Source organism: Mycolicibacterium septicum DSM 44393 (genome assembly GCF_000455325.1).
Classification (GTDB): domain Bacteria; phylum Actinomycetota; class Actinomycetes; order Mycobacteriales; family Mycobacteriaceae; genus Mycobacterium; species Mycobacterium septicum.
The window spans coordinates 812638-869444 of sequence record NZ_HG322953.1; the positions used below are offsets into that span (position 1 = coordinate 812638).

General features: G+C 67.9%; 56 protein-coding genes and 1 pseudogene (1 of these 57 running past the window's edge). 33 read left to right on the forward strand and 24 right to left on the reverse strand.

Annotation, left to right across the window (positions count from 1 at the left end):
* Positions 1 to 580 (forward strand): tRNA (adenine-N1)-methyltransferase (locus TX88_RS30680; RefSeq protein WP_044523855.1); only part of this gene is annotated, 580 nt, incomplete at its 5' end.
* 4 nt (positions 581 to 584) lie between these two features.
* On the opposite strand, the gene TX88_RS30685 is transcribed toward TX88_RS30680, so the two are convergent.
* The 3 genes from TX88_RS30685 to TX88_RS30695 are packed head-to-tail and all read right to left on the reverse strand — an operon-like array spanning position 585 to position 1942.
* On the reverse strand, positions 585 to 878 hold the full coding sequence (locus TX88_RS30685) for a DUF503 domain-containing protein (protein WP_044523857.1): 294 nt from the start codon (positions 876 to 878) through the stop codon (positions 585 to 587).
* A 6-nt stretch (positions 879 to 884) separates the two neighbouring features.
* Positions 885 to 1430: a lipoprotein LppK gene (locus tag TX88_RS30690; protein WP_044523858.1), complete on the reverse strand. Its 546-nt coding sequence runs from the start codon at positions 1428 to 1430 to the stop codon at positions 885 to 887.
* An 8-nt stretch (positions 1431 to 1438) separates the two neighbouring features.
* Positions 1439 to 1942, reverse strand: coding sequence for an MTB12 family secreted protein (locus tag TX88_RS30695; protein WP_044523860.1), 504 nt, complete (start codon positions 1940 to 1942; stop codon positions 1439 to 1441).
* Between the two features lie 145 nt (positions 1943 to 2087).
* Between TX88_RS30695 and arc the strand changes: the two genes are divergently transcribed.
* On the forward strand, positions 2088 to 3929 hold the full coding sequence (gene arc / locus TX88_RS30700; RefSeq protein WP_044523862.1) for a proteasome ATPase: 1842 nt from the start codon (positions 2088 to 2090) through the stop codon (positions 3927 to 3929).
* A gap of 59 nt (positions 3930 to 3988) precedes the next feature.
* Positions 3989 to 4486, forward strand: coding sequence for an adenosine-specific kinase (locus TX88_RS30705; protein WP_044523864.1), 498 nt, complete (start codon positions 3989 to 3991; stop codon positions 4484 to 4486).
* A gap of 4 nt (positions 4487 to 4490) precedes the next feature.
* Here TX88_RS30705 and TX88_RS30710 read toward each other — a convergent pair whose 3' ends face one another.
* Together TX88_RS30710 and TX88_RS30715 are read right to left on the reverse strand one after the other, a co-directional pair.
* Positions 4491 to 5639 (reverse strand): hypothetical protein, encoded by a 1149-nt coding sequence (locus TX88_RS30710; RefSeq protein ID WP_044523866.1) that lies wholly within the window; start codon positions 5637 to 5639, stop codon positions 4491 to 4493.
* A gap of 151 nt (positions 5640 to 5790) precedes the next feature.
* Positions 5791 to 6693 (reverse strand): LysR family transcriptional regulator, encoded by a 903-nt coding sequence (locus tag TX88_RS30715; RefSeq protein ID WP_044523867.1) that lies wholly within the window; start codon positions 6691 to 6693, stop codon positions 5791 to 5793.
* A 73-nt stretch (positions 6694 to 6766) separates the two neighbouring features.
* Between TX88_RS30715 and TX88_RS35785 the strand changes: the two are divergent.
* Positions 6767 to 7585, forward strand: a pseudogene (locus TX88_RS35785) (DMT family transporter); the annotation flags it as partial.
* Between the two features lie 45 nt (positions 7586 to 7630).
* On the opposite strand, the gene TX88_RS30725 reads toward TX88_RS35785, so the two are convergent.
* A complete protein-coding gene (locus TX88_RS30725) occupies positions 7631 to 8788 on the reverse strand; it encodes a hypothetical protein (protein ID WP_044523871.1) in 1158 nt (385 codons plus the stop codon).
* A 505-nt stretch (positions 8789 to 9293) separates the two neighbouring features.
* On the opposite strand from TX88_RS30725, the gene ectA reads away from it, so the two are divergent.
* The 9 genes from ectA to TX88_RS30770 all read left to right on the forward strand — a co-directional run bounded on the left by ectA (position 9294) and on the right by TX88_RS30770 (position 16629).
* Positions 9294 to 9839, forward strand: a complete 546-nt coding sequence (ectA, locus tag TX88_RS30730) for a diaminobutyrate acetyltransferase (protein ID WP_044523873.1) — start codon at positions 9294 to 9296, stop codon at positions 9837 to 9839.
* Between the two features lie 48 nt (positions 9840 to 9887).
* The gene (gene ectB / locus TX88_RS30735; protein WP_044523874.1) at positions 9888 to 11174 is read left to right on the forward strand and encodes a diaminobutyrate--2-oxoglutarate transaminase; all 1287 of its coding nucleotides are present in this window, start codon (positions 9888 to 9890) and stop codon (positions 11172 to 11174) included.
* Positions 11175 to 11187: 13 nt separating this feature from the next.
* A complete protein-coding gene (locus TX88_RS30740; RefSeq protein ID WP_044523876.1) occupies positions 11188 to 11580 on the forward strand; it encodes an ectoine synthase in 393 nt (130 codons plus the stop codon).
* Positions 11577 to 12488 carry an ectoine hydroxylase gene (gene thpD, locus TX88_RS30745; protein WP_044523878.1) on the forward strand — a complete coding sequence of 304 codons (912 nt, stop codon included), beginning with the start codon at positions 11577 to 11579 and terminating at the stop codon, positions 12486 to 12488. Before TX88_RS30740 ends, thpD begins: the two co-directional genes overlap by 4 nt.
* 9 nt (positions 12489 to 12497) lie before the next feature.
* Positions 12498 to 14006, forward strand: a complete 1509-nt coding sequence (gene dop, locus TX88_RS30750) for a depupylase/deamidase Dop (RefSeq protein ID WP_044523881.1) — start codon at positions 12498 to 12500, stop codon at positions 14004 to 14006.
* A 105-nt stretch (positions 14007 to 14111) separates the two neighbouring features.
* A complete protein-coding gene (locus TX88_RS30755; protein WP_003880265.1) occupies positions 14112 to 14306 on the forward strand; it encodes a ubiquitin-like protein Pup in 195 nt (64 codons plus the stop codon).
* A 56-nt stretch (positions 14307 to 14362) separates the two neighbouring features.
* A complete protein-coding gene (gene prcB, locus TX88_RS30760) occupies positions 14363 to 15160 on the forward strand; it encodes a proteasome subunit beta (protein ID WP_044523888.1) in 798 nt (265 codons plus the stop codon).
* Complete coding sequence (gene prcA / locus TX88_RS30765) at positions 15161 to 15886, forward strand: proteasome subunit alpha (protein ID WP_044523898.1); 726 nt, start codon at positions 15161 to 15163, stop codon at positions 15884 to 15886.
* A gap of 5 nt (positions 15887 to 15891) precedes the next feature.
* Positions 15892 to 16629 (forward strand): YqjF family protein, encoded by a 738-nt coding sequence (locus TX88_RS30770; RefSeq protein WP_044523900.1) that lies wholly within the window; start codon positions 15892 to 15894, stop codon positions 16627 to 16629.
* On the opposite strand, the gene TX88_RS30775 is transcribed toward TX88_RS30770, so the two are convergent.
* The gene (locus tag TX88_RS30775) at positions 16619 to 17344 is read right to left on the reverse strand and encodes an SDR family NAD(P)-dependent oxidoreductase (protein WP_044523903.1); all 726 of its coding nucleotides are present in this window, start codon (positions 17342 to 17344) and stop codon (positions 16619 to 16621) included. The two genes, TX88_RS30770 and TX88_RS30775, sit on opposite strands and share 11 nt — an antisense overlap.
* Positions 17345 to 17399: 55 nt before the next feature.
* Between TX88_RS30775 and TX88_RS30780 the strand changes: the two genes are divergently transcribed.
* Positions 17400 to 17972 carry a TetR/AcrR family transcriptional regulator gene (locus TX88_RS30780; RefSeq protein WP_044524395.1) on the forward strand — a complete coding sequence of 191 codons (573 nt, stop codon included), beginning with the start codon at positions 17400 to 17402 and terminating at the stop codon, positions 17970 to 17972.
* Here TX88_RS30780 and TX88_RS30785 read toward each other — a convergent pair.
* A complete protein-coding gene (locus tag TX88_RS30785) occupies positions 17952 to 19076 on the reverse strand; it encodes a baeRF11 domain-containing protein (protein WP_044523905.1) in 1125 nt (374 codons plus the stop codon). The two genes, TX88_RS30780 and TX88_RS30785, sit on opposite strands and share 21 nt — an antisense overlap.
* A 111-nt stretch (positions 19077 to 19187) precedes the next feature.
* A complete protein-coding gene (locus TX88_RS30790) occupies positions 19188 to 19811 on the reverse strand; it encodes a TetR/AcrR family transcriptional regulator C-terminal domain-containing protein (RefSeq protein ID WP_044523907.1) in 624 nt (207 codons plus the stop codon).
* Between the two features lie 81 nt (positions 19812 to 19892).
* On the opposite strand from TX88_RS30790, the gene TX88_RS30795 reads away from it, so the two are divergent.
* Positions 19893 to 20888: a nitrilase-related carbon-nitrogen hydrolase gene (locus TX88_RS30795; RefSeq protein WP_044523909.1), complete on the forward strand. Its 996-nt coding sequence runs from the start codon at positions 19893 to 19895 to the stop codon at positions 20886 to 20888.
* A complete protein-coding gene (locus TX88_RS30800) occupies positions 20885 to 21916 on the forward strand; it encodes an agmatine deiminase family protein (RefSeq protein WP_044523911.1) in 1032 nt (343 codons plus the stop codon). The genes TX88_RS30795 and TX88_RS30800 overlap by 4 nt, the downstream gene beginning before the upstream one ends.
* A 26-nt stretch (positions 21917 to 21942) precedes the next feature.
* Here the strand turns inward: TX88_RS30800 and TX88_RS30805 are convergent, their stop codons facing one another.
* Positions 21943 to 24561: an NAD-glutamate dehydrogenase domain-containing protein gene (locus TX88_RS30805; protein WP_244438710.1), complete on the reverse strand. Its 2619-nt coding sequence runs from the start codon at positions 24559 to 24561 to the stop codon at positions 21943 to 21945.
* A gap of 263 nt (positions 24562 to 24824) precedes the next feature.
* On the opposite strand from TX88_RS30805, the gene TX88_RS30810 reads away from it, so the two are divergent.
* On the forward strand, positions 24825 to 26015 hold the full coding sequence (locus TX88_RS30810) for a serine hydrolase domain-containing protein (RefSeq protein WP_044523913.1): 1191 nt from the start codon (positions 24825 to 24827) through the stop codon (positions 26013 to 26015).
* A gap of 48 nt (positions 26016 to 26063) precedes the next feature.
* On the opposite strand, the gene TX88_RS30815 is transcribed toward TX88_RS30810, so the two are convergent.
* The 4 genes from TX88_RS30815 to TX88_RS30830 form a co-directional block, all read right to left on the reverse strand.
* Complete coding sequence (locus tag TX88_RS30815; RefSeq protein ID WP_044523915.1) at positions 26064 to 26918, reverse strand: type IV toxin-antitoxin system AbiEi family antitoxin domain-containing protein; 855 nt, start codon at positions 26916 to 26918, stop codon at positions 26064 to 26066.
* A 101-nt stretch (positions 26919 to 27019) separates the two neighbouring features.
* Positions 27020 to 28561: an APC family permease gene (locus TX88_RS30820; protein WP_044523918.1), complete on the reverse strand. Its 1542-nt coding sequence runs from the start codon at positions 28559 to 28561 to the stop codon at positions 27020 to 27022.
* Positions 28554 to 29405, reverse strand: coding sequence for a universal stress protein (locus TX88_RS30825; protein WP_044523921.1), 852 nt, complete (start codon positions 29403 to 29405; stop codon positions 28554 to 28556). Before TX88_RS30825 ends, TX88_RS30820 begins: the two co-directional genes overlap by 8 nt.
* Before the next feature lie 3 nt (positions 29406 to 29408).
* Positions 29409 to 31349 (reverse strand): primary-amine oxidase, encoded by a 1941-nt coding sequence (locus TX88_RS30830; protein WP_044523924.1) that lies wholly within the window; start codon positions 31347 to 31349, stop codon positions 29409 to 29411.
* A 217-nt stretch (positions 31350 to 31566) separates the two neighbouring features.
* Here TX88_RS30830 and TX88_RS30835 point away from each other — a divergent pair, with 217 nt between their 5' ends.
* Positions 31567 to 33081 carry a PucR family transcriptional regulator gene (locus tag TX88_RS30835; RefSeq protein WP_084622323.1) on the forward strand — a complete coding sequence of 505 codons (1515 nt, stop codon included), beginning with the start codon at positions 31567 to 31569 and terminating at the stop codon, positions 33079 to 33081.
* A 35-nt stretch (positions 33082 to 33116) separates the two neighbouring features.
* Here TX88_RS30835 and TX88_RS30840 read toward each other — a convergent pair whose 3' ends face one another.
* Complete coding sequence (locus TX88_RS30840) at positions 33117 to 33569, reverse strand: hypothetical protein (RefSeq protein ID WP_044523925.1); 453 nt, start codon at positions 33567 to 33569, stop codon at positions 33117 to 33119.
* Positions 33570 to 33650: 81 nt separating this feature from the next.
* Here TX88_RS30840 and TX88_RS30845 point away from each other — a divergent pair, with 81 nt between their 5' ends.
* Positions 33651 to 34340, forward strand: coding sequence for a TetR/AcrR family transcriptional regulator (locus tag TX88_RS30845; protein ID WP_162563239.1), 690 nt, complete (start codon positions 33651 to 33653; stop codon positions 34338 to 34340).
* A gap of 115 nt (positions 34341 to 34455) precedes the next feature.
* Complete coding sequence (pafA, locus tag TX88_RS30850) at positions 34456 to 35814, forward strand: Pup--protein ligase (protein WP_110918239.1); 1359 nt, start codon at positions 34456 to 34458, stop codon at positions 35812 to 35814.
* Between the two features lie 11 nt (positions 35815 to 35825).
* On the opposite strand, the gene TX88_RS30855 is transcribed toward pafA, so the two are convergent.
* The gene (locus tag TX88_RS30855) at positions 35826 to 36374 is read right to left on the reverse strand and encodes a hypothetical protein (protein WP_049925544.1); all 549 of its coding nucleotides are present in this window, start codon (positions 36372 to 36374) and stop codon (positions 35826 to 35828) included.
* 123 nt (positions 36375 to 36497) lie between these two features.
* Here TX88_RS30855 and TX88_RS30860 point away from each other — a divergent pair, with 123 nt between their 5' ends.
* The 6 genes from TX88_RS30860 (at position 36498) to TX88_RS30885 (ending at position 43388) form a co-directional block, all read left to right on the forward strand.
* Positions 36498 to 37487, forward strand: a complete 990-nt coding sequence (locus tag TX88_RS30860) for a helix-turn-helix transcriptional regulator (RefSeq protein WP_044523930.1) — start codon at positions 36498 to 36500, stop codon at positions 37485 to 37487.
* On the forward strand, positions 37484 to 38491 hold the full coding sequence (locus tag TX88_RS30865; protein ID WP_044523932.1) for a helix-turn-helix transcriptional regulator: 1008 nt from the start codon (positions 37484 to 37486) through the stop codon (positions 38489 to 38491). Before TX88_RS30860 ends, TX88_RS30865 begins: the two co-directional genes overlap by 4 nt.
* 30 nt (positions 38492 to 38521) lie before the next feature.
* Positions 38522 to 38770, forward strand: coding sequence for a Sec-independent protein translocase subunit TatA (tatA, locus tag TX88_RS30870; RefSeq protein ID WP_044523934.1), 249 nt, complete (start codon positions 38522 to 38524; stop codon positions 38768 to 38770).
* 76 nt (positions 38771 to 38846) lie between these two features.
* Complete coding sequence (gene tatC / locus TX88_RS30875; RefSeq protein WP_044523936.1) at positions 38847 to 39791, forward strand: twin-arginine translocase subunit TatC; 945 nt, start codon at positions 38847 to 38849, stop codon at positions 39789 to 39791.
* Complete coding sequence (locus TX88_RS30880; protein WP_044523938.1) at positions 39781 to 42555, forward strand: DEAD/DEAH box helicase; 2775 nt, start codon at positions 39781 to 39783, stop codon at positions 42553 to 42555. The genes tatC and TX88_RS30880 overlap by 11 nt, the downstream gene beginning before the upstream one ends.
* A gap of 38 nt (positions 42556 to 42593) precedes the next feature.
* Positions 42594 to 43388: a DUF4333 domain-containing protein gene (locus tag TX88_RS30885; protein WP_044523939.1), complete on the forward strand. Its 795-nt coding sequence runs from the start codon at positions 42594 to 42596 to the stop codon at positions 43386 to 43388.
* Positions 43389 to 43474: 86 nt separating this feature from the next.
* On the opposite strand, the gene TX88_RS30890 is transcribed toward TX88_RS30885, so the two are convergent.
* Together TX88_RS30890 and TX88_RS30895 are read right to left on the reverse strand one after the other, a co-directional pair.
* On the reverse strand, positions 43475 to 44434 hold the full coding sequence (locus TX88_RS30890) for a 5'-3' exonuclease (protein WP_044523941.1): 960 nt from the start codon (positions 44432 to 44434) through the stop codon (positions 43475 to 43477).
* On the reverse strand, positions 44431 to 45291 hold the full coding sequence (locus tag TX88_RS30895; RefSeq protein WP_044523944.1) for a hypothetical protein: 861 nt from the start codon (positions 45289 to 45291) through the stop codon (positions 44431 to 44433). Before TX88_RS30895 ends, TX88_RS30890 begins: the two co-directional genes overlap by 4 nt.
* A gap of 22 nt (positions 45292 to 45313) precedes the next feature.
* Here TX88_RS30895 and TX88_RS30900 point away from each other — a divergent pair, with 22 nt between their 5' ends.
* Entirely contained in the window at positions 45314 to 45709 is a 396-nt protein-coding gene (locus TX88_RS30900; protein ID WP_044523946.1) for a VOC family protein, read from the forward strand.
* A 10-nt stretch (positions 45710 to 45719) separates the two neighbouring features.
* A complete protein-coding gene (locus TX88_RS30905; RefSeq protein ID WP_044523948.1) occupies positions 45720 to 46847 on the forward strand; it encodes a M24 family metallopeptidase in 1128 nt (375 codons plus the stop codon).
* 30 nt (positions 46848 to 46877) lie between these two features.
* Here the strand turns inward: TX88_RS30905 and TX88_RS30910 are convergent, their stop codons facing one another.
* Positions 46878 to 47303 carry a F420-dependent biliverdin reductase gene (locus TX88_RS30910; protein ID WP_044523949.1) on the reverse strand — a complete coding sequence of 142 codons (426 nt, stop codon included), beginning with the start codon at positions 47301 to 47303 and terminating at the stop codon, positions 46878 to 46880.
* Positions 47304 to 47338: 35 nt separating this feature from the next.
* On the opposite strand from TX88_RS30910, the gene TX88_RS30915 reads away from it, so the two are divergent.
* From TX88_RS30915 to TX88_RS30935, 5 genes are read left to right on the forward strand one after another with little or no spacing between them, the layout of a single operon-like run.
* On the forward strand, positions 47339 to 48097 hold the full coding sequence (locus TX88_RS30915) for a decaprenylphospho-beta-D-erythro-pentofuranosid-2-ulose 2-reductase (RefSeq protein ID WP_044523950.1): 759 nt from the start codon (positions 47339 to 47341) through the stop codon (positions 48095 to 48097).
* Entirely contained in the window at positions 48076 to 49275 is a 1200-nt protein-coding gene (gene cbiE, locus TX88_RS30920) for a precorrin-6y C5,15-methyltransferase (decarboxylating) subunit CbiE (RefSeq protein ID WP_084622325.1), read from the forward strand. Before TX88_RS30915 ends, cbiE begins: the two co-directional genes overlap by 22 nt.
* On the forward strand, positions 49272 to 50027 hold the full coding sequence (gene cobM, locus TX88_RS30925; RefSeq protein ID WP_044523953.1) for a precorrin-4 C(11)-methyltransferase: 756 nt from the start codon (positions 49272 to 49274) through the stop codon (positions 50025 to 50027). Before cbiE ends, cobM begins: the two co-directional genes overlap by 4 nt.
* Positions 50027 to 50758 (forward strand): cobalt-precorrin-6A reductase, encoded by a 732-nt coding sequence (locus tag TX88_RS30930; protein ID WP_044523956.1) that lies wholly within the window; start codon positions 50027 to 50029, stop codon positions 50756 to 50758. Before cobM ends, TX88_RS30930 begins: the two co-directional genes overlap by 1 nt.
* Positions 50759 to 50786: 28 nt before the next feature.
* Complete coding sequence (locus tag TX88_RS30935) at positions 50787 to 52346, forward strand: adenylate/guanylate cyclase domain-containing protein (protein WP_044523958.1); 1560 nt, start codon at positions 50787 to 50789, stop codon at positions 52344 to 52346.
* Here TX88_RS30935 and TX88_RS30940 read toward each other — a convergent pair.
* From TX88_RS30940 to cobG, 5 genes are all read right to left on the reverse strand, one after another.
* The gene (locus tag TX88_RS30940) at positions 52336 to 53391 is read right to left on the reverse strand and encodes a phosphotransferase family protein (protein WP_110918272.1); all 1056 of its coding nucleotides are present in this window, start codon (positions 53389 to 53391) and stop codon (positions 52336 to 52338) included. The genes TX88_RS30935 and TX88_RS30940 overlap by 11 nt on opposite strands.
* 14 nt (positions 53392 to 53405) lie before the next feature.
* On the reverse strand, positions 53406 to 54044 hold the full coding sequence (locus TX88_RS30945) for a TetR/AcrR family transcriptional regulator (protein WP_044523966.1): 639 nt from the start codon (positions 54042 to 54044) through the stop codon (positions 53406 to 53408).
* Positions 54045 to 54141: 97 nt separating this feature from the next.
* On the reverse strand, positions 54142 to 55677 hold the full coding sequence (locus TX88_RS30950) for a precorrin-2 C(20)-methyltransferase (protein WP_044523973.1): 1536 nt from the start codon (positions 55675 to 55677) through the stop codon (positions 54142 to 54144).
* Positions 55674 to 56300: a precorrin-8X methylmutase gene (locus tag TX88_RS30955; RefSeq protein ID WP_044524400.1), complete on the reverse strand. Its 627-nt coding sequence runs from the start codon at positions 56298 to 56300 to the stop codon at positions 55674 to 55676. Before TX88_RS30955 ends, TX88_RS30950 begins: the two co-directional genes overlap by 4 nt.
* 9 nt (positions 56301 to 56309) lie before the next feature.
* Positions 56310 to 56807, reverse strand: partial view of a precorrin-3B synthase gene (cobG, locus tag TX88_RS30960; protein WP_044524401.1) — the 3' portion only. 621 nt of this gene lie beyond the right edge of the window; the window shows 498 of its 1119 coding nt (coding positions 622-1119); its start codon lies off the right edge, out of view; it ends in the stop codon at positions 56310 to 56312.

Below are 56807 nucleotides of genomic sequence, written 5' to 3' on the forward strand. Positions count from 1 at the left end.
TGACATCTTCCCGGGCGCCCGGGTGCTGGAGGCCGGTGCCGGATCCGGCGCGCTGACCTGCTCGCTGCTGCGGGCGGTCGGCCCCGAGGGCCGCGTGACGTCCTATGAGATCCGTGACGATCACGCCCCGACCGCCGAGAAGAACGTGATCACGTTCTTCGGTGAGCGCCCGGAGAACTGGGACCTGGTGATCGCCGACCTCGCCGACTACGACGGCCCGGAGATGGACCGCGTGGTCCTGGACATGCTGGCGCCCTGGGAGGTGCTGCCCGCCGTCTCCAAGGCGCTGGTGGCCGGTGGTGTGCTGATGGTCTACGTCGCCACCGTCACCCAGCTGTCGCGGGTCGTCGAGGCGCTTCGCGAGCAGCAGTGCTGGACCGAACCGCGGGCCTGGGAAAGCATGCAGCGGGGTTGGCATGTGGTGGGGCTGGCGGTCCGGCCGGAACACAACATGCGCGGCCACACCGCCTTTTTGGTCAGCGCGCGCAAATTGGCGCCGGGCGCGGTGGCGCCCGTTCCGCTGCGCAAGAAACGTCAGCTCGCCGTCGAGTCCGCCGTCACGTCCGAGTCGGGGGTCTGACGGCTTAGTCGTCGCTGTGGTGCAGGCCCCGCCGCGCGGAGAGCAGTTCGAGTTCGGGGCGGGCCGCGACCATCCGCTCGGCGGCGTCGAGCACCTCGACCACGTGCGCGCGGTCGGCGGCGACCAGAGCGACGCCGATGCCGGCCCGGCGGTGCAGATCCTGGGTGCCTGATTCGGCCGCCGAGACCGCGAGCTTGCGGTGCAGCTCGGCGATCACCGGCCGGATCACGGAGCGTTTCTGCTTGAGCGAGTGCACATCACCGAGCAGCAGGTCGAATTCCAACCAGCCGATCCACATGGCGTCTCAGCGGGGTGGAGTCGGGGCGGGCGGCGCAGATGCTTCGGCACCCGCGCCCATCACCAGCAGCAGATCGGCGGTGTGTCTGGTCAGCTGCCAGCCGTCGCCGTGCGGGGTGAACTCCATCGGGAAACTGAAGTCGCGGGCCGACTTCTCGCCGCCCGCGGTGACCTTCACGGTCGCCACCACATTGCGCGGCTCGGTCTGCGACCAGGCCAGATCGGTGGCCTCGAAGGTCAGCGGGGTGAATCCGTTGTCGGCCAGCGCACGGCCGAACTTGTCCAGCGCGGCGGCGTCATCGGCGGTGCCCTGTTCGACCAGGACCACCTTGTCGGCGCCGGGAACGCTCACGTCGGCCAGCCGGTCCAGCACGCCGGTCAGCGCTTCGGGGGCCGGCAGCGGTGCGGAAGGTGGTGCTTCCGGGGCGGTGGTCAGCGCGCTCGTCGTCGGGTGCGAGGTCTTGGCCGGATGCTCGCCACTACTACACCCACAGAGCCCAAGTGCCGCCACGATCGTGGCGGCACTCAGGACTGCGAAACGGGTGCGGTTCAACTACCTACTCAGCCGACGTTGGACAGCAACGCCATGGCCGATCCCTTGGAGATCTGCCAGCCGGTCGGGCTCGGGCCCGCGACGAACTGGATGTTCTGGGTGGCGGTGCCGCCGGTGGCCGAGGTGGCCGTGACGTCGGCATATGCCACGCCGCCCTGGTCATCGATGTTGGCGATGTTGAAGGTCAGCGGGAACTTTCCTTCAGCGGCGGCCTTGTTGTAGGCGCGGTCGGCGGCGATGCTCTCGATGCGACCGATGCCGCCCTGGATGTAGAGGGCCTTGCCGCTGAACGAGCCACCGCCGGCGAGTGCCTGCAGGGTCTGCGTCAGTGGCGACGCGAGGTCCGGTGCCGGCGTGGCAGGCAGGGGCGCGCCGAACACCACCGGCTGGATGGCCGGCGAGGTCGACATGCCGCTGGATGCAATAGAAGTCACACCCGCCGCTGCTCCGCCCACCACGGCGGCGGCTGCAGCTGCGGTGATAAAGCCGGTAACGAGGGTTTTCGGGGTCACGACTGTCCTTTCGATCGGACCAACTGAACTTAGAGGCTAACAGTGGTGCTGGTGTGTCTAGTTCCTAGAGCGCACACAATGGCTGAATCGCCGGTAGCGTTGAAGTTGTTACTGCACCAACTTGCGGTGCGGGAGGGAGCGCAATATGAGTGAGTCAGAGCGTTCGGAGGGTCACGCCGAGAGTTTCTCGGCTGGCTACTCGCAGCCCATGTCCAGCGATGATGCCGCCGAGCTGGAATCGCTGCGCCGTGAGGCCGCGGTTCTGCGTGAGCAGTTGGAGAATGCGGTAGGTCCCCAGAGCGGACTGCGCAGTGCACGTGACGTTCACCAGCTTGAGGCCCGGATCGACTCGCTCGCGTCCCGTAACGCCAAGCTCATGGACACCCTCAAAGAAGCGCGTCAGCAGCTCCTCGCCCTGCGCGAGGAGGTTGACCGGCTGGGGCAGCCGCCCAGCGGCTACGGCGTGCTGCTGGGTACCCACGAGGACGACACCGTCGACGTGTTCACCTCGGGCCGCAAGATGCGACTCACCTGCTCCCCGAACATCGAGACCGCGTCGCTCAAGCAGGGCCAGACGGTCCGGCTCAACGAGGCGCTCACCGTGGTCGAGGCCGGCCACTTCGAGGCGGTCGGCGAGATCAGCACGCTGCGCGAAATCCTGGCCGACGGCCACCGGGCGCTGGTGGTCGGGCATGCCGACGAGGAACGCATCGTCTGGCTGGCCGAGCCCCTGATCGCCGTCGAGGACCTGCCCGAGGATTCCGAGAACGCGCTCGACGACGACCGGCCGCGCAAACTGCGGCCCGGCGACTCACTGCTGGTCGACACCAAGGCCGGGTACGCCTTCGAGCGCATCCCCAAGGCCGAGGTCGAGGATCTGGTGCTCGAAGAGGTGCCCGATGTCAGCTACAACGACATCGGTGGCCTGGGCCGCCAGATCGAGCAGATCCGCGATGCCGTCGAGCTGCCGTTCCTGCACAAGGAGCTCTACCGCGAGTACTCGCTGCGTCCACCCAAGGGTGTGCTGCTCTACGGCCCGCCCGGTTGCGGTAAGACGCTGATCGCCAAGGCCGTGGCGAACTCGCTGGCCAAGAAGATGGCCGAGGTTCGTGGCGACGACGCCCGCGAGGCGAAGAGCTACTTCCTCAACATCAAGGGCCCCGAGCTGCTGAACAAGTTCGTCGGTGAGACCGAACGGCACATCCGGCTGATCTTCCAGCGCGCCCGTGAGAAGGCTTCCGAGGGCACCCCGGTGATCGTGTTCTTCGACGAGATGGACTCGATCTTCCGCACCCGTGGCACCGGCGTCAGCTCCGATGTCGAGACAACCGTTGTGCCGCAGCTGCTTTCGGAGATCGACGGCGTGGAGGGGCTGGAGAACGTCATCGTCATCGGCGCGTCCAACCGCGAGGACATGATCGACCCGGCGATCCTGCGGCCCGGCCGCCTGGACGTCAAGATCAAGATCGAGCGGCCCGACGCCGAGTCGGCACAGGACATCTTCTCGAAGTACCTGACCGAGGCCCTGCCGGTGCACGCCGACGATCTCTCCGAGTTCGGCGGTGACCGGGCGCTGACGATCAAGACGATGATCGAGAAGGTCGTGGACCGGATGTACGCCGAGATCGACGACAACCGGTTCCTGGAGGTCACCTACGCCAACGGTGACAAGGAAGTCATGTACTTCAAGGACTTCAACTCCGGCGCCATGATCCAGAACGTCGTCGACCGGGCGAAGAAGAACGCGATCAAGGCCGTGCTGGAGACCGGCCAGCCCGGTCTGCGTATCCAGCACCTGCTGGATTCGATCGTCGACGAGTTCGCCGAGAACGAGGACCTGCCCAACACCACCAATCCCGATGACTGGGCTCGGATCTCGGGCAAGAAGGGCGAGCGGATCGTCTACATCCGCACGCTCGTCACCGGCAAGAGCTCGTCGGCCAGCAGGGCCATCGACACCGAGTCGAACCTCGGGCAGTACCTGTAGTCGGGATCGGCTGGGCGTAATCGGCCCCACCCGGGCGGTGCCGGTGGCAGCATGAAGCTGTGACCACACCGGCGCTGTCCTGGGACGTGGTGTCCGTCGACAAGCCCGACGACCTCAACGTCGTCATCGGGCAGGCGCACTTCATCAAGACGGTGGAGGACCTGCACGAGGCCATGGTGGGCGTCGGTCCGTCGTTGCGGTTCGGGCTGGCCTTCTGTGAGGCGTCCGGTCCGCGCTTGGTGCGCCGCAGCGGGAATGACCCCGACCTCGTCGAATTGGCGGTGCGCAATGCGCTGGCGATTGCCGCGGGACACACCTTCGTGATCTTCCTGCGCGAGGGGTTCCCGGTGAACGTCCTCAACCCGATCAAAGCGGTTCCCGAGGTCTGCTCGATCTTCTGCGCCACCGCCAATCCGGTCGACATCGTCGTCGCCGTCACGCCGCTCGGCCGCGGCATCGCGGGCGTGATCGACGGCGAGCCACCGCTGGGCATCGAATCCGATGATGACGTGGCAGCCCGGCGGGATCTGTTGCGCGCGATCGGCTACAAGCTCTGACGCGTCAGGATTCCGCCGTATGGGTGCGGTAGCGGTCGCGCGCCACCAGCGTGAGTCGGAGGTCGTCGAGCAGTGGGTCGAGGAACCGGGTCCGCTGCTCGACATCGGACACGGCCCGGGCGCTGAGGTACATGAACGTCAACGCGGCCAGGAACATGGTGGTCTGGATCAGCGCCTGCGGGACCGGGAACGTCATTCCCAGCAGCTGGCCATCGGGTGACCCGTTGCGGGTCCAGGCGGCCAGTAGCTCAGGACTGAGCACGATCAGCCCCAGTACGAAGAAGATCAGCGCGGTCACCACCGCGACGGTGAGCACTTGGACGATCTGGGAGAGCACGAGCGCGAACACCACATTGATCCGTTCCGGCTTCGACAGACGGACCCGCCGCGGCCGGTCGGGCATGTCGGCGAACGGTGTGCCGGCCAAGCGTCCGTCGTCCTCGGGTTCCTTGGCGTCGGGCCGCAGAATCGGCCGCACCCGCTCCAGCGTGCTGGAGACCAGAAACACCGTGGCGACCGCGAAGAGGAAGAACAGCGCCAGCCAGAGACGGGGCCGGCTCAGGGTGGATGCCATCAACCACACGTAGGTGTTGAAGAACACCAGCACCGTCAGCAGGACCACGGGCAGCGCCCGGACGAACAGGCTGCCGACCGACGCCAGATTCGAGATCGTCACGTGGGCTGCAAAACCCAGGATCGATCCGATTCCTATTGCGGTGCAAACCAATACAGCAGCAATGACCAGCAATTCGATGAGCAGGTTCAGGCCGTCCCGCGCGGTCAGGCCTCCGTAGAGCCCGCTCACCACGATCACCAGGCAGGCCACCGCCGACACCGCATCGGCGGCGCGCTTGGTCGGGACGAGGGAGACCGCCCACCCGACGAGGGCGGCAGTCGGCAACACCAGCAGCAGCACCGCCAGCACGAACCACTCTGTGCGCGTCGGGGTGCCGTCGATGGCGATGGTGTGCTTGCCGGTCAGGCCGACCACCAGCACCGAATTCAACATGATCCACGCGTATGCGGCCAGCGCCGGTGCCGAGCGCGCCCACACCGACCGGACCAGTGCTCCCGGGCGCAGCGCCGCGGGCAGCCCGTTGGCCAGGAACCAGCGTTCGGCCTCGACGCGGTCACGGGATCGTGAGCTCGCCACGATTACCTGCCGCCACACCGGAGCCGTCGATCGGCGTTGCGCTGCGCATCACGAGGTTCGTCATCACGACTACTGCACCAAGCAATCACCGGTACGGCAAGCACCGGCGTGATTGCCGGTGCAGCGTGTCGGGGCGCACCGCGTGCGGATGTCACGTGAGCGCTGAACTGATCTCCGCGGCAACACCACCCAGCACATCGAGCACGGCGGCCACCGCGGGCCGCGCCGCGGCACCCGCACGGGTGACCGCCTCGACCCGCCTGGCCACCGAGATGTCGGTGATCGGCAGCCGCACCAGCTCACGCGCCAGCCTCACGTAGCGGGGCATCAGGGCGATACCGGTGCCTGCGTGGACCAGCTCCTCGACCACGCGGAAGTCGTTGATCCGCTGGGTGATTCGCGGCTGGATGCCGGACAGGATGGTGATCGAGTTGAGCACGTCGTCGACCATCAATCCGCCTTCGACGCCGATCCAGCGTTCGTCGGCCAGATCGGTCAACCGGACCTGGCCGCGACCGGCGAGACGGTGCCCCGGCGGCAGGACGACGTCCAGCGGTTCCCGCAATAGTTCGGTGGCTTCGAAGCGCGGGCCCCAGGGCGATGCGTCGCGTTCGTCGCGGTGAACCACCACGACGTCGAAGTCCGCGAGTTGGGCCGGCGCCCGGGACGCCGGCACGTCGATGTCGCGCCCGAGAACCTGGACCCCGTGCTCGGCCGCCCGGACGATCAACGGGGCCAACAACATCGCTGCCCCGGAAGGAAAGAACGAGACAGTGACGGTCCCGCGGGGGGTGCTGCGGTAGGCGTCCATCTCGGCCCGGGCGCGGTCCAATGCCGCCAGTACGGCATCGGCGTGCCCGACCAGCACCTGCCCGGCGTCGGTCAGGCGCACGCGCCTGCCGTCGGGTTCGATCAACGTCACGCCGGCCTCGCGTTGCAGGATCTTCAACTGCTGGGAGACGGCCGAGGGCGTCATGGACAGCACCTGAGCCACCGCGGCGACCGTGCCGTGGTCGGCGAGCTCACGCAGCATTCGCAGGCGACCGGCATCCATGAAGTAATGCTACATATAATGTGAAAAAAGATTAGCTTGACTGAACTATTGGGTGGATAACACGCTGGTCCGTATGGCCCTACGCTCCACCGACCTCTGCCTGCTCGTCGTCGCTGTCGTGTGGGGATCGAGCTATCTCGCCACCAAGGAGATCGCCGCGCCCGATACGGTTTTCGCGCTTCTTGTGGTGCGGTTCGCCCTAGCCGCAGCGGTGCTGGCTGCCGTCCTGTGCCGGCGGCTGACGGGATTGACCCGCGCCGAGGGGGCCTCGGGTGTGGTCGGCGGGGTCCTCCTGGCCGCGGTTTGTGTTGCCGAAACCTACGGCGTGACCATGACATCGGCGTCCAACGCGGGCCTCATCATGGCGCTGACCATCGTGGCCACGCCCATGATCCAGCGTCATCGGGTGGCGTACCGCTTCTATCTCGCGGCGGCGCTCGCGGTGGCTGGTTGCGCGTTGCTGACCCAGGCCGGCGGCCTGACTGCCCCGCGGGCGGGGGACATCGTGATCGTGATCGCCGCGCTGCTGCGCGCCGTGCACGTCACGGTCATGGCGCGGATGTCGGAGAAGCATGAGATCGACTCAGCCCGAACCACTCTGGTTCAGTTGGTCACCGTCGCCGTGGCGGCGCTCGCCCTCTGCGGGCTGTCGGGGCAATCGGTGGTGGCAACGGCGGCGGCCTACGGAGTGGCCGACTGGGCCGTCATCGGATACCTGGTGTCAGCCTGCACGGTGTTCGCGTTCCTGGTGCAGTTGCGGGCGTTGCGCACGACGAGTCCGGCCCGGGTCAGTCTGCTGATGGGCACTGAACCGCTGTGGGCCGCCGTCATCGGTGTCGCCGTGGCCGGCGATCCCGTCACAGGGGCCGGAATCGCCGGAGCTGCACTGGTGATCGCCGGAACCACCTGGGGTCGTGTGGTCTTGACGTCACCGGTCTCACCGTCGCTCCAACTCCAGGTACGCGTCGCGGCCGGCCAGGCTGACCGCGACGTCGGCGATCAGCGGATCGAAGAACCTCTCGCGATACAGCGGATCGACACTCGTGCTCACGGTGAAGTAGAGGCCGGAGAGCACGGCCACGAACAGCGACATGTGCACCACGGTCTGGGGGATCGGGATCGCGATGCCGAACCAGGTTCCGGCGCAGGGCGGGGCGCCGGTCTGGCAGGCCGTCTCTGCCGACCACAGCACGATGACGTCGTCGGGGATGGCGATGATGCCCAGCGCCAGGAAGAACGCGAACAGCCCGGTGGTGAACAGCACCACCTGGATCGCCTGGGACACCACCATCACCGCCACCACGTTGACCTGTTCGGCGCGTGACAGCGGGGTGCGACCCGGATGGTGGCCGTCCTGCACCGACAGCGGCGTGCCGGCCAGTAGCGCGGCCGGATCGCTGGGCCCTGCGCGATCCTCGCGCAGGGCGCGCACCTCGTCACGAATGGTGGTGACCATGAAGGCGATTGCGATCAGGGCCAGGAACCCGATCGTCTGCCACAGCCGTTGCCGGGGCATCCGGGCCGAGAGCTGCCACAGCTCTCCGGTGAAATACACCACCACCGTGAGCATCAACAGGGGCAGGGCGCGACTCATCAGGGTGCCCAGCGCTCCCAGTTGCAGCCACGCGAACCGGAACGCCCACAACGCGATCGACCCGAAACCCAGGTAGGTCAGCCACACCACGAGCGATGCGACGAGCGCGAATGCGGCGGCCTCGGCGGCAGCGATACCGGAGAAGCCGCTGTCGGCGAACGGCAGGCCGAAGACGAACAGAGCCGTCACGAGCAGCGCCGCCGAGCGGCGACCCGCCTCGCCGCGCGTCGTGTCGGCCCGGTGCAGCCGTTCCAGCACGAACGGTGCGGCGAACAACAGCAGGGCCAGTATGCCGAGTTTGACTGCGGTAGCGATGCGTACGGCGGGTGCGGTGAGTTCGGCCAGCAGCATGATCAACGCGATGAGCCCGCCGGCTGCGGCGACCATCGGTGCCGAGCGTTCGAGAAGCGCACGCGATCGCACTCTGCGCGTGAGTACCAGCGGAAGCCCGCGCTGGAGGAACCAGTCGTGCACACGCCGCATGTCGGCCACGGCGGTCATTGTGCTCGATCCCGGCTCAGCTGCGGCGTTTTCGGAGTTGTCGACACGCCGCGACGGATCGCGTGGCGTTGCCCGTTCTGCACGTTGGTGGCAGGAGCGGCGGTCCGCGGGGGAACCGTCCGAGCATATTCGACCGGAAATTCGCCCGGGCGGGGTGGCTCCGATTATTAAATTTCGATTTGAATATTTCTCCCGAATTATCCGGACAAGTCCCTGGTATGTGCGCATTTTGCCGGACGCGGCGGTGGCGGCAAGGGCTGGCACGTCGCGTCCCATCGTGGTACCCCTGCACCAATGTAACGATTCGATAACGACGCTAACGCTTTTCTGAGATTGACGATTCGTGCGGTTATTGCAGGTCAACGGCGGTGCGTGCAGACGAAATAGCGGTCCCGAGGCGGTCTCGGAGCTTGATCGTGGCAGGGTGGTGTGCTTACGTCGAGGACACCGATGACTTGTAACTGACGATGATCGCTGACTGTTCGGTGGTGACTTTTAACTCGATATGCGTGTTTTAGAAAGCGTCCCGGGACGCCATTCCCGGGAAGAATTCCTGCGCCCTCCACGGGGTACCGATGCGATTGGCATCCGCGATCTGGCGGAAGCCACCGGGGTGCTCGATCTGAATTCCACCTATGCCTATCTGTTGCTGGCAACCGATTTTGCTGCCACGTCAATAGTGGCCGAGCGTGACGGTGACCTGCACGGATTCATCACGGGTTACCACCCGCCTCCCCGACCGGACGTCCTGTTCGTATGGCAGGTCGCCGTGTCGCCGGCGGCGCAGGGTGGGGGACTGGCCAGCACCATGCTCGACGCACTCGTGCACCGGGTCCGGACGCAGCGCGACGGGCGCCCCGTCACCGTGGAAGCCACGGTCTCGCCCGGTAACGCCGCCTCACGCGCATTCTTCGGCGCCTTCGCGCGCCGTCACGGCGTGCCGCTGGTCGAGGACCCGCATTTCGGATGCGATCTTCTCGACGCCGGCGGGGCTCACGAAGACGAGCCGATTCTGCGGATGGGGCCCATCGCCACACCGCTTTCTCGCTGAAAATCAGTTGTCTGATAACCAGTTTGAATTGATTGGAAGGATTATCCCTTGCTGCTCGCTACGACAGCGCCGTTGTCCGAATCTGACCTTCCCGACGTGTTCAGTTCGGTCGAGTCCGAGGTCCGCAGCTATTGCCGCAGCTGGCCCACCGTCATGAACAGTGCTGCGGGTTCCTGGGTGACCGACACCGCCGGGCGCACCTACATCGACTTCTTTGCCGGTGCGGGGGCGCTGAACTACGGCCACAACAACGCCGCCCTCAAGGAGCCGTTGCTCGAATATCTTGTCTCCGACGGGATCGTGCACTCGCTCGACATGGCCACCGTGGCCAAGCAGCGGTTCCTGGAGAGCTTCGAACGGCTCATCCTGCGTCCGCGCGGGCTGGACTACAAGGTGCAGTTCCCCGGCCCGACCGGCGCCAACTCCGTGGAGTCCGCGCTGAAGTTGGCCAGGAAGGTGACCGGCCGCGAGTCGGTCATCAGCTTCACCAACGCATTCCACGGCATGACGCTCGGAGCGCTGTCGGTCACCGGCAACTCGATGAAGCGGGCCGGTGCCGGCATCCCGCTGGTGCACGCCACCCCGATGCCCTACGACAACTACTTCGGCGGGGTCACCGAGGACTTCCAGTGGTTCGAGCGCGTGCTCGACGATTCGGGCAGCGGGCTCAACCGCCCCGCCGCGGTGATCGTCGAAACCGTCCAGGGCGAAGGCGGTCTCAACGTGGCACGGATCGAATGGCTGCAGGCCCTCGCGGAGCTGTGCCGCAAGCGTGACATCCTGCTGATCGTCGATGACGTCCAGATGGGCTGTGGCCGTACCGGACCGTTCTTCAGCTTCGAGGCCGCCGGCATCGTGCCCGATATCGTCACGATATCGAAGTCGGTCAGCGGCTACGGTCTGCCGATGGCGCTCACGCTGTTCCGCCGTGATCTGGATGTGTGGGCACCCGGGGAGCACAACGGCACCTTCCGTGGGCACAACCCGGCTTTCATCACCGCCACGGCGGCGCTCGAGACGTATTGGGCGGACAATAAATTCAGCAACGACACGACCGTCAAGGGTGAGCTGATCCGGGCGCGGCTGGAAGAGATCGCCGCTGCCCACGACGGCGTGACCGCCCGTGGTCGGGGAATGGCCCAGGGCCTCAAGTTCGACGAGGCCGACCTGGCCGGACAGGTCTGCCGGGCCGCCTTCGAGCGCGGTGCGTTGATGGAGACCAGCGGTCCGTCCGACGAGGTGGTCAAACTGCTGCCGCCGCTGACCACCCTTCCGACCGAATTGTCCGAGGGGCTCGACATTCTCGCCGAGTCCGTCGCCGTCGCGCTGGCCTGAGGAGGCTTGAAACATGATTGTTCGCACCACAGCTGAGATCACCGGCACCGACCGCGACGTGGCCGACGCCAGCTGGCGATCCAAGCGCATCATCCTGGCCGGCGACGGCGTCGGGTTCTCGTTCCACGAGACCACCATCGAGTCGGGGTCGGTCAACGAGTTCCACTATCAGCACCACGTCGAGGCGGTCTGGGTGATCGAGGGCACCGGCACGCTGACGGATCTGGAGACCGGGCAGCAGTACCCGCTCGCCGACGGAACCATGTACCTGCTCAACAACAACGATCGCCACCGGGTCACCTGCGATCAGCAGTTGCGGATGCTGTGCGTGTTCAATCCGCCCGTGACCGGGCGGGAGGTGCACGACGAGAACGGCGTTTACCCGGCGCCGCAGTCTGTCGCATGACGGCACAGCGGGACGCCGAAGGCGTTACGGCCCAGGTCGAGGATCGCTACCCGACACGGCTCGAGCACGCGATCGAGCCGATACCGCGCCACGAGCCTGTGGTGTGGGGCGGTGTCGCCGACGGGCCGTTGAGCCAGCCTCATCTGGACGGTTTCTCCGAGTACGGCTACCTGGTGGCGCCCGAGACGGTGTCGGACGATTGGCTTCCGCTGCTGCGGCACGAAATCGACAGGGTGGCAGCGGATCTGGAAAGGGACGACCCGCGGGTGATCCGGGAGCCGGGCGGCACGATCCGGTCGATCTTCGAGCCGCATCTGCTGAGCGACCTGGTGGCCCAGGTGGTTCGGCTGGAGACGGTGCTGCCGGTCGCTCGGCAATTGCTCGGCGGCGACGTCTACATCCACCAGGCCCGGATCAACCTCATGCCCGGGTTCACCGGGACGGGGTTCTACTGGCATTCGGACTTCGAGACCTGGCACGCCGAGGACGGCATGCCGGCGATCCGCGCCGTCTCGTGCTCGATCGCCCTGACCGAGAACTATCCGTACAACGGGTCGCTCATGGTCATCCCCGGATCGCACCAGACGTTCTATCCCTGCGTCGGCGCCACGCCCGAGGACAACCACGACACCTCACTGGTGGCGCAGAACATCGGCGTGCCGGACCAGACGACGTTGACCAAGGCTGTCGACACCCATGACATCCACCAGTTCACCGGTCCGCCCGGGACCGCGCTCTGGTTCGACGCGAATCTGCTGCACGGCTCGGGATCGAACATCACACCGCTGCCGCGGTCGAACGTCTTCCTGGTTTTCAACTCGGTCGACAACGCGCTGACCGACCCGTTCGCCGCCCCTCGGCCACGACCCGAATACCTGGCGGCCCGGGGTGCACAGGCCGTCACCTAGGCTGGCCACATGCAACGGATCATCGGAACAGAGGTCGAATACGGCATCTCATCGCCGTCCGATCCGACCGCCAATCCGATCCTGACCTCGACTCAGGCGGTGCTGGCGTACGCGGCTGCCGCCGGCATCCAGCGCGGCAAGCGCACACGGTGGGACTACGAGGTCGAAAGCCCGCTGCGCGACGCCCGCGGGTTCGACCTGTCCCGGGCGTCCGGACCGGCTCCGATCGTCGATGCCGACGAGGTCGGCGCGGCCAACATGATCCTCACCAACGGCGCCCGGCTCTACGTGGACCATGCCCACCCGGAGTACTCGGCGCCGGAGTGCACCGACCCGATGGACGCGGTGATCTGGGACAAGGCAGGCGAGCGCGTTATGGAGGCCGCCGCCCGCCACGTCGCGAGCGTGCCCGGCGCGGCCAAGCTGCAGCTCTACAAGAACAACGTGGACGGCAAGGGCGCCTCCTACGGGTCGCACGAGAACTACCTGATGAGCCGCCAGACCCCGTTCTCCGCGGTGATCGCGGGGTTCACCCCGTTCCTGGTGTCCCGGCAGGTGGTGACCGGATCCGGCCGCGTCGGCATCGGGCCGTCGGGCGACGATCCCGGTTTCCAGCTGTCCCAGCGGGCCGACTACATCGAGGTCGAGGTCGGCCTCGAGACGACGCTCAAACGCGGCATCATCAACACCCGCGACGAGCCGCACGCCGACGCCGACAAGTACCGGCGGCTGCACGTCATCATCGGCGATGCCAACCTGGCCGAGACGTCGACCTACCTCAAGGTCGGGACCAGCTCCCTGGTGCTCGACCTGATCGAGGAGGGCCCGCAGTACGGGCTGGACCTGTCCGATCTGGCGCTGGCCAGGCCGGTGCACGCCGTCCATGTGATCAGCCGCGATCCGTCGTTGCGGGCCACGGTCGCGCTGGCCGACGGTCGTGAGATGACCGCCCTGGCGATGCAGCGAGTCTATCTGGACCGGGTGGCCAAACTCGTCGACATCAGGGACCCGGATCCGCGGGCCTCCCACGTCGTCGAGACCTGGGCTCATGTCCTGGACCTGCTCGAACGCGATCCGATGGAATGCGCCGAGATCCTCGACTGGCCGGCCAAGCTGCGGTTGCTGGAGGGGTTCCGTCAGCGCGAGAACCTCGGCTGGCAGGCGCCGCGGCTGCACCTCGTCGACCTGCAGTACTCCGACGTCCGGCTGGACAAGGGCCTGTACAACCGGCTGGTGGCGCGTGGCTCGATGAAGCGCCTGGTCACCGAGCAGCAGGTGATCGACGCGGTCGACAACCCGCCGACCGACACCCGCGCGTACTTCCGCGGCGAATGCCTGCGCCGCTTCGGTTCCGACATCGCCGCGGCGAGTTGGGACTCGGTGATCTTCGATCTCGGCGGCGATTCGCTCGTCCGGATTCCAACGCTGGAGCCTCTGCGCGGCAGCAAGGCGCATGTCGGCGCCCTGCTGGACTCTGTGGACAGCGCCGCGGAACTCGTCGAACAACTCACCAACTGACCATTTCCGGCGGTGAGCTATCCCGGGCAATCCGGGTGCCGACCGGTACTGTGGAAGAACCGGTTGGGCGGTTAGCCCGGCCGATGACAATTGCAGGAGGCAGCGATGGCTCAAGAGCAGACCAAGCGTGGCGGTGGCGGCGGTGAGGACGACGACCTCCCGGGTGCATCCGCCGCCGGGCAGGAGCGTCGCGAGAAGCTGGCCGAGGAGACCGACGATCTGCTCGATGAGATCGACGACGTGCTGGAAGAGAACGCCGAAGACTTCGTTCGCGCATACGTCCAAAAGGGCGGCCAGTGACCTGGCGCGAAAACCTGTCTCTGCCAAACCCCCTCTCCGGTATCCCCTCTGTAGCCATGGACCTGTCGTCATTCTCTGAACTGCTGCGTCGTCAGGCCCCCGAACTGTTGCCGGTCAACCGTGTCGCCGAGGGGCCGATCAACCCGACCAACGCGGTGCCACACGGGACGACCATCGTCGCGATCAAGTACCCCGGCGGTGTGCTGATCGCCGGTGACCGGCGTTCCACCCAGGGCAACATGATCGCCGGGCGCGACGTGCAGAAGGTGTACGTCACCGATGACTACACCGCGACCGGTATCGCGGGCACCGCGGCCATCGCCGTGGAGTTCGCCCGCCTCTATGCCGTGGAACTCGAGCACTACGAGAAGCTCGAAGGCGTCGCCCTGACCTTCCGCGGGAAGGTCAACCGGCTGGCCATCATGGTGCGCGGCAATCTCGGTGCGGCACTGCAGGGTTTCGTGGCGCTGCCGCTTCTGGTGGGTTTTGACGTCGACGCCGCCGATGCCGAGAACGCCGGCCGCATCGTGTCCTTCGACGCCGCAGGCGGTTGGAACATCGAGGAAGAGGGTTACCAGTCGGTGGGCTCTGGCTCGATCTTCGCCAAGTCGTCGATCAAGAAGCTCTATCCGCATGTGGTGGACGCGGATTCGGCACTGCAGGTGGCCATCGAGTCGCTCTACGACGCGGCCGACGACGACTCCGCCACCGGCGGACCCGATCTGGTGCGCGGCATCTATCCGACCGCGGTGACCATCGGTGCCGAGGGTGCGGTCGAGATCACCGAGGAACGCATCGCCGAGCTGGCCCGCGAGGTCATCGCGCGCCGGACCCGGACGGGCGGTGAGGGGTAAATGAGCTTCCCGTACTTCATCTCGCCTGAACAGGCGATGCGTGAGCGCTCCGAACTGGCGCGCAAGGGCATTGCCCGCGGGCGGAGCGTGATCGCACTGGCATACGACAGCGGCGTGCTGTTCGTCGCGGAGAACCCCTCGCGGTCTCTGCAGAAGGTCAGCGAGCTCTACGACCGCGTCGGTTTCGCCGCCGTGGGCCGGTTCAACGAGTTCGACAACCTGCGGCGCGGCGGAATCCAGTTCGCCGACACGCGCGGCTACGCCTACGACCGTCGCGATGTGACGGGCCGTCAGCTGGCCAATGTCTACGCGCAGACGCTCGGCACGATCTTCACCGAGCAGGCCAAGCCCTACGAGGTCGAATTGTGCGTGGCCGAGGTGGCGCACTATGGCGAGACGAAGTCGCCTGAGCTGTACCGCATCACCTACGACGGGTCGATCGCCGACGAGCCGCACTTCGTCGTGATGGGCGGCACCACCGAACCGATCATCGCCGCGCTGAACGAGTCGTACGCAGAGAACGCCGATCTGGCCGCAGCGGTCAAGATCGCCGTCGAAGCACTCAGCGCGAGCGGCAACGGTTCCGAGCCGCGCACCCTGGGCCCGGCCACCCTGGAGGTGGCGATCCTGGACGCCAACCGTCCTCGCCGGGCGTTCCGCCGGATCACCGGCGCAGCGTTGGAAGCCGTTCTGCCTGAATCGGAGCCACCGGCGGCGTCTGAGTAGCCGCAGTGGTCGAGCCGGTCAGCCCCGAAGCGCCGAGGCTGACCGGTGCCCGGATCCTTCATCAGAACTGGGTCGATCTGAGCTTCCTGCACTGGCCGGTAGCGCCGCGGCAGATCGCACACCTGTATCCGGCGGGCACCGAGCCGGATTCGTTCGACGGGATCAGCTACGTCGGGCTGGTCGCCTTCCGGATGACCGGCACCGGTTTCGGCTACGGCCCTGGCGTGCTCGGCAGTTTCCTGGAGACCAATGTGCGGCTGTACTCCGTCGACCGCACCGGCCGTCGTGGCGTCGTGTTCCTGAGCCTGGACACCCCGAGGCTCGACGTCGCGCTCGCCGCCCGTGTGGCGCTGGGGGTCCGGTATCGGTGGGCCAGGATGTCGTACCGCCGTGACGGGAACCGCCACGCCTACACGACCGTGGTGCGCTGGCCGCGAACCCGGGCGTCCAGCCGTATCGAGGTCGAAGCCGGCGACGTTCTCGTGCCCGGGCGGCTTGAGCATTTCCTGACGGCGCGCTGGGGCCTGCACGTCGCTCACGGCGGGCGCACCTGGTATGTGCCCAACGAGCATCCGGCCTGGTCGTTGCGGTCGGCGGAGCTGCTCGGGTTCGACGAGTCGGGATTGTTCGCCTCGGTCGGCCTTGGCGGGCTCTGCGATGGGCCGCCGGTGCACGTCGCGTTCAGCGACGGCCTACCCGCCCGGTTCGGGCTACCCGTTCGGGCAGGCACGCCTAGGCGATGACGTTGACCACGGTTTCGGCGGCGCTGCGGTCGGTGTAGAGCTGCCAGATCTGCTCGGCCAGCTCGTCCGGGTTCAGTGTCCGGATCGCGATGCCGGCGAACTGGGGCGAATCGGCCATCGCCCGATGGATGTCGCCGCGCTCGATCAGGCCGCCGATGGTGAGGGTCCCGGCGTAGATACCGGTGGGCGCGAGTGCGGCATGCAGGGTGACCGCGTAGTTGCGCAGCACTGCCGCCGCCAGAGCCAGCCCGCCGAGCGGGGGCATCGGCACGACACTGCTCAGACCGCCGGCGAACAGCAATCCTCCGCTGCCGCGCTGCCGCATCTCGGGCAGCAGCTGCGCGGCGAAGTCGACCGCGGGTACGACGCTGTCGAGCGCCGCCTTCGCGCCGGCGGCGTCGAGATCGGTGATGTCGCCGGTGGGTGCCGTTTCGGATGCGGCCGGACCGTAATAGCCCACGTCGATCCGGCCGAACCGGGCACGGGCCGCGTCGATGGCGCTACGCAGCTGATCGGGCCGGGCCGCGTCGGCGACATAGGCGGCCGCCTCGATCCCGTTGTCGGCCAGTGCGGCCAGGTAGTCCGAATGCCGTTGTGGCGAACGCGAAATCAGCGCGACGCGGTATCCCGCGGCGCCGAACCGCTGTGCGACCGACAAGCCGAGGCCGGGGCCGACGCCGAGTACCACCAGGACCGGGGAAGAAGTTGAGGTCATACTCAACTTACTAGCACAAGTTGAGTGCGCCCTCAACTTCGCTATGATGAACAGCATGTCGGCGATGCGTGCGGATGCGGTCCGTAACCGGGACCGCCTGGTGGCGGCGGCCGCCGAACTATTCACCGAACGCGGAGTCGACGTACCTCTCGACGAGGTCGCGCGAAAGGCGGGCGTGAGCATCGGCACGCTCTACAACCACTTCCCGAACCGCGGCGCGCTCCTGGATGTCGTGCTGGCCGATCGGTTGGCCGTCATCGACCGGCTGGCCCAGCAGGCGCTTGCCGATACGGACCCATGGCGGGGTTTCACCGGATTCCTCGACAGCCTGTTCGCGATGCAGGCATCCGACCGCAGCATCAACGACGCGGTGGCCCGCAATCCTGTCGGCGCCGTCGACGTCGCGGGGGAATGCGGCCGCGCCGGGGGACTGCTGGAGGTCGTCGTCGAGCGGGCCAGGGACGCCGGGGTGCTGCGCGCAGACTTCGGCGCCGATGACCTGGCGACGTTGATGTGGGCGATGTCGAAGGTGATCGCGATGGCCGACGGTGACGACGGCGTCTGGCGGCGTCACCTGGGGTTTGTGCTGGACGGGCTGAAAAGCCCGTCAGCCCAGGGCGAACCGTAGTTTCGCGACTGCCGTCTGGTTCCAGATTCCGGCGGTGATTTCGTCGGGTCGCACAGCGAAGGCCTCACCACGATGCTCGAGGACGGTCACCGCGATGCGGGACAGCACGTCATACCCGGAATCGTCGTAATGCAGCGCGCCGTCCGCGGCCTCGATCCGGCCCAGGACATCGACGGTGAAGTTGTATACGAGCGTGTCCACCGCGCCGGCCGCCGCGGCGCGCGCGATGTCGCCCAGATCGGTGGCCACCAGTCCCTTGCTGAGGTCATTGCCCAACTCCTCGACCCACGCGTTGGCCTCTTCGGAGTTCAGGGCGGGCAGTGACTCACGGATGGCGCCGTCGATCTGATCGGGCCGCAATTCGTCGGCGGCGCCGGGCACCGCCACGATCCGGCGCTTGTGGTCGAGCCCGCGGTACATGTCGAGCAGCGGGTCGGTCGCGAACAGGTACAGCGGCCGGGTCGACGACGGGTCGAGCTGCCCCAGTTCGGAGTCCACGGCCTCGGCGACCCGCTTGGCGTACTGCTCCAACAGCACTTTCTTGCCCTCGTCGCCGACGAGGCGCCGCACGTGGCCCCGGTCGCGCACGGTGGCGCGATGGGTCGCCTCGGCCACGTCGGCCGCGTACTCGCCTGTGAGCTCCAGTTCCTCGGCACGTGTGCTCGCGGTGGCCTGCCACAGGTTCCAGCCGTCGGCCGACAGCGTCAACGCAAAGGCATCCTGCGGCGTGGTGACCGCCCGCAGGAGCTGGCCGATGTCGAAGTAACTGCCCACCTGCGACTGGCTCTCCAGCTCATTGGGCAGCACGTATACCTCGTGGAAGTCGTCGGCGATGAAGATGGCCACCGAACTGGAAAGGCCCAGCCACAGGTCCGATTCGGCGATCTCGGTCCAGCGTGATCGCAGCTTTTCCTCGACGGCGTGCCGCGCACCGGAATCGCGGATCGTGCGCAGGGCCCGGTCGACCGCGCTCTTCGCGGTCAACAGACTCTTGTCCCGCTCGTCGGGTCCCGGTGCGGTTTCCGCGTACACCGTGATGGCGTGCTCATGAGGCTCGCCAAGGCGGATCAGGTCGGCAACATCGGGCAGGTCGTAGCGGGTCATCACCCCTCCTTCGCGCGGACTGCTACCAACCTTATGCCTGAGAGGGCCGCTGACCAGGGTAAAAAGTCCCAGAAGGTGGCATCGCGCAGCGAATCGGGTCGACCGCGGGCCTCAATTCCGCTCGGCGCCCGATGCGACGGCCGCCAGTCCGTGAAGCAGTACCGCGATGCCGAACTCGAAGGCGTCGTCGGCCCGGGCGGGTTTGGCACTGCCGGTGGTCAGGGCGGCGGTCAGCTCCGGGCCCACCTCGGCCCCGGTGCTCCAGGGTTCGTCGGGGGCGGCGACGTCCAGGGCCGAGCCCAGCACGAAAGAGTCGATCAGGGTGATGGCGCGCAGCGTGTCGGCCGGGTCGAACCCGGCGCGGCCGAAGGTGACGGCCAGGGTGTTGTACATGGTCAGGGCATGCTCGCTGTTCACCGCGTGTGCCGTGAGCAGCGGGATGAGGCGGGGATAGCGGGCGTAGCTCTGCCGGTAGGACCGCATGATGTCGGCGACCACCTCGGTCCAGGGGCGGGCCGGGTCGTCGTCGGGGATGGTGACCTCGGACATGGCCCGTTCGCGTAGTAGTTCGACGATCTGTTCACGTCCGGCGACGTGGTTGTAGAGCGAGGACGGCCGGACCTTCAGCGCCCGGGCGAGCTGGGGGACGCTGAATCCACCGGTTGAGTTGACCAAATCCATTGCCGCACTGGTGATGCGGTCGGGGGAGAGCAGCGGTACCGGCGGGCGTCCCATGGCACATTTCTACTACCTCTTTACAACCGGTGTCAGCGGGGTCACAATAAAACGAACACCATTCGTTTTAGGAGCCGATCGATGATCACCCTGACCGCCACCGCGCCCGAGTCGCTGTCCCGAAGCGCCGAGTCGACGCGTCCTCCGCTACGGGTCGGGCTGGTGCAGCATCGGTGGCGGCCCGATGCTGCAGAGCTGGTCAGGGTGCTGCGGGACGGTATCGACCGGGCGGCCGGCGCCGGTGCCGCGCTGGTCTGCCTGCCGGAGATCACGCTGCTGCGCTACCCCGCGGACACCCCGGCCGGACCGAATCCAGGCGAGTCGGCCGAGGATCTCACCGGGGGCCCGACCTTTGCCCTTGCCGCCGAGGCCGCCCGGGCGAACGGCGTCTTCGTGCACGCGTCGCTGTACGAAAAAGCCCCGGCCGAAGACGGATTGGGCTTCAACACGGCGATCCTGGTGACCCCGTCGGGGGAGTTGGCCGGTTACACCCGCAAGCTGCACATCCCGATCTCGGCCGGCTACTACGAGGACACCTATTTCCGTCCGGGTCCCGGGCCCGCAACCGGCCAGGCCGACCCGTATCCCGTGTACAACCCGGAGGGCCTGGGTGCCCGCGTCGGCCTGCCGACCTGCTGGGACGAATGGTTCCCCGAAGTGGCGCGAAGCTACTCACTCGGCGGTGCCGAGATCGTGGTCTACCCGACGGCCATCGGTTCGGAGCCGGTGTTCCCGGCCTTCGACACCCAACCGTTGTGGCAGCACGTGATCGTCGCCAACGGCATCAGCAGCGGGCTGTTCATGGTGGTGCCCAACCGGACCGGTGACGAGGGCAAGGTCAGCTTCTACGGTTCGTCGTTCATCTCCGATCCGTTCGGCCGGGTGCTGGTGCAGGCACCTCGCGACGAAGAAGCCGTGCTGGTCGCCGACCTGGATCTGGATCAGCGCCGGGACTGGCTGGAGCTGTTCCCATTTCTGCTCACCCGTCGGCCCGACACCTACACCGCGCTGACCGCGCCGGTCGATGCGGAGCAGCCGTACGGGGTCGGCCACGAAGCCACGGCAGTGGTGAAATGACCACTTACCGGATGCCGGCCGAGAGTGCGCCGCAGGATCGTGTCTGGATGGCGTTCCCGTCGGCCGGCTACTCGCTGGGCGACACCGAAGCCGAACACCACGAAGCCCGCAGCACCTGGGCGGCGGTCGCGCACGCGGTGCTGGAGTTCGAACCGGTGACGATGGTGGTGGACCCCGCCGAAATGTCCGCGGCCCGACAGTATCTATCCGGTGCTGTCGAGATCGTCGAGGCTCCGTTGAACGACGCCTGGATGCGCGATATCGGCCCCACCTTCGTACACGCCGGAGACGGTTCGGTGGCGGCGGTGGACTGGGTGTTCAACGGCTGGGGTGCCCAGGATTGGGCACAGTGGGATGACGACTCGAAAATCGGTGCAGCTGTTGCCGATTGGTCCGGCGTGCCGGTGGTCGACTCGAACCTGGTGAACGAAGGCGGTGGGATCCAGGTCGACGGGCTGGGAACCGTCCTGGTCACCGAGACCGTGCAATTGGATCCCGGCCGCAACCCCGGCGCCACCAAGGCCGACGTCGAAGCCGAACTGGCCCGGACCATCGGTGCCGATCACACGGTCTGGTTGCCACGCGGGCTGACCCGTGACTCGCAGCGCTTCGGCACCCGCGGGCACGTCGACATCGTGGCGGCGATTCCCTCGCCCGGCCGGCTGCTCCTGCATGCGCAGGGCGCCGATTCTCATCCGGATCATCTGGTGTGCAAGGAGATCCGGGCATCGATCGAGCAGACCCACGATGTCTCCGGACGGTCGTGGGAGATCGTCGAGTTACCCGCGCCCGACCAGTTGACCGACGCCGAAGGCTTCGTCGATTACAGCTACATCAATCACCTGGTGGTCAACGGCGGCGTGATCGCCTGCGCGTTCGGCGATCCCAGGGATGCGGACGCGGCGGCGATCCTGGCCGAGCAGTACCCGGGCCGCCGTGTCCTCAGCGTCGACGCCCGCCCGCTGTTCGAGCGTGGCGGCGGCATTCACTGCATCACCCAGCAGCAGCCTTCGGCCCGCCGGCCGTGATCAATTTGCCGGCCCGCCGGCGGTGATCAGATTGCCGGCCCGCCGGCGGTGATCAGCCGGCGGATCGCCTCGCTCACCTGGGCGCGGTTGCCGGCCCCGTTGCGCAGCACCCACGACGTCAGGTGCTCGACCAGCTCGCGCACCTGCAGCAGCGCCTGGATGCGCTGACCTTCATCGCTGTTGCCGGCCAGCTCGGCCGCCCACAGTGCGTCCAGGTCGAGGATGTCGCGCACCATGGCGTAGGCCAGCGCCACCTCGGATGTGGTCACGGCCAACCGCTCCTGCATGCGGTAGATGGTGCCGGGGCCGACCCGGTTGATCAGCTCGCCGGCCACCGAGGTCGCCACGATCTCACGCCGCAACGGGTGGCGGCCGATCTCGGCCTGGGCATGCTCGGCGATCGCGGCAGGGAAGTAGTCCCCGAGGCGGTGCGCGAACGTCTCCTGGTCCGGAATCTCGGAGGCGAGCAGCTCCTGAGCCACGAGGTTCTTCGATTGGGCCAGCAACACCGCGATCTCGGGTCGCGTGAGTCCCAGCCCCATGGTGCGCCGGCGCACCAGTTCCGGACCGGTCGGCAGCCCCTCTACCTGGGGGTCGACACCCGCTTGGTCCTGAAGGTTGCCGATCAGCCGGATGTGCCGGTCCAGCAGCGAATCGGCTTCGGCGGCGGCCATGCTGATCGCCAGGATCGCCTCGGCGTTGTCGGCCAGCACCCGCGCGGCGACATCGTCGGTGGCCTCGGCGAGCAGCGTATTGCGCTGTGCGGTACCGATGTTTCCCGAATCCAGGGCGATCTTGATGTTGACCTCGAGGTCCGAGGTCGCCACACCGGCCGCGTTGTCGATGAAGTCGGCGTTGATCCGGCCGCCGTTCAGGGCGAACCCGATACGTGCCTGCTGGGTCAGCCCGAGGTTGCCGCCTTCGCCGATCACCTTGCAACGCAGCTGCGATGCCGTCACCCGGACCCGGTCGTTGGCCTTGTCCTGGGCATCGGCGTCGGTCTCCCCGTCGGACCTGACGTAGGTGCCGACGCCGCCGTTCCACAACAGGTCGACGGGCGCGCGCAGCACCGCCGAGATCAATTGGTCCGGGGTGCACGCGGCCGCCTCGATGCCCAGCGCGGTCCGTGCCTCCGGTGAGAGCGGTATCGACTTGGCCGTGCGCGGCCACACCCCGCCGCCGGCCGAGATCAGCGTGGAGTCGTAGTCCTGCCAGCTCGACGCCGGCAGATCGAACAGCCGTGCGCGCTCGCCGAAGGATGCCCGTGGGTCCGGGTCGGGGTCGACGAAGATGTGCCGGTGGTCGAATGCGGCGACCAGTTTGATGTTGTGGGACAGCAGCATTCCGTTGCCGAACACATCGCCGGACATGTCGCCGATACCGGCCACGGTGAACGGCTCGACGTCGATGTCGTGGCCGGCTTCGGAGAGATGGCGCCGCACCGAGAGCCACGCTCCGCGTGCCGTGATGCCCATGGCCTTGTGGTCGTAGCCGGCCGAGCCACCGGAGGCGAAAGCATCGCCGAGCCAGAAGCCGTACTCGGCGGCAACGGAATTGGCCAGGTCGGAGAACTTCGCGGTGCCCTTGTCGGCGGCCACGACCAGGTAGGCGTCGTCTCCGTCGGGGCACACCGTCCGGTCCGGATGCCGGACCTCGCCATCGACGATGTTGTCGGTGATGTCGAGCAGCCCGCGGATGAACGTGCGGTAGCCGTCGGCGGGGGCGACGTCGGTGTTGCGCAGTACGAACGCTCCCTTGGCGCCGGTGGGCACGATGGGCGCGTTCTTCACGGCCTGTGTCTTCATCAGGCCGAGCACCTCGGTGCGGAAGTCCTCGGCGCGATTCGACCAGCGCAGACCGCCTCGGGCGATGGCCCCGCTGCGCAGGTGGATGCCCTCCATGACGTCGGAATAGACGTAGATCTCACGGTGCGGCACCACCGGACCGACGCCGGCCAGTTGGGCCGAGTCGATCTTGAACGACAGGTAGTCCTTGGCCTGCCCGTCCGGACCGAGCTGGAACCAGTTGGTACGCAAGGTCGCCCGCACGAAGCTGTGCAGGGCACACCGAATGCGCTCGTCGTCGAGCGACGTGGCGGCATCCACCAGGGCCGCCACGTCATGATCGGCCCGGTCGGCGTCCGTATGGTCCGGGCCGTCGGGGTTGAAGCGGGCATCGAAGAGCGCCAGCAGCGCGTGGACGAAATCCGGTGCGGCGAGCAGCGAATCGATGATGTAGTCGGTCGAGAAACCCAACCCGGTCTGCCGGATGAACCGGGTGATCGCGCGGATCAGGACCACCCGGCGCCAATCGATTCCGGCCGACGCGATGAGCGCGGCGTATCGGTCGACCTGCCAGCGCCCCGCGATCGCGGCCTCGTAGGCCCGCGCGATCAGATCGAGGGTGGCCGCCGGCAGGTTCAGGCCGCAGAATTCGTAGCAGTGTCCGGCGTCGGTGACCTCATAGGAGGCGACGCGCAGTCCGAAGTGTTCGAACGTGGCGCAGACCTCGGCGAGCAGCGGCGGGCTTGCCGGCCACTGCACCTCGGCGCGGGTGCCGGCTTCATCGGCGGCAAAAGACACTCGGGCAGAAGGGTTTTCCACAGCCAGAGTCTCGGCCATGCCGGGCCGGACAACCATCGACATTCTGGCGATCCTAGGTGGGGCAACGGCGCCACTTTGTCGAATGCCTAGGTGGGTGAGCTGACCCCACACTTGGTTCGCCGATACCGCAACGACAAAGGGTGAACCCGTGACCGAATCGAGCCGCCGCACCGCAGCGCGCAGCTGGCCCAGTACTCCGGTGTCCCGCTTGCCGACCCCGCCCGCGCGATCGAGGTTCCTGGCTGGAAAACCCTATGATGAGGCGGTGGCGACGCGAGCGCCAGAGATCGGCGATGGGAGCAGCGATGCTGGGTAGCGACCCGGGGCGGGCACCGTCCGGGGTGTCGCTGGCCAATTGGCAGTCGGCCCCGCAGCTGCACTGGGCGTTTCAGCACATCGCCGAATTCCTGCCCACCGCAACCATTTCGCGGGGCGCCGGACCGGTGGCCGCGATGGGGCCGGCTGCCGTCGACCACAACGACATCGCCGGCATTGCGGTCGGCCTGCCCGATGGCACGCCCTCGACCGTGGGTGCCGTCATGGGCGCCACCGCCACCGACGGATGGCTGGTCACGCACCGGGGCCGGGTGCTCGCCGAACAGTATTGCGGAGGCATGCGCCCGGACACCCCTCATCTGCTGATGTCGGTGAGCAAGACGCTGATCGGCTCGGTCGCCGGTGTGCTGCGCGGCAGCGGTGCCCTCGATGTCGATGCGCTGGCATCGGATTACGTTCCGGCCCTGGTGAATTCCGGCTACAACGGGGCGACGGTCCGGCACCTGTTGGACATGCGGTCCGGTATCGCCTTCTCCGAGGAGTATCTGGACTCGTCCGCCGAGGTGCGGCTGCTCGAGCAGGCCATCGACTGGGCGCCCCGTTCCCATCCGGGCATTCCGCCGACCATGTACGACTTCCTGCTCACCCTGCGGCAGAAGTCGTTGCACGGCGGGCCGTTCGAGTACCGGTCCTGTGAGACCGACGTGCTCGGCTGGGTGTGCGAGGCGGCCGCCGGGGCACGGATGCCCGAGCTGATGTCGCAATTGGTGTGGGGCCGCATCGGCGCCGCCCACGACGCCAACATCGGGATCGACTCGATGGGAACCGGCATGTTCGACGGCGGCATCAGTGCCTGCCTGTCCGATCTGGTGCGCTTCGGCTCCCTGTACCTCAACGACGGGGTGTCGCTGCTGGGGGAGCAGGTGCTGCCCGCGGCCTGGGTCGCCGACACCCTCGCCGGCGGAGTGGATTCGCGCGACGCGTTCACTCACAGCCCCGGCGACAACCGGATGCCCGGCGGCATGTACCGCAACCAGATCTGGCTGCCGTACCCGGGCAACGACGTGCTGCTGTGCCTGGGCATCCACGGCCAGATGATCTACGTCAACCGGCGTGCCGGCGTGGTGGCCGCCAAGTTGTCCAGCTGGCCGCTGCCGCAGCACGCGCACATGTTGTTCTCCACGTTGCGGGCGTTCGACGCGGTCGCTGCGACGCTCTAGCGATTTGTGCACGATTTTCCGCGGCTGCCGCGGAAAATCGTGCACAAATCACCCCAAGGCATTGCGTATCTCGGCGAGGACGCGATCGGGATATTCAGTCAGATCGAGCCAGGTGAACCGCAGGATCTGATACCCGAGCAGCGAGATGATGTTCTGCCGGTTCCGGTCGTTCGCGAAGTCGTCAGCGCTGCTGTGAAACGCCCAGCCGTCGACTTCGATGGCCAGCCTTGCCGCCGGAAAGACGACGTCGATCTTGTATCCCGCGACCGGATGGTTGGCCTTCCATCCGGTGATCTTGTTGTGACGCAATAGTTTCAGCAGCAGGCGCTCGGCTTCGGAACGGGCGCCATCAGCCGCGGACAGCAGCAGGATCCGGGCCGCGGGCGATCCGTGCCTGCCCTTGTTGCGCAGGTGAGCGCCCCACAGTTGTTTCAGCTCGACGTGCCGTTGCAATGCCGCATCCATCAGCTTGGCGCCACCCCCGCGGCGGGTCGCGGCTTCGATGACCGAAAGTGGGAGTGCGGTAACCCGGAGTCCATTGTGTTCGACGATGTCGGAGCCGGGCAGATCGCGGCGTCTGACCCGGATCCCGTCACGCTTGCGGTGATTGCTCACCCTGGGCACGGTGACCTCGACACTTTTCGGCGGGTAGCGCGTGACGCCGTGCCACCATGCGGCGGCCAGTCCGCTGGCGGTGGCAGATGGCCCGTACGACCACACCGCGCTGCGCACCCGTGCTGAATCGGTGAATGGACGATCGTCGACGAAGAACACCCCGGGTGCGCAACGCAGCCAATGGCCCGAACGAACGCGACGGCTGATGGCGTCGTCGCTGAGCCCGACGGACAGGGCTTGTGCCCGGGTGATCACGCCATCGTGATTGCGAAGGTGGTCATCGAGCACACTGAATCGGACGTCTGCGCCGCCGCTTCGGTTCCACCGACTGTGATTTGTGCACGATTTTCCGCGGCAGGCGCGGAAAATCGTGCACAAATCACCCGGACTCAGGGGATCGGCGGCGTGTCCATGGTCAGGGTTTCGCCCCGGAAGAATGCCGGCTGGATGAAACGCAGGCCGAGCATCACGACGGCGCCGAACAGCAGGATGCCGAAGCCGAGATAGAACACCAGCCCGATGCCGCCGATCGACGCACCGCTGCCGCTGGCCTCCGGGTCCATGCTCACCAGCACCGACTTGACGAACACCGACAGCAGCATGACACCGCCGACCGCCGGGAACACCAGTTTGTAGATGACGTTCCTCGGGCTGAGGAACAGCTCCTTGCGGAAGAACCAGACGCAGGCGAACGCGGTGATGCCGTAGTACCAGCAGATCATGATGCCAAGGGCGGCAATGGTATCCAGCAGTGTGCGCTCGGAAAGCAGTGTCACGATGGTGTAGAAGCAGGCGGTGACCACACCGGCGACCACGGTGCTGAACACCGGTGACAGCGATCGCGGGTTGACGCTGGCGAACCTCTTGGGGAACGCGCCGTAGGCACCCATCGCCAGCATGGTGCGGGCGGCAGGCAGGACGGTCGTCTGCAGGCTCGCGATCGACGATGCGAACACCGCCAGCAGTAGCAGCGGCCCGCCCCAGTCACCCAGCACCGGATAGGCCAGCGCCCCGAACACGTTCTCCGCGATCTCCGCGTTGCCCAGCCCCAGCCCGGTGGTGCCGACTCCGGCGTACATCATCACCGCCACCGCCACCAGCAGGTAGGTCAGCAGGATGGACATGACACACAACAATCCGGCCCGGCCGGGCACCTTGGTGGGGTCCTTGCTCTCCTCTCCCAACGTCAGGCAGGTGTCCCAGCCCCAGAAGGCGAAGATCGAGCCGATCAACCCGATGACGAAGGCGCTCATCGTGAGTCCGGTGAACGGGTCGAACCATTGGATGTCGAAACTCAGATGCCCCTCGACCTCGCCGGACCGCGCGATGGCGACGACCGCGAACGTCACGAGGACGATCATCTGGAACCCGACCAGCACGTACTGCACCTTCTCGCTGGTGGTGATGCCGCGACAGGAGATGAAGGTGGCGATGGCCAGTAGCAGAACCGTGGAAACGATGTTGACGGTGACATTGTCCGCAGGGAGCATCGCGAGCGTTTCGTTGTGCAGCACCTTGCCCAGGAACTCGTAGCCGAAGAGGACGCCGATCGAGGCCAGATTGGACAGCACGATGATGGTGGCGATCACCATGCCCCACCCGCACATCCAGCCGACGTACGGCCCGAAGGCCTTGGTGGACCAGGTGAACGACGCGCCGCAGTCGGGTGCGCGGGAGTTCAGTTCGCGGTAGGCGTAGGCGGTGAGGAACATCGGGATGAAGCCGGCGATCAGGATGGCGGGCATCTTGAGGCCGACCGCCGCGACGATGAGCCCGATGCTGGCGGTCAGGGTGTAGCCCGGCGCCACCGTCGAGATGCCGAGGATCGCTCCGGTGAAGGTGCCGATCCGTCCCGGTGCAAGGCCTTTGGCGACCAAGCCCTCCTCGCGCTCGGCCCGTTCCAGTTCGGTGCTGGCCAGTTGCTCAGACATGTTCTGCCCCCTCATCTTTGGGTACCACAAACATCGGGACCTGCAGAACACGCAGCATCTTCGCCGCAGTCGACCCGAGGAACAGGCGGCGCGGCTGGGCCAGCCGGCTCGAACCGACCATGATCATGTCGCCGTCTTTCCAGCCCAGCTTGTTGACCGCCTCCTCGACGGTCGGGCCGGTGGCCACCCGTGAACTGACCGGAACATCGTCGGGCAGAAAGTCTTTCGCTTGGTCCAGGGCGCGCTGTGCGTGCTGCTGGGCGGCTTCCAGCCGGCGGGCGTCATCCACGGCGACCAGTGACACCAGGCGAAGGGGCGTCTCGCTGGCCCGGCAGAACCGCAGGGCGGTGTTGAGCAGCAGGTTGGCTCCGGGCCGGGTGCCGATGGCGCAGGTGACCTCGCGAATCCGCTCACTGCGCTGCAATCGGGCGCCGCGCGGTGCGATCACGACCGGTATCGGCGAGGCGTGCACCAGATCGTTGACCACCGAACCGAGGGATAGCGGCCCGGCCAGCCCGCCGCCGGCCCCACCGACCACCAGCATGTCGGCGCCCAGGTTCTCGGCCGCCGCGATCAGGCCCATGGTGCTGGACTCGTCGTAGCTCAGGTGGGTGGTCACCGGCACGTCGTTGCGCACCCCGGCCGCGGCGGCGGCCAGCCAGCCGTCGGCTTCCCGGTGCAAGACGTCCCCGGGAGTAGGGGCGATTGCCGAGCGGTCACTGGGCAGGACCATGCACAGGTCGAGGCCGGCGCCCAGGGTGCGGGCGATCTGTTCCCCGACCGCGACGGCGTCATCACCTCCCGGTGTAGCGATGTAGGCGACGGCGATTCGTGAGGTGCTCATCGGCTAGTCCTCCGCGCATTCGGTGCTGTGACAGGCTTTCGGCGGTGCCGGTGCCACATCCAGAGATGGGTTGCGATCGAAGAATCCGACCGGTTTGAGCCAGAAGCTGACGACGTCAGCCGGCATGATCGGCCAGTCCTCGGGGCGGGTGATGTGGTGGATGCCGAACACGTACCACAGCACCACATCGGTGTTCTCGATCGAGCGATCGGCGGCGGTCCACATCGGCAGGCCGTGGTCCTCACGACTCTGAGTGACGAATTCACCTGCCGGCCATCGCTCTTCCGCCGAGTTGGGGGTGACCCACAGGGTGTGCTCGATGGCCTTGCAGCGGGCCAGCACGGGGGAGTCCGGATCGAACATGGCAGGGAAGGCCCCGCCGGGCACCAGCTTGTAGGCCGGCGCGGTGCCGAGACCGTTGCGGACGTTGTCGTTGACCACCTTCCAGGCCCGCTGGGTCTGGAAGTTCATGTCCTGCTTGCCCTCGGACTCGGTGCGCAGCGGGGTGTTGCGCTGCCGCAAGGACAACCCGTACGGGTTGTCCGGGCCCATCGGCTCGATCTCGGTTTCGGTGGCGTACACCGTGTTCTGCGTGCCATCGACGTCCAGGTCCAACCGGGCCACCAGGAAATGCTGGTGGTACGGGGCGTACGTGCGCTCGTCGACCAGGGTGCCGTGCGGGTGCGCCTGACCTTCTGCGAAGTTGCTGACCACCATGATCCCGGTCGCCCGGACCTCACATTCGATACTGCCGTCCTGATAGAACCGCCAGTAGGTGAGGTATTCGTAGTTGGCCACGGTCACATGGAAGGAGACCGTCAGCCGGCGCATCCGGCGCACCTCGGCGCCGCTGTGATGGTCGACGTGCTTCCACAGGACGGCGTTGTCCTCCTCGTGGATGCAGATGGCGTTCTTGATGGTGTACGGCTCACCCTTGCTGTTGTGCAGCACGGCATCCAGGTAGCGGATCTCACCGAGACAGTCGCAGCCCAACTCCAGCGAGGTGGTCATGAAGCCGATGCCCCACTCGCCGATGTCGAACGCTGTGCGCCGGTAGTGGTCCACGCAGTGATCGCGGTAGGGGACCATCATTTCGGCGAACGACATCCGGTTGGCCACCGAGCGAACCCGGCCGTTGTCGTTGTAGGTGACGGCATGCAGGGTCATGCCTTCGCGGTAGTTGAATCCCACCCGCAGTGACCAGTTCTGCCACTTCAGCAGGTTGCCGTCCAGGGTGAAGGAAACCCCCTCGGGCTGGGTGATGTTCAGCGGTTGCAGCGGCTCTCTGGTGCCGGCCTTGCGGATGCGTTCGGGAATGTGTTGCGGCACATACTCGCCCATCATCTCCGGCCGCTCGACGGTGAACGTGTCCTCGATCTCGAGCAGTTCCATGGTGTTCATGTCGATCACGCAATGGAATCCGTTGACCGGTCCTGCGTACGGGTTGGCGCCCTCGGCGGCCCGGACCCACGTGTCCGACCAGCCCAGTCGCCGGTCCCTGTACTTCTCCGGCATCACCACGTCGCCGTAGGTCCAGGTGTCCATGAACACCAGGTCCATGTCGGTGATGCCCCGTTTGGCCAGTGCGGCGATGACATCCGGGTGCCTGCGCAGCGCCTGGTCGGCCTCTTCCCACTCGTCGACGGTGAAGTTGGGCTGCACGCCGGGGATGTGGTCCCAGGACGACACCGTGCCGGCCGTCAACGACACCAGGCCCTTGTAGGTGCGATTGGTTCCGGTGTCCAGCAGCACCGCCAGCGCCCGCCGCTCCGGGATTGTGCCCGCCGAATCGAATGCGGCCACCTCGGCCTTGGACGGCTCGATCAACTCGATCGAGGTGTACCGCCAGCCCGCCGCGACCCCGCGCGCCGCCCTCAGGACGTCGGCGACCTGGGTGAATTCGGCTGCGGTGAGGGGATCGAGCGGATGGAAGGCGGCGGTCACCGGCGGTCTCCTGTCGGCAGGGGTATGGCGTGCGGCGTCTCGACCGAGGTCTGCAGCGGTCCATCCGGCATCCCGCACCGTCCATCTCTCTCGTGAAAATCATCGGGTTTCTGGCGGGCCAAGTGTGTCGCGGAACACATCGCAGATCATCCGACAATATGGAGATTCTCTGTGCGGTTTTTCGACATTCTGTACATTCCTGTTGGTGGCGGTTCCGGTGCGATGGGTGATCGAGCAGTCGGACCTGCATCTGCGTCTGCTGGCGGGCTCGGCCGGTGTCGGGCGCGAGGTGAACCTGGTGCTGACCACTGAACTGGCCAATCCGGCCGAATGGCTCTCCGGTGGCGAATTGGTGCTGACCACCGGCATCAGCCTGCCTGCCAGTGGTCGCGGGCGGCGGCGCTACCTGCAGTTGCTGGCCGAAAGTGGCGTTGCCGCAGTTGGATTCGGTATCGGTCTGACGTTCGACGCGGTGCCCGGCGAAGTGGTGGAGGCTGCCGAGGAACTCGGGCTGGCGCTGATCGAGGTGCCGCTTCGTACCCCGTTCGCGGCGGTGGTGCAACGGGTCGGCTCCCGCATCGCCGAGCTGGAGTACGACGCGGTGCTACGCGCTTCGCGGGCGCAGCCGCGCATCACCCGGGCGGTGGTGAGCGACGGCCCGCGCGGCGTCGCGGCCGAACTGGGCCGCGCGCTGAAAGCCGCGGTGGTGGTGCTGGATCCGACCGGGACGGTGATCGCATCGCAGCCGGGCAACCTCAGCGTCACCACGGTCAACCTGGTGCGCGACTCGATCGAGCCGGGGGCCGCGTCGGGCGTGCGGGTGCTCGCGGACGGCACCACGGTGGCCCAACAGGACATCCGGGTCGGCGGCCGCTCGCACGGCGTGCTCGCCGTGGTCAGCCCGGGCGCACTGAGTCCGGTCGACCAGGTGCTGTTCGGGCACGCAACATCGTTGCTGGCCTTGGATTTTGAGAAGCCGGCCCGGCTGCAGGAGGTGCAGCGGCTGCTCAACGAACAGGCGCTGGGACTGTTGTTGACCGGAGAGCTCGACCGGGATCCGGTGTATGCGCAGCTGGGCCCGGTCACCGACGCCGCGGGCCGGATTCGCGTACTGGTCGTCGAGTTCGACGACGACGTGAAGTCGGCGACCCACCGACGCCGCGCGAGTGCGGCGGTGGCCAAAGAGCTGGAGGCGGCCGGTCATCCGGTGTTCGTGCACGGTGCCGATCACCGGCTGACGGTGTTGTTGCCGGGCACCGTGACGGTTGACGCCGCCGCGGGTCTGCTGGGTGGGCTGGACCGATCGGTGCGCAAGTCGAGCCGCAGCGGGCTCAGCGGGACGCAGCCGCTGTCCCGGTTGATGCAGGCTGTCGACGACGCCCGACTGGCCGCATCGGTGGCCGAACGGGGTTGTTATCCCTTGGAATTCGCCGCGCTGGCGGGCAGTGCACTGTTGTCGTCCGGACCCAGCCGTGAGGTGCTGGTGGCGCTCGGGGCGGCGGTGCTGACTCCGGTGGCCGACCACGACGCGCAGCATGGAACCGGGCTGATGGCGGCGCTGCGGGCGTTCCTGGAGGCCAACGGCCAGTGGGAGGCCGCTGCGGCGGCCCTCGGCGTGCACCGGCACACGATGCGCAAGCGGATCGAAACGACCGAGGCGCTGTTGGGTTGTGATCTCGGGGTGGCCCGGGTGCGGGCCGAACTGCTGCTGGCGATCTTGGCGCGCGGCTGATCGCGTCGCTGCGGCGGAGTGCTCAGGCGGCCCGCTCAGACGGTGACCGCCCGGTCATCCAGGGTGCTCTCGCGACGCCAGCCGACGTAGGTCAGCCACAAGCCCATCGCTGTCAGTAACAGGAAGAAGACCCGGGCGGCCAGCATCGGGCCGGGGCTGGTGACGGTCGCGTTCGCCCCGGAGTCGATGACCGACGGGATGGCCATCATCGCGAGTCCGCGCAGCGCCACGAACCAGCCGAACAGCGAGATGAGCACCGCCGTCACGCTGTACCAGTACTGGTGGAAGGCGATCACGATCAGACCCATCATCAGCATCGCCGCACCGAGGATCCAGGGCAGGACCGGGTTGTCGAACAGCCCGCCGAGCAGTCCGGTGAGGTCTGGCAGGCGAATCGCGATGATCACCGTCGCGGCCGCGACGAACGGGCCGAGGACGCGTGCGAACGCCCGGGTGCGGCGTCGGGCTTCGGGGGTGGCCTGTGACATCGCTGCTCCAATCAATAAACCGACGGACGGTCTATTTTTAGAGTAGGCTCGGGCCTGAGCAGTCGTCAATGGGAGGTGTCCGTGGCCCGTCGGGTCAAGCCGGATGAGTACGCGGCCCGGCGTCGGGAGATCCTCGATGCCGCTCTGCAGCTCATCCACGACAAGGGCTATGAGCGGATGACCATCGAGGACGTTCTGGCCAAGGTGCAGATGTCCAAAGGCGCGCTCTACCACTACTTCGGCTCGAAACAGGCGTTGCTGGAAGGGATCGTCGACGCGATGACGGAGAGCGCGACACCGCCCCTGGAGGCGGTGGTCGCCGATGACAGCCTCGATGCCATCGCCAAGCTCCATGCCTACTTCGGCGCGTCGGCCGCTTGGAAGGCCGACAATCCGGCCGCTGTGTCGATCCTCATGACCCTGTGGCGGGACGAGAACGCGTTGTTCCGCCAGAAGCTGGCCAAGGAGTCCATGCGCACCTCGGTACCGATGCTCGAAGCCGTCATCCGCCAGGGCTGCGACGAAGGCGTGTTCGACGCCGGGTTCCCGCACGAGGCGGCGATGTTCATCGCGGGCCTGGACGGCGTGCTCGCCGATGCCTTCGCCGTCGCGATCGAACAGGACGGATCCGGCGGGATCGACGCCCGCGGGCCCCGCGCGCAGCGGGTGATCGGCGCCTACCTGCAGGCGATCGAACGCATCCTCGGGTTGCCCGACGGGTCGCTGGCGCCCGTTGCCGAGGTACCTACCGCCGCGGCGCGCGGTACGTAGCCGGGTCGAAATCGATCGGGCTCGCGGCCGTAACGAGCGCGACGTCCAGATTTTGCCGCCCCGTCAGCGCGCGCTTGTCCACCGTTGCGGTGAACCACCCCGTAAGCTCGTTAGCGTGCAGCGACGAATCATGGGCATCGAGACGGAATTCGGTGTGACCTGCACCTTCCATGGCCATCGCCGGCTCAGCCCCGACGAGGTTGCCCGCTATCTGTTCCGGCGGGTGGTGTCGTGGGGCCGCAGTTCCAACGTGTTCCTCCGCAACGGAGCCCGGTTGTACCTCGATGTGGGCAGCCACCCCGAGTACGCAACCGCCGAATGCGACAACCTGACCCAGCTGGTCACCCACGACCGTGCCGGTGAGCGCGTCCTGGAGGACCTGCTGATCGATGCCGAGCAGCGGCTGGCCGACGAGGGCATCGGCGGCGACATCTACCTGTTCAAGAACAACACCGACTCGGCGGGCAACTCCTACGGCTGCCACGAGAACTACCTGATCGTGCGTGCCGGTGAATTCTCCCGGATCTCCGACGTACTGCTGCCGTTCCTGGTCACCCGCCAGCTCATCTGCGGTGCGGGCAAGGTGTTGCAGACGCCGAAGGCCGCCACCTACTGCCTGAGCCAGCGTGCCGAGCACATCTGGGAGGGCGTCTCCAGCGCGACGACCCGGTCGCGTCCGATCATCAACACCCGCGACGAGCCGCATGCCGACGCCGAGAAGTACCGCCGCCTGCACGTCATCGTCGGTGACTCCAACATGTGCGAGTCCACCACGATGCTCAAGGTGGGCAGCGCCTCACTGGTGCTGGAGATGATCGAGGCCGGTGTGCCGTTCCGCGATTTCTCTCTGGACAACCCGATCCGCGCCATCCGCGAGGTCAGCCATGACCTGACCGGGCGGCGTCCGGTCAGGTTGGCGGGCGGGCGGCAGGCCAGCGCCCTGGACATCCAGCGCGAGTACTACGGCCGAGCCGTCGAATACCTGCAGACCCGCGAACCGAGCACCCAGATCGAGCAGGTGGTCGATCTGTGGGGCCGCCAGCTCGACGCGGTCGAGAGCCAGGATTTCGCGAAGGTCGACACCGAGATCGACTGGGTGATCAAGCGCAAGCTGTTCCAGCGCTACCAGGACCGCTACAACATGGAGCTGTCCGATCCGAAGATCAGCCAGCTCGATCTCGCCTACCACGACATCAAGCGCGGTCGCGGCGTTTTCGACCTGTTGCAGCGCAAAGGTCTGGCCTCCCGGATCACCACCGACGAGGAGATCGACGCCGCGGTCAACACCCCGCCGCAGACCACGCGGGCCAAGCTGCGTGGCGAGTTCATCAGCGCCGCACAGGAAGCCGGGCGGGACTTCACCGTCGACTGGGTGCACCTCAAGCTCAACGACCAGGCTCAGCGCACCGTGCTCTGCAAGGATCCGTTCCGGTCGGTCGACGAGCGGGTGAAGCGGCTCATCGCCAGCATGTAGGCGGTCCCGGGTCAGAACAGACGGGTTGCGGTCCGAGTGAAGACGAAGCCGTGCTCCCCCGCGCGGCACGCGAACATCCCTGCCGCCGGGTCGGGGCCGACCCCGCACACCATGCCCGCCGGGAGGTTGATCTTGTGCGCCGGCGGCAGCGGCAGGAACTCGCCGGGTCGCGGTTTCCAGTCGGCTGCCGGCGGATCAGCGGGCTTGATCGTCGCGGGGGTGTTCGGCCCGAACGACGTGTCCCAGTACCCGCCCCGGTCCGCCCGCGGCCCCGAACACCAGAGCCGGTGCAGGTAGTCACGGACGTTGACCGAGCACCGCTGACCGTCGGGCGTGGTGAACGTGTCGCCGCTGAAGTACTGCCGGGTGTTCTCGGTTCCGTAGACGTTCCCGACGACGGGATAGTTCGACAGGTCGGGGAATGCGTCCGGAGCGGCGACGGGCACCCCGCCGGAGATGCGGGTGCATGCGACCGCGCCGAGAAGCGCAGCCGTCGCCGACATGCCGCGAACGAATCTGCGCATGCCGTCCTCCCGGTCATCGAGGGTGCAGGCGATCACGCCGCCGCTCCAGCATCGCATTCGTGACGCATCGGCCGGTGCACCTTTTTCGGGTGCCGACGCCCGCCCCGCCCGGCCGCCGCTGACGGGATCCGCCGTGCGCAGGCCCTAAGCTTTCATCTCGTGGCGGTATCCAAAGTCGAGCGGTTGATGAACCTCGTCATCGCCCTGCTGTCCACCCGGTCGTTCCTGCCTGCCGACAAGATCCGCGCCAGCGTCGCCGGATATGCCGACAGTCCCAGTGACGAAGCGTTCTCCCGGATGTTCGAGCGCGACAAGAACGAATTGCGCGACTTGGGCATCCCGTTGGAGACGGGCCGGGTGTCGAAGTTCGATCCGACCGAGGGCTACCGGATCAATCGGGATTCCTACGCGCTGCCGCCGGTGCAGCTGAGTGCCGACGAGGCCGCGGCGGTGGCGGTGGCCACCCAGCTGTGGGAGTCCCCGGAACTGGTCACCGCGACGCAGGGCGCACTGCTGAAGCTGCGTGCCGCGGGTGTCGACGTCGACGCCGACGGGGCCGGTGTGGCCATCGCGTCGACCGCGACCCTGCCCGGGCTGCGCGGCTCCGAAGAGGTGTTGCGAATCCTGCTCTCGGCGATCGATTCCGGGCATGCCGTGCGATTCCGGCACCGGGCCTCACGCAATGTCGAGTACACCAGCCGGAATGTCGAGCCCTGGGGGGTCGTCACCCATCGTGGCCGGTGGTATCTGGTCGGACATGACCGCGACCGCGACGACACCCGTACCTTCCGGCTGTCGCGCATCGACGCCGACGTGAGCCCCGTCGGGCCGGCCGGTGCGGTGGCCAAGCCCGACGGGGTGAATCTGCGCGAGATCGTGGCCCGCGCGGTGGCCGAGCTGCCCACCGGTGAACAGGCCAGAGTGTGGATCGCCGGGGGACGCGCCACCGCTCTGCGCCGGCAGGCCATCGAGACCGTTCCGCGCACGCTGGGTGGGCGCGCGGGAGAGGAGATCACCGTCGACATCGGAATGTCGGACCGGCTGGCCCGCGAGATCGCGAGCCACGGCGCCGACGCCGTGGCGCTGGAACCCCGGTCGCTGCGCGAGGACGTGGTGAGCCGGTTGCGGGCGCAGGCGGGCACGGCATGAGCAGTCAGGTGTCGACCCGGCTGGTCCGGCTGCTGAACATGGTTCCGTACTTCCAGGCGAACCCGAAGGTCACGCGCGACGAGGCCGCGGCTGCGCTGGGGGTGACCCGCAAACAGCTGGACTCCGATCTCGAGCAGCTCTGGATGTGCGGGCTGCCCGGCTACAGTCCGGGTGACCTGATCGACTTCGACTTCGAAGGGGACACAGTCGAAGTCACGTTCAGCGCTGGTGTCGACCGCCCGTTGCGCCTGACATCCACGGAAGCCACCGGCATCCTGGTGGCGTTGCGGTCGTTGGTCGACGTGCCCGGGATGGTGGACCCCGAGGCCGCGCGCAGCGCCATCGCCAAGATCGAATCGGCGGCGGGCACCCAGCGTGCGTCCCTGGAGGAATCCGGTCTCGAGGAGACGGTGCCTCAGGAAACCGGTGCGGCCGCGGCGGTCCGGGCCGCGGTGCGTGACGCACGCGCGCTGACCCTGGAGTACTACTCGGCGTCGCGCGACTCCCTCACGTCGCGCACCGTCGACCCGATCAGGGTGGTACTGATCGGTGACAACACCTACCTGGAGGCATGGTGCCGTACCGCCGAGGCGGTACGGATGTTCCGGTTCGACCGGATCGTCGCGGCGGAGCTGCTCACCGACCCCTCCGCGCCGCCGTCACCGGCGGTGCAGGCGCGCACAGACACCTCGCTGTTCGATCCCGACACCGCCGACCCGTCGTTGCCGTCGGCCACCCTGCTGATCGACCGCTCCGCGTCGTGGATGTTCGACTACTACCCGCTGCGGGTGGTCAGCGAGTTGCCCGACGGGGCGTGCGAAGCGGTGATGACGTACGCCTCCCAGGAGTGGATGGCGCGCTTCCTTCTCGGATTCGGTTCGGCAGTGCGGGTGTTGGCCCCGGAGGTATTGGCACAGCGGGTGCGGGAGTCGGCCGGAGAGGCACTGCGTGTCTACGACACCGCGGCGCCGCACACCTACGACGCCGGCGACGCACGCGGGTAGACTCATCACGGACGTCTGGAGGTAACCAAATTGGGTGGTCTACAACCCTGGCACTGGATCATTGTCATCGCGGTGTTCGTGCTGCTTTTCGGCGCCAAGAAGCTGCCGGATGCGGCGCGGTCGCTCGGTAAGTCGATGCGGATCTTCAAGTCCGAGATCAAGGAGATGCAGTCGGATTCTGCGGCCTCCTCCGCGGAGACCCCGCCGGCCAAGCCGATCGCCTCCGAGCGGGTCGATTCTCCTGCTCCCGAGCAGTCCCCGGACCGCCACACGGCCTGACCGGTCCGGCGCCCGATCGCGGTCATCGCCCCGCGATGACACGTCGCGTCTACGACCAGGCCGTTAGAACACGCCCGTGACCTCCGGATTCATCAAGAAGCTCGATCCCCGCCGCCGCCGTTCGCGGGTCAACCCCGACGGCACGATGTCGTTGGTCGACCACCTGCACGAGCTGCGCAACCGTCTGCTGATTGCCGTGGCCGCCGTCCTGTTGACGACGATCTTCGGCTTCCTCTGGTACACCCACGGCTTCTTCGGCTTCCACAGCCTGGGGGAATGGCTGCGCGGCCCTTACTGCGCGCTGCCGGATTCGGCGCGCGCGTCAATCGCCCCGGACGGCGAATGCCGCCTGTTGGCCACCGGCCCGTTCGACCAGTTCATGCTGCGCCTCAAGGTGGCGCTGGCGGCCGGGCTGGTGCTGGCCTGCCCGGTGTGGCTCTACCAGCTGTGGGCGTTCATCACGCCGGGTCTGTACAAGAAGGAACGCCGCTTCGCGATGGCGTTCGTCGGCGTCGGCGCCCTGCTGTTCATCACCGGCGCGATCCTGGCCTACGTGGTGCTGGCCACCGCCCTGGGCTTCCTGCTCACCGTCGGCAGCGATGTGCAGGTCACGGCGCTGTCGGGCGAGCAATACTTCGGGTTCCTGATCAACCTGCTGCTGGTGTTCGGCATCAGCTTCGAGTTCCCGCTGCTGATCATCATGCTCAACCTGGTCGGCATGCTCAGCTACGAGCGGCTCAAGGCCTGGCGACGCGGACTGATCTTCGGGTTGTTCGTGTTCGCGGCGTTCGCCACGCCCGGGTCGGACCCGTTCACGATGCTGGCGCTGGCCTGCGCGCTCAGCCTGCTGCTGGAGTTCGCCATCCAGACGGCGCGGATCAACGACAAGCGCAAGGCCCGGCGCGAGGCACTGGAGGTGCCCGAGGACGAGGCCGCGCCGATCCCGACGGTGGAGCCGGTCGAGCGGCCGGCCCCGGTGGCGGGCGCATCGCGGATCGACATCGACGACGATGCCACCTGAGTCGGGTGGCCAGAACGGTGGCGAACTGACCAAGTTCACCGCCGAATATCCGTTCGCTCTCGATGATTTCCAGCTGCGTTCCTGCCGTGCGCTCGAAAGCGGCCACGGGGTCCTGGTGTGTGCCCCCACCGGGGCGGGTAAGACCGTCGTCGGCGAGTTCGCCGTCCACCTGGCGCTGGCGGCCGGTGGCAAGTGCTTCTACACCACCCCGATCAAGGCGCTGAGCAACCAGAAACACAACGATCTGGTGGCCCGCTACGGCGCGGACAAGATCGGGTTGCTCACCGGTGACCAGTCCATCAACGGTGACGCCGACATCGTGGTGATGACCACCGAAGTGCTGCGCAACATGCTGTATGCGAATTCGCCTGCACTGCACGGACTTTCCTACGTCGTGATGGACGAGGTGCACTTCCTGGCCGACCGGATGCGCGGCGCGGTGTGGGAAGAGGTCATCCTGCACCTGCCCGAGGACGTGCTGCTGGTCAGCCTGTCCGCCACGGTCAGCAATGCCGAGGAATTCGGTGGCTGGATCCAGACCGTCCGCGGCGACACCACCGTCGTCGTCGACGAACACCGGCCGGTCCCGCTGTCGCAGCACATGCTCGTCGGCAGGCGGCTGTTCGATTTGTTCGAGGGCACCAACAGCACGCTCGTGGACCCGGACCTGTTGCGCCACATCAGCCATCGGCGTGAGGCCGACCGGCTGGCGGACTGGCAGCCACGGGGGCGTGGGCGGGGCGGAGGCCGGCCCCAGCTGTACCGCCCGCCCAGCCGGCCCGATGTCATTGCCACCCTGGATGCCGCGGGGCTGCTGCCCGCCATCACCTTCGTGTTCTCGCGGGCGGGATGCGACGCGGCGGTCCAGCAGTGCCTGCGAGCGCCGCTGCGTCTCACCACCGACGAGGAGCGGGCCCGGATCTCGGCGATCGTCGACCGGCGCTGCGCCGACCTGGCCGAATCCGACCTGATCGTGCTGGATTACCACCAATGGCGCGAAGGCCTGCTGCGCGGGCTGGCCGCCCACCACGCCGGCATGCTGCCCGTGTTCCGGCACACCGTGGAGGAGCTGTTCACCGCGGGCCTGGTCAAGGCGGTGTTCGCCACCGAGACACTGGCCCTTGGCATCAACATGCCCGCTCGCACCGTGGTGCTGGAGCGGCTGGTGAAGTTCAACGGTGAGCAGCACGTTCCGTTGACGCCGGGGGAGTACACCCAGCTGACCGGCCGGGCCGGGCGCCGCGGCATCGACGTCGAAGGCCACGCCGTGGTGCTGTGGCGGCCCGACGACAGCAATGCCGAGCCCGCCGAGGTCGCCGGGTTGGCCTCGACGCGGACGTTCCCGCTGCGCAGCTCGTTCGCGCCGAGCTACAACATGACCATCAACCTGGTGCAGCAGATGGGGCCCGAACAGGCCCACAAACTGCTGGAGCGCTCGTTCGCCCAGTACCAGGCGGACCGGTCGGTGGTCGGGTTGGTGCGCGGGATCGCGCGCGGCGAGCGGATGATGGCCGAGCTGGCGGCCGAACTCGGCGGCACCGACGAGCGCTCGCGCGAGGAGCCGAGGACCGAGCCGCCGATCCTCGACTACGTCCGGTTGCGGACCAAGATCGGTGAACGTGAGCGCGCGCAGTCGCGGGCGTCGCGGCTGCAGCGACGCAGGGCTGCCACCGATGCACTGGCCGCGCTGCGTCGCGGCGACATCATCACCATCACCCACGGCCGACGCGGAGGTCTGGCGGTGGTGCTGGAGGCCGCCCAACGAGACAGTGACGACCCGAGACCGCTGGTGTTGACCGAACACCGGTGGGCCGGCCGGATTTCATCGGCCGACTATTCGGGTGCGTCGGACCCGCTGGGTGTGATGACCCTGCCCAAGCGCGTCGAACACCGGCAGCCACGGGTGCGTCGGGACCTGGCGTCGGCATTGCGCTCGGCGGCGGCCGACCTGTCGGTGCCGTCGAAGCGCGTGAGCAGGGGCGCCGGGGCGCCCGAACGCGACGTCGATCCCGAACTGGCCGGGCTGCGCGAGGAACTGCGTCATCACCCGGCGCACCAACTCCCGGACCGCGAAGTCAAGGCCCGGATCGCCGAACGCTATCTGCGTATCGAGCGTGACAATGCCCAGATCCAGCAGAAGGTGAACGCGGCGACGAACTCGCTCGCTCGCACCTTCGACCGGATCGTCGCGCTGCTCAGCGAACGCGGCTTCATCGAGGCAGACTCGGGTGAACCCAGGGTCACCGACGCCGGTCGCCTGCTGGCCCGGATCTACAGCGAGAGCGATCTGCTGGTGGCCGAATGTCTGCGCGCCGGGCTGTGGGACGGCTTGCAGCCCGCGGAGCTGGCCGGCGTGCTCTCGGCAGTGCTGTTCGAATCGCGCGGGGACACCGCGGGCGGGGTACTGGGAGTAGACATCCCCACCGAGGGCCTGCGCCGCGCGCTGGCCAAGACCCGGCGGTTGTCGGCGGACCTGCGCGGCGACGAGCAGCGGCACCGACTCGCGCCGAGCCGGGAACCCGACGAAGGCTTCGTCACCGCCGTCTACCGATGGGCGACCACCGGCGATCTGGCCGCCGCGCTCGCGGCTTCCGATGTGAACGGGTCGGGGTTGTCGGCAGGAGATTTCGTGCGGTGGTGCCGCCAGGTGCTCGACTTGCTCGACCAGGTGCGCAATGCCGCACCCGCAACTGCCCTGCGCAATAGCGCGAAACGCGCTGTCAACGACGTTCGGCGCGGTGTTGTTGCTGTTGATGCGGGGTAAGGTGTGGCAGGCGTTACCGAACAGGATCAAGGAGAACCATGAGCGGACCGCAGGGATCTGACCAGGGACAGCAGTGGCCCGGTCAGCAGCCTGAGCCCGCGGGGGAGCAGGCGCAGGGTGCTGAGGCATGGCAGCCGCCGACCCCCGCTTCCGAGGACCCCAGCACTCACGCTCCGGCCTGGCAGCCACCGGCATACACGCCGCAGCAGTACCCGTCGTATCAGCCGCCTGCCCAGGGCGTTCAGCAGCCGGATTATTCGCAGCCGCAACAGCCGCAGTACCCGGGTCCCGAGCAGTACGGCCAGCAGGCCTACCCGCCGCCCGGCCAGCCGCCGCAGTACGGGCAGGTACCGGGCTACGGGCAGCAGCCCCAGTACGGGCAGCCGGGTCAGCCGCCGCAGTACGGTCAGCCTGGGCAATACGGTCAGCCCGGCCAGTACGGCGTTCCCGGCCAGTTCGGGCAGTATGGCGTTCCGGGTGCCGACGCGGGCTCCAAGCGTTCGCTGGCGACCATCGGTGTCATCGTCGGTGGCTTGGTGGCCCTGCTGCTGGTCATTCTCGCGGTGACCGCGTTCTGGCTGCCCGGATGGGCGATGACGACCAAGCTCGACATCGACAAGGCCCAGAGTGGCGTCGAGCAGATCCTCACCGACAAGACCAACGGCTACGGGGCCACCAAGGTCACCGGTGTCAAGTGCAACAACGGTGAGAACCCGACAGTCAAGAAGGATTCGACCTTCGACTGCGAGGTCACCATCGACGGCACCAAGCGCAAGGTGACGGTGACCTTCAAGGACGACAAGGGCACCTACGAGGTCGGTCGGCCCAAGTAGGCCCCACCAGCTGCCGCTTCTACGACAGGGCCGTCTGCGCTATCGCGCAGGCGGCCCTGTCGTAGTACGTGCGGATCGAGGTGTGCTCAGCCGGGCAGCCGGTCGAGCGCCGACTGCAACCGGCCGATCGACGAGGTCACCCCGTATGCCGCGGCCAGTTCGGCGACCCGGGCCGGGTCGCCGGCGGCCAGCGGCAGAGCGTCGGTCGCAGCGGACAACGTCACCGGGGCATCCGTGGCCACCCGGACCACCGGTTCGGCCGCGGCCATGTAGTCGGCGGCAGCCAGCAGCTTGGCCCGATGTGCTTTGGTCAGTGAGGATTTCGGGTCCTCGGCGGCCGCCTGGATACCCCGCAGCGAACCGTGCCGGGCCAGCAGCGTCGCGGCCGTCTTCTCACCGATCCCGGCGACACCGGGAAGCCCGTCCGACGGGTCACCCCGCAGCAGGGCCAGTTCCGCGTACGCCGGACCCGCGCGGTCGATGGGCACCCCGTACTGCTCGGCGACTTCCTCCGGGCCGAATTTCGTGGCCTTGGCCAGTCCCCGCCCGATGTAGAGCACGCGGATGGTCGGAGACGGCTCGTCACGCACGAGCTGAAGCAGGTCACGATCGCCGCTGACCACCACGACCGGATCATGCTGTTCGCGCGTCGCCAGTGTGCCGAGCACGTCGTCGGCCTCGAACCCGGGCGCCCCGGCCGTCGCGATGCCGAATGCGTCCAGCAGCTCCATGATCATGTCGACCTGCGGTGTGAGGTCGTCGGGAACTTCTTCGACATCGGGCGTGCCGTCGGGTTGCGGTTGTTCCACCCGGTGCGCCTTGTACGACGGCACCAGGTCGACCCGCCACTGCGGCCGCCAGTCATCGTCGCGGCACACCACCAGCCGGCGTGGCCGCTCTCGGGTGACCAGGGTGGCGATCGAGTCCAGGAACCCGCGCACCGCGTTCACCGGACGGCCGTCGGGTGCCTTGATCGACGACGGCACGCCGAAGTACGACCGGAACCACATACTGGCGCCGTCGAGCAGCAGAACGGGATCGCTCATCGGGTTTCCTCCATCCGTCCGAACACATAGGAGGCAGCCGTGACGGCTTTGCCGCCGGCACCCTCGTCGTACAGGGTGGCCCGCACCGCGATGGTGCCGCCCGCCCCGGGCAGCACCCGGGTGTCGACCCGGAACGGGCCGGTCTTGCCGCGCGCCAGGAACATCACGTGCGACGAAAGGCCTTGTAGCGTATCGGTTTCTGCGGCGCGGGCCGCGGCGTCCGCCGCCGCCGTCTCCAGGATCACGAACTGCGGGCCGATGTGCAGCGCGGCGTCCGGTGAGGCCACCTCGACCGCGAGCTCGGGCAGCGACCAATGTCCGCTGGAACGCTTGTGGCCGCCGAACACCTGCCACAGCGGCGGCAGGTCCGGACCGTCGACGACGTCGATCGGGTCCACCGGCATCTTCTCCAGGCCCTCCGGCGGCGTGCCGATCGAGATGCCCTGACCCTCGGTGAGCGCGATGACCCGGTCCGGGTTGTCGGCGTCGACGATCACCGACCGGCTGTACGCCAGTTGCCTGCCCTGCTTGAGTACCTCGGTGTCCACCCGGATGCGGGCCACATCCACGGCCGGGTCCAGGACCTGGCAGGAGTGGATCACGGGGTTGGGTACGGCTTCCAGATCGCTCACGCCACCGCTGTCCGGCGAGGAGATGCCCAGCACCGCAAGCAGTAGTCCGCCCGCCGGGTTTCGCATGTCGCGTCGCAGCGTCACCGTGTCGTCGGCCGGACCCAGGTCCATCGAGGAGTACGAACGCCCGAGGTAGCGGTAACTCAGCAGGCCGCCCCAGCGCCGGCGCAGCTCAGCGGCGTACGCCTCGGGATCGTCGGTGAGATCGCGGATATCACGCAACATTCCAGCGACAGTAGCGTGAGGTATGACCTTCACCGTCAACCGTATTGACCATGTCGTGGTGAACTGCCGGGACAGCGATGCCACTGTCGCGTTTTACGTGCGGGTGCTGGGCATGCGCAGGGAGGTGTTCGGTGACGGCCGTATCGCGTTGGTGTTCGGCGATCAGAAGCTCAACGTGCGGCCGACCGGTTCGGCCAACTGGGTGACCGGTGCCGTCGACGCGCCGGGTTCACTGGATCTGTGCTTCATCGCAGACGTCGAACCGGAGGCCGTCGGTGAGCACCTGAGAGCGTGTGGCGTCGAGATCACCGAGGGCCCCGTTCCCAAGACCGGCGCGTTGGGCCCGATGACCTCACACTATTGCCGCGACCCCGACGGCAACCTGATCGAGATCGCCAGTTATCTACCGCACCACTAGCCTCGATGCCATGACGGTCAGCCGATTCAGCACCGATGTGTACGCCCACCGCCTTTCCGCGGCAGCATCAGCCGCGGCAGAAGCCGGTCTGGCCGGACTGGTCATCACCCCCGGCTATGACCTGCGGTACCTGGTCGGCTCTCGAGCGCAGACCTTCGAACGGCTCACCGCGCTGGTGCTGCCCGCCACCGGTGACCCGACCATCGTGGTGCCGCGCCTGGAACTGGCCGCGCTGCGCGAGTCGGCGGTCACCGAACTCGGTGTGGCGGTGCGCGATTGGGTGGACGGACAGAATCCGTACCAGATGGTGGCCGATGCACTCGGCGGGCCGGGCAGTGCCGTGGCGGTGACGGATTCCATGCCCGCCCTGCATCTGCTGCCGCTCGCCGACCTGCTCGGTGTGGTTCCGGTACTGGCCACCGATGTGCTGCGGCGCCTGCGGATGATCAAGGACCCCGCCGAGATCGACGCGCTGCGCAAGGCCGGCGCGGCGATCGACCGGGTGCACGCCCGGGTCCCGGAGTTCCTGGTGCCCGGCCGTACCGAAGCCGACGTGTCCGCCGATATCGCCGAAGCGATTGTCGCCGAAGGGCATTCAGAGGTGGCGTTCATCATCGTCGGATCCGGGCCCAACGGTGCCGACCCGCACCATGAATGCTCGGAGCGTGAGTTGAGCGCCGGGGACATCGTCGTCGTCGACATCGGCGGGCCGTATGAGCCCGGCTACAACTCCGACTCGACCCGCACCTACAGCATCGGCGAGCCGGATCCCGAGGTGGCACGTCGTTACGCGGTGCTGCAGCGTGCGCAGCAGGCGGCCGTCGCGGCCGTGCGCCCCGGCGTGACGGCCGAACAGATCGACGCGGCCGCTCGCGACGTTTTGGCCGCCGAAGGGTTGGCCGAGGCATTCGTACACCGCACCGGGCACGGCATCGGGCTGTCGGTGCACGAGGAGCCCTACATCGTGGAGGGCAACGATCTGCCGCTGGAGGCCGGGATGGCGTTCAGCGTGGAGCCCGGCGTGTATTTCCCGGGGCAGTGGGGCGCCCGCATCGAGGACATCGTCGTGGTCACCGAGGATGGTGCGTTGTCGGTCAACAACCAGCCGCACGATCTCGTGGTGGTGCCGGTGGACTAGGACCGGTGGATCTGCCGGCGCCGACCCTGGTCAGCCCTCGCTGCGGTCCAGCAGCTCCGAGGAGCCCAGCACGCGCTCGATCCGTACTTCGATCACCACGCGGCGGGGGTTGATCCGCGGCGTGCGGTAGCGCTGGGCGTACCGCAGCTCGGCGTCGCGGACCGCGTCGGCCTCGCTGCTCACCGTGGACTTGCCCTCCAGCGACAGCCACCGGGCACCGTCGACCTGGCTGAGCACCGCGATGCCGCGCTCGTGCGCGTTCACCGCCTTCTGTGAGCCGCCGTTGGTGATGACCCGCGCGATGTGCGTCTTCGGATCGAAGGTGAAACCGACCGCCACCACATGCGGGGAATTGTCCGAGCGCAGCGTGGTGAGCATCGCCAGGTGACGCTCGGTGAGAAACGCCAGTGCTTCGCTGGTGAGCTTGGTGGTTGCCTTGCCACGAGATGTAGCCATCGGGGTCCACGCTAGCGCAGGACATAATCGCTGCCATGGATGACACGGCTGGCACGGATCCTCGTGTCGTGGTGATTTTCGGGGGCCGCAGCGAGATCGGTGTCGAACTCGCGGTTCGGCTCGCGGCCGGCGCGGTCGTGGTGCTGGCCGCACGCCGAGCCGATCAACTCGGCGAGCAGGTCGCGGCCGTAGAAGCCGCCGGTGCCGCCGCGGTGCACACCCTTGAGTTCGATGCCGACGACGTCGCGGGCCACACCCGCGTGGTCGACGCGATCGAAGCCGGCCACGGACCGATCGACACGGCGGTGCTGGCATTCGGGGTGCTGGGGGATCAGGACCGGGCCGAGGCCGACCCGGCCCACGCCGTGGCCGTCGTGCACACCGACTACGTGGCCCAGGTCGGCCTGCTGACGGTGCTGGCGCAGCGCATGCGCGCCGCCGACCGGGGCAGGCTGGTGGTGTTCTCCTCGATCGCCGGAGCACGGGCCCGCCGCGCGAACTACGTCTACGGTTCGGCCAAGGCCGGCCTCGACTCGTTCGCCAGCGGCCTGACCGACGCCCTGCACGGGACCGGCGTGCAACTGCTGATCGTCAGACCCGGATTCGTGATCGGCCGGATGACCGAGGGCATGGAACCGGCGCCGTTCTCCAGCACGCCGGCCCAGGTGGCCGACGCCACGGCCAAGGCACTGGCCCGGGGCAAGCGTGCCGTGTGGGTGCCGTGGGTGATCCGGCCGATGATCTTCGTGACGCGGTTCGTGCCGCGACCGATCTGGCGCAGGATGCCCCGCTAGTGGCCGGGACGATCACCGTGGTCGGCATCGGGGCCGACGGAATGGCGGGCTTGTCACACTCCTCGCGGGAGGAATTGGCGTGCGCCACAGTCGTCTACGGCTCGCCGCGGCAACTGGACCTGCTCGACGACAGCGTGACCTCCGACCGCCGAGAATGGCCGTCTCCGATGCTGCCGGCCCTGCCGACACTCTTCGGCGACGCCGATGTGCATGTGGTGGCCAGCGGGGATCCGCTGCTGCACGGCATCGGCGCGACGCTGATCCGGTTGTTCGGCGCGCAGCGGGTGCGGGTGCTGCCCCATGTGTCGAGCGTGACGCTGGCCTGCGCGCGGATGGGCTGGACGGTGCCCGACACCGAGGTGATCAGCCTGGTGACCGCGGCGCCGCACACCGCGGTGCGCCGTGGCGGGCGGGCGATCGTGCTGTCCCGGGATGCGAAGACCCCGGCCACGCTGGCGCGCCTACTGAGCGAATCCGGCCGGGGTGACTCGGAATTGACCGTGCTGGAGCAACTGGGCGGCCCGGGGGAGCGCCGCCGCGACGGCACGGCCCGGGACTGGGCGACGGCCCCGGTCGACGTGGACGACCTCAACGTGGTTGCGGTGGCCTACCTTCCGGACGAACGCCGGGCGCAGGCGCTGCCCGACGAAGCGTTCGCCCACGACGGACAACTCACCAAGCAGTCCATCCGTGCCGTCACGCTGGCGGCGCTCGGGCCGCGGCCCGGGGAACTGTTGTGGGATGTCGGCTCGGGGTCGGGCAGCATCGCGATCGAATGGTCGCGCAGCGCGCCGGGCTGCTCGGCCGTCGCATTCGAACGCGATGACCAGCGCCGCGATCGGATCTTGGGCAATGTCACGGCTTTCGGGGTTCGGGTGGAGGTCCGTGGCGGTGCCCCCGAGTCCCTCGACGGGGCACCCGAACCCGCGGTGATCTTCGTCGGCGGCGGCGTCACCCAGCCCGGGTTGCTGCAGGCCTGTTTCGACCACTTGCCCTCCGGTGGGCGGCTGGTGGTCAACGCGGTCACACTGGAATCCGAAGCGGTTGTGGCGCAATGGTATTCGAAGGAAGGTGGCGAGGTGCGGCGTTATCAGCACTACCAGGGCGGCGCGGTCGGTGGCTTCACCGGTTGGCGCCCGGCGCTGCCGGTGACCCAGTGGGCGGTGGTCAAGCGATGACGGTGTACTTCATCGGGGCCGGCCCGGGGGCCGCCGACCTCATCACGGTGCGCGGTGCGCGACTGCTCGGCAGCTGCCCGGTGTGCCTGTACGCCGGGTCGATCATGCCCGACGACCTGTTGGCGTTGTGTCCGCCCGACGCCAGGGTCGTCGACACCGGCCCGCTGAATCTGGACCAGATCATCGACGAGTTGGTCGCCGCGGACCGGGCGGGTGTCGACGTGGCACGGCTCCATTCCGGTGATCCGTCGATCTACAGTGCGCTGGCCGAGCAGTGCCGGCGGCTCGACGAACTGGGCATCGGATATGAGATCGTGCCCGGTGTACCGGCATTCGCCGCAGTGGCCGCCGCGTTGGGCCGGGAGCTCACCGTTCCCGGCGTCGCCCAGACGGTCACCCTGTCCCGGGTGGCCACCCTGTCCACGGCGATGCCCGAGGGGGAGGACCTGCGCACCCTGTCGGCTCCGGGGTCGACGCTGGTGCTGCATCTGGCCGCGGCTCAGATCGACAACATCGTCCCGCAGCTCCTCGACGGTGGCTACGGTCCCGAAACTCCCTGCGCGGTTGTGGCATTCGCCAGCTGGCCGGAGGAGATCGTGTTGCGTGGCACGCTCGCCGACATCGCCGAGAAGATGCATGCCGCCGCGGTGACCAAGACCGCGGTGATCGTCGTCGGCGATGTGCTCGCCGCCGAGGGATTCTCCGACAGTTACCTGTACTCCTCAGGCCGCCGTCGCGGAGCCACCCACTGATGAAGGTCCTGCTGCTCGGCGGCACGGGCGAGGCCCGCGCTCTCGCCGCGGCCCTGCACCCGCAGGTCGAGGTGATCAGCTCGCTGGCCGGACGGGTACCGGATCCGGCGCTGCCGGTCGGCCCGGTACGCATCGGCGGTTTCGGCGGCGTGGACGGAATGCGCAGGTGGCTGGTCGACGAGCGCGTCGACGCCGTGGTGGACGCCACCCACCCCTTCGCCGCCACCATCACCGCGCACGCGGCGCAGGTGTGCACCGAACTCGGCCTGCCGCACCTGGTCCTGGCCCGGCCGGCCTGGGCGCCGGGCACCGCGATCGTGGTGGGATCGGATCGGGAAGCCGCTGAAACCGTGGCGGGAAACGGCTATTCGCGGGTCTTTCTCACCACCGGGCGGTCTGGCACCCGGGTATTCCGAGACGCTGACGCCTGGTTCTTGATCCGCGCGGTCACCCCGCCGGACCCCGACACGCTGCCTGCCGATCACCAGCTGCTGCTGTCGCGCGGTCCGTACGACTACGACGGGGAGCTGGCCCTGTTGCGCGAGCACCGCATCGACGCGCTGGTGACCAAGAACAGTGGCGGCGCGATGACCGAACCCAAGCTGCGGGCCGCCGAGACGGCGGGCGTGCCGGTGGTGATGGTGGACCGCCCGGCGTTGCCGCCCGGAGTGCACTCGGTGGCCACGGTCGAGGAGGCGGTGGACTGGGTTCGGGCCGAAACCGCAGGCTGAGGCGCCTGGCCGCAGTAGGCTCCACAGCGTGGCGGAGACGTCATACGCACAGTGCGACGGTCTGAGTCTCGCCTACCAGGTATTCGGAGACGGGCCCGTCGACCTTGTCTACGCCGGTTCGTTCGTCAGCCATCTGGAGCTGTTCTGGACGATGCCCGAGTTCGAGGCCTTCATGGAGCGGATCTCGACGTTCTGCCGCGTCCTGCTGTACGACAAGGCCGGCGTCGGGCTGTCGGACCCCGTCCCGCAGGTACGCACGCTCGACGAACGGGCGGCCGAGATCGAGGCCGTGATGGATGCCGCGGGGTTCGGCCGTGCCGTTCTGTTCGGGTTGAGCGAGGGCGGGCCCGCGGCGATGCTGTTCGCGGCGACGCGGCCCGAACGCACCCAGGCCCTGATCCTCGCCGGCACCTTCGCGTACTTCGGTGTCACCGAGTGGGCTGACTTCGACCGTGACCCGTCCGAGCTGCACGCGCGGATCCTGACCGAGATGGGCGAGGACTACACGCCCTCGACCCGGCAGCTCGCCACCTTTCAGGAATTCGGCCGCGCCAGCACCTCGCAGTGGGGTACCGGCGCGGCACTCAAACTCCTGCTCCCGGACGCCGGGTCCGTGCGCCAGCTCGGGATGGTCGAGCGGATGAGTGCCAGCCCGGGAATGGCCCGGGCCACGCTGGGGGCACTGTTCCGGATCGATGTGCGGTCGGTCCTGTCGACCATCACGGCGCCGACTCTGGTCATCCATGCCACCGGCGATCTGGTCCCCATCCAGGGCGGGCGGTATATCGCCGCCCGCATACCGGGTGCGCGGTTGTTGGAGGTGGACGGCACCGACCATGCGCCCTGGATTGCCAACCCCGACGAGATCACCAGCGAGATCGAGGAATTCCTCACCGGCAGCCATGCCGCACCGTCGCAGTCCCACCGGGCGCTGCGCACGGTGCTGTTCACCGACATGGTGGCCTCCACCCAACACGCCGCCGCCAGCGGTGACGAGCGGTGGCGGGCGGTGCTGCATCGGATGGGGGAGATCACCGCTGACCTGACCGGTCGATTCGGTGGTGTCGTGGTGAAGAGCACCGGTGACGGACACCTCGCCACCTTCGACGGTCCGACACAGGCGATCCGCTGCGCCGAGGCGCTGCGCGATCAGACCGAGACCATGGGCATCGAGATCCGCGCCGGCATCCACACCGGCGAATGCGAGCTGCTGGACGGCGATATCGGGGGAATCGCCGTCCACATCGCGGCGCGCATCCTCGGGTTGGCCGGCGCGGGGGAGATCCTGGTGTCGAGCACCGTCCGCGATCTGGTCGTGGGCTCGGGAACCGGCTTCGAGGACCGCGGCGACGTCGAGCTGCGTGGGGTGCCGGGCACCTGGCGGCTTCTGGCGGTCGAGCGACACGGTGCGCGGGCCGGAACGCCCGAAGCGGAGCTGTCCTCGGTGCCGACGCCTGGTCCGAGGCCCACGATGCGTCGATCGGATCAGGCCATGGCGCTGATGGCACGGCGGATGCCCCGGATCGTGCGGGGGATCGCCCGGGTCACCCCGGGCGCCCGCGTCACGGGACCGCCGGTCAGGCGTTGATCAGATCGAGCGTGCCGAGGTCGCGGATGGCCTGGCAACCGCGCTGCGCCATCACCACCATCATGTCGTCCCCGCGCTCGGTGGAGCTGGCGAAGGCGGTGCCGAGCACGGTGATCAGCGGCGCCTGCAGCATGCCCAAACGGTAATCCTGCCAACAGGTTTCGCGATCATAGCCGGTGACCCCGTGCGACAGCAGCCGGTCGTGGTAGGCCGTGACCAGATCGGCTTCGGCGGCGGCCCGGACTGTGGGGTCCAGGCTGGTCGCGGTGAAATACGACAGGTCTCGCGCCGGAAGGCCCGACCCGAGCGTCTGCCAGTCCACGACGGTGATCCGGGTGCGGTCGGGGTCGAACAGCATGTTGTCCAGGCGGTAGTCGCCGTGCAGGACGGCGAACCGATCCGGTTCGGCCAGCAGCCACGGGGTGACGACCGACATCGCCGCGCGCATGGTGTCCTGGTCCTCGGTGCTCAGTCGTGCACCGATCTTGTCCAGGGTGATGTCGGCGGCCATCTTGGCGACGTCCCCGAATCCCTTGGCGGAGTCGGGTTCCGGCTTGGGCATGGCGATACCGGGGAAGTTCGCCCATTGCGGGTCGGCCCAGGTCGGTCCGTGCAGATCGGCGAGTGCCCGGACTGCCAGGGTGGCCTCGGCAGGTGTGCACCCGGCGATCTGATCACCTTGCTCGGCCGGTGCCATATCGGCCAGCAGCAGGACGAAATCGGCTCCTTCGCCTGCGATTTCGCAGTGGTGACACTGCGGGACCGGGATTTGCACGTGGCGGGCCACATTGGTGTAGAAGGCGTGCTCGGAGCGGTAGCCGATGGTCACGCGGTCACGCACGGTGTCGTCCTGCGACGGCAGCTTGACCGCGAAGGTGCCCGGCAGGGCGGCGTCGTCGCGGTAGGTGGCGGTGACCCGGTAGGTGGCACCGGTCTGGCCCGTGCCGATCGGCGCGGTCCGCACCGAATCCACCTCGATACCCAGGACCTGCGACAGCCAACCGGCGGTCACCTCGGCGGGCTTGCCCGGAATGGACCTGGGGATCGACCCTGCCGCGGTCACTGCACTGTTCCGTAGATCGAGCCCATCCACATCGCTTCTGCGCCTTCCAGTAGTTGTTGTCGCGACAGCGGCCCACCCAGGATGAACCGTTCCAGCAGTCGATCGTTGAACTCCACGAGCAGGCTCGCGAGTACCACCGGGTCGGCGCCGTCGGGGGCGCGGCCGGCGGCGCGCTCGGCGGCGATCACCGTCGAGACCGTGGGGACGAAGGATTCGCGCGCGCCGTCCCACAGCTCGCGGACGGCGCCGCTGGACCCACGCGCCTCCAACATGGCCTGCACCAGATAGCGGTGATCCTCGGCGGTCCGAAGGACGGCCTCGATGGTGTCGTGGACACGGTCGCGGGGTGGCCGGGTGGTGTCGGCCAGGATGTTGTTGGCGGCGAACAACGCGTCGTACATCGGCTCGACCAGAGCCGCGACCGCCGTCGCCTTGTTCTCGAAGTAGAAGTAGAACGCCGAACGGCCCACGCCGGCCTGCCGCGCCACCTCGGCGATGTTCAGCGCGTCGAACCCGGTCTTCTGCAGGTGCTCCTTGAGCGCCGCCAAGATCGCGGTGCGCCGCTGGTCACTGCGCTGCGGTTGGCGTCGGTCTATCGGGGACCGTGCGGGTGCGCCCTGTGGTGCCGTCGGCATGCTGGCCGGCCCTCCCATTTTCAACGGGTGTGACGCCGGACACTATCGGTCATTCTGACAGCAGTCAATGAAACTCGACGCGAGTCAGTCGGTGGGTTCAGCCGGGGTAGTGGCGCGGGGTGAACACCCGGTCCTCGGTGGCGTCTCCGGCGGCCGAACCGGTGTACCACTGTGTCTGCGACGAGCCGATGATCAGCATGGTGCGCATGTCCACCTGGGCCGGATCCAGATCGGCCAGCCGCACCACGGTCACGCGTTCACCGGGGCCGGGCTCCGCACCGGAGACGGCACGCGCGACGACCACGGGGGTGCTCGGATCGCGGTACTCCAGCAGCAGATCGCGCATGGCGCCCACCTGCCAGGTCCTGGTCTTGGAGGCCGGGTTGTAGATCGCCATCGCCAGGTCGGCCTTGGCCGCGGCGGTGAGACGCTGAGCGATCACGTCCCACGGCTTGAGCCGGTCGGACAGGGAGATCACCGCGTAGTCGTGGCCCAGCGGGGCGCCGACCCGGCTGGCGACCGCCTGGGCCGCCGTCATCGCCGGAATGACCCGGACCTCGACGCCGGGCCACTGTTTGGCCTCTTCGAGCACCGCCGTGGCCATCGCGAACACCCCCGGATCGCCGGAGGACACGACCGCCACCGTCCGGCCCTCCTGGGCCAGCTTGCAGGCCAGCTGCGCGCGGGCCGGTTCGTCGGTGTTGTCGCTGGGGTGGTGGTGCTGCCCGGCGCGGGCCCCGACGCGGTCGAGGTACGGGCCGTAGCCGATCAGGTCCGTGGCGGCGGAGAGCTCACGGCGGCTCTGCGGGGTCATCCAGTCCGAGTCACCCGGCCCGAGGCCGACGACCACCACACTGCCCTGCGGCGCGGTGGACCGGGACCGGCCGGGAACCATGGCCAGCGAGAAGTACGGCACCTTGACGTCCGCGCCGCCTTCGCTGCCCACCTCGCGGGCCGGGGACACGTGTTGCCGGTCGGTGCTGGCCCGCTCGACGTAATACGCCTCGTCGAGCCGTCCGGTCGCCTCCAGGGCTTCACGCACGCGGGTGTAGGACCGGCCCAGCTTGAGCACGACGGCGGCGTCGGTGTCGGCCAGGCGGCGTTCCAGCTCTGCGGTGGGCAGTGTGCCGGGCAGGATCGTCAACACGTCGTCGCCCTGCACCAGCGGAGTGCCCGTGGCGGCCGAGGCCGCGCTCACCGAGGTGACGCCGGGAACGATGACGGCATGGAATCGCTCGGTCAGCCGGGTGTGCATGTGCATGTAGGAGCTGTAGAACAGCGGATCGCCCTCGGCCAGCAGGGCAACGTCGCGGCCGGCCTCCAGGTGCGCGGCGATGCGCTCGGCCGCGGCGGCATAGAAATCTTCCATCGCGCCGACGTACCCGCCGGGGTGCTCGGTGGTCTCCGTGGTGACGGGGTAGACGAGGTGTTCCTCGAGCTGGCCTTCGCGCAGGTAGGGCTCGGCGATGCCCCGCGCGATGCTGTGACCGTGCTTGGCACTGTGATAGGCCACCACGTCCGCCGCACCGATCAGCCGGGCCGCCTTGACCGTCACGAGCTCGGGATCGCCCGGGCCCAGCCCGACGCCGTACAGGGTTCCCCGGGTTTCACGTTCTGACGCCGCTGTGCTCACTCGTGCTCACTCGCAATCGAATTGACGGCGGCCGCGGCCATGGCGCTGCCACCGCGCCGGCCGGTCACCACCAGATAGGACATGCCACGCGGGCGCTCGATCAGTTCCTGCTTGGACTGCGCCGACCCGACGAAACCGACGGGTCCGCCCAGCACCGCCGCCGGGACGGGCGCGCCCTCGTCGAGCAGTTCCAGCAGCCGGAACAGCGCCGTCGGCGCGTTGCCGATCGCCACCACCGCGCCGCCGAGGCGGTCGGCCCACAGGTCGACCGCGGCCGCCGAGCGGGTGAATCCCAACTTCGCCGCCAGCTCCGGGGCGCGGGGATCGGCCACCAGCGAGACGACCTCGTTGTCGGCCGGTAGCCGCGAGCGGGTGATCCCGGCCGCGACCATCGACGAGTCGCACAGCACCGGGGCGCCGGCGGCGAGCGCGGCATGCGCCCTGGTCACGACGTCGTCGGTGTAGGACACATGATCGGCGACATCCACCTGGCCACAGGTGTGGATCAGCCGGACGACCACCCGCGACACATCGTCGGGGAAGCGCGACAGGTTCGCCTCGGAGCGGATCGTCGCGAATGACTGCCGGTAGATCTCGGCGGCGTCACGGATGTAGTCGAGCACGCGCATACCCTACGGGGGCGCGATACGCAGCCGGTATCCGTCCTCAGTCGCGATCAGGACCTCGGCGGCGGGCGGGCTTCCGCAGGCCCGTTCGCAGCCCACGAAGTGCCGGTGCGTTTCTGTGGGCGCGTTGACCGCGTCGGCGGCATCTGCACGCACATCGGTGGCGGACTTGGCGCAGCCGGGGCTGCCGGTACAGGCGCTGACCCGCAGCCACGGCGAGTTCTCGTCGAACACCAGCCCCAGCGGTGCCAGCACGCGCAGGGAGGTGTCCGCGACGCCCTCGGTGACGTCGCACACCAGCACCGAACGCCACGGGGTGATCACCAGCGGAGCCTCGATCGCGGCGAGGAAGTGGGCGGTCCGGGCCTGCAGTACCCCCAGCGGCACGGCCGCGCCCAGCGCCACCCGTTTGTCGCGCTGCTCGATCCAGCCGACCGGCGGCGTCACCGTCGGTGGCCAGGTGGCGCCGGCCGGGGCCGCGGCGGTCAGGCCGTCCAACAGTGC

Excerpts from the sequence above, each read along its gene's own strand:
- TX88_RS30725 (WP_044523871.1), bottom strand. The coding sequence starts at position 8,788 with ATGACCGCCGTGGCCGACATGCGGCGTGTGCACGACTGGTTCCTCCAG.
- TX88_RS30900 (WP_044523946.1), top strand. The coding sequence starts at position 45,314 with ATGACCTTCACCGTCAACCGTATTGACCATGTCGTGGTGAACTGCCGG.
- TX88_RS30795 (WP_044523909.1), top strand. The coding sequence starts at position 19,893 with ATGATCACCCTGACCGCCACCGCGCCCGAGTCGCTGTCCCGAAGCGCC.
- TX88_RS30790 (WP_044523907.1), bottom strand. The coding sequence starts at position 19,811 with ATGGGACGCCCGCCGGTACCGCTGCTCTCCCCCGACCGCATCACCAGT.
- TX88_RS30755 (WP_003880265.1), top strand. The coding sequence starts at position 14,112 with ATGGCTCAAGAGCAGACCAAGCGTGGCGGTGGCGGCGGTGAGGACGAC.
- prcB (WP_044523888.1), top strand. The coding sequence starts at position 14,363 with ATGGACCTGTCGTCATTCTCTGAACTGCTGCGTCGTCAGGCCCCCGAA.
- thpD (WP_044523878.1), top strand. The coding sequence starts at position 11,577 with ATGACGGCACAGCGGGACGCCGAAGGCGTTACGGCCCAGGTCGAGGAT.
- TX88_RS30880 (WP_044523938.1), top strand. The coding sequence starts at position 39,781 with ATGCCACCTGAGTCGGGTGGCCAGAACGGTGGCGAACTGACCAAGTTC.
- dop (WP_044523881.1), top strand. The coding sequence starts at position 12,498 with ATGCAACGGATCATCGGAACAGAGGTCGAATACGGCATCTCATCGCCG.
- TX88_RS30885 (WP_044523939.1), top strand. The coding sequence starts at position 42,594 with ATGAGCGGACCGCAGGGATCTGACCAGGGACAGCAGTGGCCCGGTCAG.
- TX88_RS30800 (WP_044523911.1), top strand. The coding sequence starts at position 20,885 with ATGACCACTTACCGGATGCCGGCCGAGAGTGCGCCGCAGGATCGTGTC.
- TX88_RS30685 (WP_044523857.1), bottom strand. The coding sequence starts at position 878 with ATGTGGATCGGCTGGTTGGAATTCGACCTGCTGCTCGGTGATGTGCAC.
- TX88_RS30895 (WP_044523944.1), bottom strand. The coding sequence starts at position 45,291 with ATGTTGCGTGATATCCGCGATCTCACCGACGATCCCGAGGCGTACGCC.
- TX88_RS30840 (WP_044523925.1), bottom strand. The coding sequence starts at position 33,569 with ATGTCACAGGCCACCCCCGAAGCCCGACGCCGCACCCGGGCGTTCGCA.
- TX88_RS30915 (WP_044523950.1), top strand. The coding sequence starts at position 47,339 with ATGGATGACACGGCTGGCACGGATCCTCGTGTCGTGGTGATTTTCGGG.
- TX88_RS30780 (WP_044524395.1), top strand. The coding sequence starts at position 17,400 with ATGTCGGCGATGCGTGCGGATGCGGTCCGTAACCGGGACCGCCTGGTG.
- TX88_RS30930 (WP_044523956.1), top strand. The coding sequence starts at position 50,027 with ATGAAGGTCCTGCTGCTCGGCGGCACGGGCGAGGCCCGCGCTCTCGCC.
- cobM (WP_044523953.1), top strand. The coding sequence starts at position 49,272 with ATGACGGTGTACTTCATCGGGGCCGGCCCGGGGGCCGCCGACCTCATC.
- TX88_RS30775 (WP_044523903.1), bottom strand. The coding sequence starts at position 17,344 with ATGACCTCAACTTCTTCCCCGGTCCTGGTGGTACTCGGCGTCGGCCCC.
- TX88_RS30905 (WP_044523948.1), top strand. The coding sequence starts at position 45,720 with ATGACGGTCAGCCGATTCAGCACCGATGTGTACGCCCACCGCCTTTCC.
- TX88_RS30945 (WP_044523966.1), bottom strand. The coding sequence starts at position 54,044 with ATGCCGACGGCACCACAGGGCGCACCCGCACGGTCCCCGATAGACCGA.
- TX88_RS30740 (WP_044523876.1), top strand. The coding sequence starts at position 11,188 with ATGATTGTTCGCACCACAGCTGAGATCACCGGCACCGACCGCGACGTG.
- TX88_RS30805 (WP_244438710.1), bottom strand. The coding sequence starts at position 24,561 with ATGTCGATGGTTGTCCGGCCCGGCATGGCCGAGACTCTGGCTGTGGAA.
- TX88_RS30820 (WP_044523918.1), bottom strand. The coding sequence starts at position 28,561 with ATGTCTGAGCAACTGGCCAGCACCGAACTGGAACGGGCCGAGCGCGAG.
- TX88_RS30890 (WP_044523941.1), bottom strand. The coding sequence starts at position 44,434 with ATGAGCGATCCCGTTCTGCTGCTCGACGGCGCCAGTATGTGGTTCCGG.
- prcA (WP_044523898.1), top strand. The coding sequence starts at position 15,161 with ATGAGCTTCCCGTACTTCATCTCGCCTGAACAGGCGATGCGTGAGCGC.
- TX88_RS30910 (WP_044523949.1), bottom strand. The coding sequence starts at position 47,303 with ATGGCTACATCTCGTGGCAAGGCAACCACCAAGCTCACCAGCGAAGCA.
- arc (WP_044523862.1), top strand. The coding sequence starts at position 2,088 with ATGAGTGAGTCAGAGCGTTCGGAGGGTCACGCCGAGAGTTTCTCGGCT.
- TX88_RS30865 (WP_044523932.1), top strand. The coding sequence starts at position 37,484 with ATGAGCAGTCAGGTGTCGACCCGGCTGGTCCGGCTGCTGAACATGGTT.
- TX88_RS30810 (WP_044523913.1), top strand. The coding sequence starts at position 24,825 with ATGCTGGGTAGCGACCCGGGGCGGGCACCGTCCGGGGTGTCGCTGGCC.
- ectA (WP_044523873.1), top strand. The coding sequence starts at position 9,294 with ATGCGTGTTTTAGAAAGCGTCCCGGGACGCCATTCCCGGGAAGAATTC.
- TX88_RS30785 (WP_044523905.1), bottom strand. The coding sequence starts at position 19,076 with ATGACCCGCTACGACCTGCCCGATGTTGCCGACCTGATCCGCCTTGGC.
- TX88_RS30825 (WP_044523921.1), bottom strand. The coding sequence starts at position 29,405 with ATGAGCACCTCACGAATCGCCGTCGCCTACATCGCTACACCGGGAGGT.
- TX88_RS30715 (WP_044523867.1), bottom strand. The coding sequence starts at position 6,693 with ATGGATGCCGGTCGCCTGCGAATGCTGCGTGAGCTCGCCGACCACGGC.